Source organism: Haloferax gibbonsii (genome assembly GCF_001190965.1).
GTDB lineage: Archaea > Halobacteriota > Halobacteria > Halobacteriales > Haloferacaceae > Haloferax > Haloferax gibbonsii.
Window position 1 is genome coordinate 2598173 of the sequence record NZ_CP011947.1, and the last position, 56137, is coordinate 2654309.

55 protein-coding genes (1 of these 55 only partly in view) are annotated in these 56137 nt (G+C 68.1%); 30 read left to right on the forward strand and 25 right to left on the reverse strand.

Going from position 1 to position 56137, the window contains the following annotated elements:
- Together ABY42_RS13210 and ABY42_RS13215 are read right to left on the reverse strand one after the other, a co-directional pair.
- Positions 1-121 carry the 5' portion of a hypothetical protein gene (locus tag ABY42_RS13210; protein WP_004974762.1) on the reverse strand. The gene continues 200 nt to the left of window position 1, outside the view, so 121 of the gene's 321 nt are visible here — the first part of the coding sequence; its start codon is at positions 119-121; its stop codon lies beyond the left edge, outside the window.
- On the reverse strand, positions 111-1151 hold the full coding sequence (locus ABY42_RS13215) for a zinc-binding dehydrogenase (protein ID WP_050459721.1): 1041 nt from the start codon (positions 1149-1151) through the stop codon (positions 111-113). The genes ABY42_RS13210 and ABY42_RS13215 overlap by 11 nt, the downstream gene beginning before the upstream one ends.
- Before the next feature lie 234 nt (positions 1152-1385).
- Between ABY42_RS13215 and ABY42_RS13220 the strand changes: the two genes are divergently transcribed.
- The 3 genes from ABY42_RS13220 (at position 1386) to ilvD (ending at position 4710) form a co-directional block, all read left to right on the forward strand.
- On the forward strand, positions 1386-2189 hold the full coding sequence (locus ABY42_RS13220) for a helix-turn-helix transcriptional regulator (protein ID WP_050459722.1): 804 nt from the start codon (positions 1386-1388) through the stop codon (positions 2187-2189).
- A 94-nt stretch (positions 2190-2283) separates the two neighbouring features.
- On the forward strand, positions 2284-2859 hold the full coding sequence (locus tag ABY42_RS13225) for a MogA/MoaB family molybdenum cofactor biosynthesis protein (protein ID WP_004974757.1): 576 nt from the start codon (positions 2284-2286) through the stop codon (positions 2857-2859).
- A 96-nt stretch (positions 2860-2955) separates the two neighbouring features.
- Positions 2956-4710, forward strand: a complete 1755-nt coding sequence (gene ilvD / locus ABY42_RS13230) for a dihydroxy-acid dehydratase (RefSeq protein WP_050459723.1) — start codon at positions 2956-2958, stop codon at positions 4708-4710.
- A gap of 10 nt (positions 4711-4720) precedes the next feature.
- Here the strand turns inward: ilvD and ABY42_RS13235 are convergent, their stop codons facing one another.
- The 3 genes from ABY42_RS13235 to ABY42_RS13245 form a co-directional block, all read right to left on the reverse strand.
- On the reverse strand, positions 4721-4981 hold the full coding sequence (locus ABY42_RS13235) for a hypothetical protein (RefSeq protein ID WP_004974755.1): 261 nt from the start codon (positions 4979-4981) through the stop codon (positions 4721-4723).
- A gap of 114 nt (positions 4982-5095) precedes the next feature.
- Positions 5096-6055 carry a D-2-hydroxyacid dehydrogenase gene (locus ABY42_RS13240; protein ID WP_050459724.1) on the reverse strand — a complete coding sequence of 320 codons (960 nt, stop codon included), beginning with the start codon at positions 6053-6055 and terminating at the stop codon, positions 5096-5098.
- 55 nt (positions 6056-6110) lie between these two features.
- Complete coding sequence (locus ABY42_RS13245) at positions 6111-6338, reverse strand: hypothetical protein (protein ID WP_004974750.1); 228 nt, start codon at positions 6336-6338, stop codon at positions 6111-6113.
- 334 nt (positions 6339-6672) lie between these two features.
- On the opposite strand from ABY42_RS13245, the gene ABY42_RS13250 reads away from it, so the two are divergent.
- A complete protein-coding gene (locus ABY42_RS13250) occupies positions 6673-8058 on the forward strand; it encodes an NAD(P)/FAD-dependent oxidoreductase (RefSeq protein ID WP_004974749.1) in 1386 nt (461 codons plus the stop codon).
- A gap of 42 nt (positions 8059-8100) precedes the next feature.
- Positions 8101-8544 (forward strand): hypothetical protein, encoded by a 444-nt coding sequence (locus ABY42_RS13255; protein WP_004974747.1) that lies wholly within the window; start codon positions 8101-8103, stop codon positions 8542-8544.
- Between the two features lie 303 nt (positions 8545-8847).
- Here ABY42_RS13255 and ABY42_RS13260 read toward each other — a convergent pair whose 3' ends face one another.
- Together ABY42_RS13260 and ABY42_RS13265 are read right to left on the reverse strand one after the other, a co-directional pair.
- Complete coding sequence (locus tag ABY42_RS13260) at positions 8848-10494, reverse strand: lipopolysaccharide biosynthesis protein (protein ID WP_197092907.1); 1647 nt, start codon at positions 10492-10494, stop codon at positions 8848-8850.
- 71 nt (positions 10495-10565) lie between these two features.
- Positions 10566-11924: an NRAMP family divalent metal transporter gene (locus ABY42_RS13265; protein ID WP_050459725.1), complete on the reverse strand. Its 1359-nt coding sequence runs from the start codon at positions 11922-11924 to the stop codon at positions 10566-10568.
- A gap of 124 nt (positions 11925-12048) precedes the next feature.
- Here ABY42_RS13265 and ABY42_RS13270 point away from each other — a divergent pair, with 124 nt between their 5' ends.
- Complete coding sequence (locus ABY42_RS13270; RefSeq protein WP_050459726.1) at positions 12049-13935, forward strand: sensor histidine kinase; 1887 nt, start codon at positions 12049-12051, stop codon at positions 13933-13935.
- Positions 13936-14068: 133 nt separating this feature from the next.
- Here ABY42_RS13270 and ABY42_RS13275 read toward each other — a convergent pair whose 3' ends face one another.
- From ABY42_RS13275 to ABY42_RS13285, 3 genes are all read right to left on the reverse strand, one after another.
- The gene (locus tag ABY42_RS13275; RefSeq protein ID WP_050459945.1) at positions 14069-15181 is read right to left on the reverse strand and encodes a pyridoxal-phosphate-dependent aminotransferase family protein; all 1113 of its coding nucleotides are present in this window, start codon (positions 15179-15181) and stop codon (positions 14069-14071) included.
- 153 nt (positions 15182-15334) lie between these two features.
- On the reverse strand, positions 15335-16324 hold the full coding sequence (locus ABY42_RS13280; RefSeq protein ID WP_050459727.1) for a VOC family protein: 990 nt from the start codon (positions 16322-16324) through the stop codon (positions 15335-15337).
- Between the two features lie 111 nt (positions 16325-16435).
- The gene (locus ABY42_RS13285) at positions 16436-17332 is read right to left on the reverse strand and encodes a helix-turn-helix transcriptional regulator (protein WP_050459728.1); all 897 of its coding nucleotides are present in this window, start codon (positions 17330-17332) and stop codon (positions 16436-16438) included.
- A gap of 564 nt (positions 17333-17896) precedes the next feature.
- Between ABY42_RS13285 and ABY42_RS13290 the strand changes: the two genes are divergently transcribed.
- From ABY42_RS13290 to ABY42_RS13300, 3 genes are all read left to right on the forward strand, one after another.
- Positions 17897-19288, forward strand: coding sequence for an FAD-binding oxidoreductase (locus ABY42_RS13290; protein ID WP_050459729.1), 1392 nt, complete (start codon positions 17897-17899; stop codon positions 19286-19288).
- A gap of 66 nt (positions 19289-19354) precedes the next feature.
- A complete protein-coding gene (locus ABY42_RS13295; protein ID WP_050459730.1) occupies positions 19355-20239 on the forward strand; it encodes an aldo/keto reductase in 885 nt (294 codons plus the stop codon).
- Between the two features lie 31 nt (positions 20240-20270).
- Positions 20271-21017 carry a class I SAM-dependent methyltransferase gene (locus tag ABY42_RS13300; RefSeq protein WP_050459731.1) on the forward strand — a complete coding sequence of 249 codons (747 nt, stop codon included), beginning with the start codon at positions 20271-20273 and terminating at the stop codon, positions 21015-21017.
- A 9-nt stretch (positions 21018-21026) separates the two neighbouring features.
- On the opposite strand, the gene ABY42_RS13305 is transcribed toward ABY42_RS13300, so the two are convergent.
- From ABY42_RS13305 to thiE, 4 genes are all read right to left on the reverse strand, one after another.
- Positions 21027-21824 (reverse strand): HpcH/HpaI aldolase family protein, encoded by a 798-nt coding sequence (locus tag ABY42_RS13305; RefSeq protein WP_050459732.1) that lies wholly within the window; start codon positions 21822-21824, stop codon positions 21027-21029.
- 75 nt (positions 21825-21899) lie between these two features.
- Complete coding sequence (gene thiD, locus ABY42_RS13310; RefSeq protein ID WP_050459733.1) at positions 21900-22763, reverse strand: bifunctional hydroxymethylpyrimidine kinase/phosphomethylpyrimidine kinase; 864 nt, start codon at positions 22761-22763, stop codon at positions 21900-21902.
- Complete coding sequence (gene thiM, locus ABY42_RS13315) at positions 22764-23651, reverse strand: hydroxyethylthiazole kinase (RefSeq protein WP_197092908.1); 888 nt, start codon at positions 23649-23651, stop codon at positions 22764-22766.
- Entirely contained in the window at positions 23648-24280 is a 633-nt protein-coding gene (gene thiE / locus ABY42_RS13320) for a thiamine phosphate synthase (protein WP_197092935.1), read from the reverse strand. Before thiE ends, thiM begins: the two co-directional genes overlap by 4 nt.
- Positions 24281-24460: 180 nt before the next feature.
- Between thiE and ABY42_RS13325 the strand changes: the two genes are divergently transcribed.
- The 16 genes from ABY42_RS13325 to ABY42_RS13400 all read left to right on the forward strand — a co-directional run bounded on the left by ABY42_RS13325 (position 24461) and on the right by ABY42_RS13400 (position 38779).
- Entirely contained in the window at positions 24461-25036 is a 576-nt protein-coding gene (locus tag ABY42_RS13325; RefSeq protein WP_004974726.1) for a flavodoxin domain-containing protein, read from the forward strand.
- A 30-nt stretch (positions 25037-25066) separates the two neighbouring features.
- Positions 25067-25879, forward strand: a complete 813-nt coding sequence (locus ABY42_RS13330; RefSeq protein ID WP_050459735.1) for a hypothetical protein — start codon at positions 25067-25069, stop codon at positions 25877-25879.
- A gap of 132 nt (positions 25880-26011) precedes the next feature.
- Positions 26012-29170, forward strand: coding sequence for an FAD-binding and (Fe-S)-binding domain-containing protein (locus tag ABY42_RS13335; protein ID WP_156224414.1), 3159 nt, complete (start codon positions 26012-26014; stop codon positions 29168-29170).
- A gap of 171 nt (positions 29171-29341) precedes the next feature.
- On the forward strand, positions 29342-30478 hold the full coding sequence (locus tag ABY42_RS13340) for a pyridoxal-phosphate-dependent aminotransferase family protein (RefSeq protein WP_004974718.1): 1137 nt from the start codon (positions 29342-29344) through the stop codon (positions 30476-30478).
- A gap of 127 nt (positions 30479-30605) precedes the next feature.
- Complete coding sequence (locus ABY42_RS13345) at positions 30606-30878, forward strand: hypothetical protein (RefSeq protein ID WP_050459736.1); 273 nt, start codon at positions 30606-30608, stop codon at positions 30876-30878.
- Between the two features lie 72 nt (positions 30879-30950).
- Entirely contained in the window at positions 30951-31547 is a 597-nt protein-coding gene (locus ABY42_RS13350; protein WP_050459737.1) for a hypothetical protein, read from the forward strand.
- Positions 31548-31635: 88 nt separating this feature from the next.
- Positions 31636-32916 carry a histidinol dehydrogenase gene (hisD, locus tag ABY42_RS13355; RefSeq protein WP_394325148.1) on the forward strand — a complete coding sequence of 427 codons (1281 nt, stop codon included), beginning with the start codon at positions 31636-31638 and terminating at the stop codon, positions 32914-32916.
- Positions 32917-33036: 120 nt separating this feature from the next.
- Positions 33037-33402: a HesB/IscA family protein gene (locus ABY42_RS13360; RefSeq protein ID WP_004062279.1), complete on the forward strand. Its 366-nt coding sequence runs from the start codon at positions 33037-33039 to the stop codon at positions 33400-33402.
- 39 nt (positions 33403-33441) lie between these two features.
- Positions 33442-33690, forward strand: a complete 249-nt coding sequence (locus tag ABY42_RS13365) for a DUF5816 domain-containing protein (protein WP_004974710.1) — start codon at positions 33442-33444, stop codon at positions 33688-33690.
- An 87-nt stretch (positions 33691-33777) separates the two neighbouring features.
- Positions 33778-34122 carry a DUF7116 family protein gene (locus tag ABY42_RS13370; RefSeq protein ID WP_004974708.1) on the forward strand — a complete coding sequence of 115 codons (345 nt, stop codon included), beginning with the start codon at positions 33778-33780 and terminating at the stop codon, positions 34120-34122.
- A 56-nt stretch (positions 34123-34178) separates the two neighbouring features.
- On the forward strand, positions 34179-34892 hold the full coding sequence (locus tag ABY42_RS13375) for a hypothetical protein (RefSeq protein WP_050459739.1): 714 nt from the start codon (positions 34179-34181) through the stop codon (positions 34890-34892).
- Complete coding sequence (locus tag ABY42_RS13380) at positions 34889-35548, forward strand: hypothetical protein (RefSeq protein WP_004974704.1); 660 nt, start codon at positions 34889-34891, stop codon at positions 35546-35548. Before ABY42_RS13375 ends, ABY42_RS13380 begins: the two co-directional genes overlap by 4 nt.
- 99 nt (positions 35549-35647) lie before the next feature.
- Entirely contained in the window at positions 35648-36457 is an 810-nt protein-coding gene (locus ABY42_RS13385) for a helix-turn-helix transcriptional regulator (protein ID WP_004974701.1), read from the forward strand.
- 108 nt (positions 36458-36565) lie between these two features.
- Positions 36566-36778: a dodecin gene (locus ABY42_RS13390; RefSeq protein ID WP_004969446.1), complete on the forward strand. Its 213-nt coding sequence runs from the start codon at positions 36566-36568 to the stop codon at positions 36776-36778.
- Between the two features lie 120 nt (positions 36779-36898).
- Positions 36899-38278: a bifunctional metallophosphatase/5'-nucleotidase gene (locus ABY42_RS13395; RefSeq protein WP_049905057.1), complete on the forward strand. Its 1380-nt coding sequence runs from the start codon at positions 36899-36901 to the stop codon at positions 38276-38278.
- 93 nt (positions 38279-38371) lie between these two features.
- Positions 38372-38779, forward strand: coding sequence for a universal stress protein (locus tag ABY42_RS13400; RefSeq protein ID WP_004974696.1), 408 nt, complete (start codon positions 38372-38374; stop codon positions 38777-38779).
- 84 nt (positions 38780-38863) lie between these two features.
- On the opposite strand, the gene ABY42_RS13405 is transcribed toward ABY42_RS13400, so the two are convergent.
- Positions 38864-40048 carry a mechanosensitive ion channel family protein gene (locus ABY42_RS13405; protein ID WP_050459740.1) on the reverse strand — a complete coding sequence of 395 codons (1185 nt, stop codon included), beginning with the start codon at positions 40046-40048 and terminating at the stop codon, positions 38864-38866.
- 93 nt (positions 40049-40141) lie between these two features.
- Here ABY42_RS13405 and ABY42_RS13410 point away from each other — a divergent pair, with 93 nt between their 5' ends.
- Together ABY42_RS13410 and trmB are read left to right on the forward strand one after the other, a co-directional pair.
- Positions 40142-40882 (forward strand): proteasome assembly chaperone family protein, encoded by a 741-nt coding sequence (locus ABY42_RS13410; protein ID WP_004974692.1) that lies wholly within the window; start codon positions 40142-40144, stop codon positions 40880-40882.
- A gap of 129 nt (positions 40883-41011) precedes the next feature.
- Positions 41012-42073, forward strand: a complete 1062-nt coding sequence (gene trmB, locus ABY42_RS13415; RefSeq protein WP_004974690.1) for an HTH-type sugar sensing transcriptional regulator TrmB — start codon at positions 41012-41014, stop codon at positions 42071-42073.
- A 73-nt stretch (positions 42074-42146) separates the two neighbouring features.
- Here trmB and ABY42_RS13420 read toward each other — a convergent pair whose 3' ends face one another.
- From ABY42_RS13420 to ABY42_RS13455, 8 genes are all read right to left on the reverse strand, one after another.
- Complete coding sequence (locus ABY42_RS13420; RefSeq protein ID WP_050459741.1) at positions 42147-42944, reverse strand: hypothetical protein; 798 nt, start codon at positions 42942-42944, stop codon at positions 42147-42149.
- Between the two features lie 42 nt (positions 42945-42986).
- Positions 42987-44081, reverse strand: coding sequence for a Gfo/Idh/MocA family protein (locus ABY42_RS13425; RefSeq protein ID WP_050459742.1), 1095 nt, complete (start codon positions 44079-44081; stop codon positions 42987-42989).
- A gap of 156 nt (positions 44082-44237) precedes the next feature.
- Positions 44238-44441 (reverse strand): hypothetical protein, encoded by a 204-nt coding sequence (locus ABY42_RS13430; RefSeq protein ID WP_004042869.1) that lies wholly within the window; start codon positions 44439-44441, stop codon positions 44238-44240.
- A gap of 99 nt (positions 44442-44540) precedes the next feature.
- A complete protein-coding gene (locus ABY42_RS13435) occupies positions 44541-45728 on the reverse strand; it encodes an ABC transporter ATP-binding protein (RefSeq protein WP_050459743.1) in 1188 nt (395 codons plus the stop codon).
- Positions 45729-45730: 2 nt separating this feature from the next.
- On the reverse strand, positions 45731-46690 hold the full coding sequence (locus ABY42_RS13440) for a carbohydrate ABC transporter permease (RefSeq protein WP_050459744.1): 960 nt from the start codon (positions 46688-46690) through the stop codon (positions 45731-45733).
- 1 nt (position 46691) lies between these two features.
- On the reverse strand, positions 46692-47639 hold the full coding sequence (locus tag ABY42_RS13445) for a carbohydrate ABC transporter permease (protein ID WP_050459745.1): 948 nt from the start codon (positions 47637-47639) through the stop codon (positions 46692-46694).
- 126 nt (positions 47640-47765) lie between these two features.
- The gene (locus ABY42_RS13450) at positions 47766-49316 is read right to left on the reverse strand and encodes a substrate-binding domain-containing protein (RefSeq protein WP_081605194.1); all 1551 of its coding nucleotides are present in this window, start codon (positions 49314-49316) and stop codon (positions 47766-47768) included.
- A gap of 155 nt (positions 49317-49471) precedes the next feature.
- Complete coding sequence (locus ABY42_RS13455; protein WP_197092909.1) at positions 49472-50449, reverse strand: aldo/keto reductase; 978 nt, start codon at positions 50447-50449, stop codon at positions 49472-49474.
- A gap of 125 nt (positions 50450-50574) precedes the next feature.
- Here ABY42_RS13455 and priS point away from each other — a divergent pair, with 125 nt between their 5' ends.
- Genes priS through bcp form a run of 3 tightly spaced genes read left to right on the forward strand, consistent with a single transcriptional unit; the run spans position 50575 to position 53219 of the window.
- Entirely contained in the window at positions 50575-51732 is a 1158-nt protein-coding gene (gene priS / locus ABY42_RS13460; protein WP_004974668.1) for a DNA primase small subunit PriS, read from the forward strand.
- On the forward strand, positions 51729-52715 hold the full coding sequence (locus ABY42_RS13465; RefSeq protein ID WP_050459747.1) for a DNA replication complex subunit Gins51: 987 nt from the start codon (positions 51729-51731) through the stop codon (positions 52713-52715). The genes priS and ABY42_RS13465 overlap by 4 nt, the downstream gene beginning before the upstream one ends.
- A gap of 36 nt (positions 52716-52751) precedes the next feature.
- On the forward strand, positions 52752-53219 hold the full coding sequence (bcp, locus tag ABY42_RS13470) for a thioredoxin-dependent thiol peroxidase (RefSeq protein WP_050459748.1): 468 nt from the start codon (positions 52752-52754) through the stop codon (positions 53217-53219).
- A 317-nt stretch (positions 53220-53536) separates the two neighbouring features.
- Here bcp and ABY42_RS13475 read toward each other — a convergent pair whose 3' ends face one another.
- Positions 53537-55801 carry a CDC48 family AAA ATPase gene (locus tag ABY42_RS13475; RefSeq protein ID WP_004974660.1) on the reverse strand — a complete coding sequence of 755 codons (2265 nt, stop codon included), beginning with the start codon at positions 55799-55801 and terminating at the stop codon, positions 53537-53539.
- Entirely contained in the window at positions 55802-56053 is a 252-nt protein-coding gene (locus tag ABY42_RS13480; protein WP_049905056.1) for an Hsp20/alpha crystallin family protein, read from the reverse strand.
- Positions 56054-56137 lie beyond the last annotated feature (84 nt).

Below are 56137 nucleotides of genomic sequence, written 5' to 3' on the forward strand. Positions count from 1 at the left end.
CGCCGAAGCCGGTCGCCTCCGGCTCCGAGCTACCGCCGCCGACGGCGACGCCGTCCGGCCGGTGGACGTAGGTGTCGGACTCGGTGGTCGCGTCGTCCCGAGCCGTGGTGTCAGAGCTCACTATCTGGGATTACGACCACCTTGCCAAAGCCCTGTCGCTCCTCGATGAGCTCGTGCGCGCGGTCGATTTCGCTCATGGGGAGCGTCTCGCGGATGCGGGGCTCGAAGGTGCCGTCCCAGACGAGGTCGAGCACCTCGTCGGCCTCGCCGGGCGTCGCCATCGTCGAGCCGATGACCGAGAGCTGGTTCCAGAAGATGTAGTTGAGGCCCGCGCCCGGGTCGGGGCCGGTGGTCGCCCCGCAGGTGACGACGCGGCCGCCCTTGACGAGGCTCTTGAGCGACTGCTTGTAGGTCGCCTCGCCGATGTGGTCGACGACCATGTCGACGCCGCGGCCGTCCGTGAGCTTCCGAATCTCCTTCGAGAAGTCCTCCTCCTCGTAGTTGATGACGTGGTCCGCGCCGCACTCTTTCGCGTACTCCAGTTTCTCGTCGGTGGAGGCGGTGGCGTACACTTCCGCGCCCGCGTAGTCGGCGATTTGGACGGCCGCGTGGCCGACGCCGCCGGACGCGCCGAGGACGAGCACCTTCTCGCCCGGGCGCAGTTCGCCGCGGTCGACGAGCATCCGCCACGCGGTCTGGAAGACGAGCGATGCGGAGCCGGCGACCTCCCACGGCACGTCCTCGGGGACGGGCACGAGGTTCTCCTCGGGAAGCGCCGCGAACTCGGCGTGGACGCCGCGGACGTGCTCGCCGATGATGTGGAAGTCCGGCGCGAGCGTCGGGTCGCCCTTCCGGGAGAACTCGTCGCCGCCGCCGGCGACGCCCGCGATGAGCGCGACGTGGTCGCCCGCCTCGAACCGGGTCACGCGCTCGCCGACCTCGGTGACGACGCCGGCCATGTCGCTGCCGGGAATGTGCGGCATCTCCAACTCGACGCCCGGGAGGCCGCGTCGCGTCCAGATGTCGAGGTGGTTGAGCGACGCCGCCTTCACGTCGACGAGAACCTCGTCGGGGCCGACCTCCGGGTCCGGGAAGTCGCCGTATTCGAGGACGTCTCGGTCGCCGTGTTCCGTGAATTGGACCGCTTTCATCTCGACACCACCGAGGAAGGGCAGGAACTAAAGTGTGGGTTTACGCCAATCGTCTTTCCTCTATTTCGACATTCAGCGTATTTCCACAGGTGTCAAAACCTATCGGGGCGAAGATATATACGACGCAGGGTACCCAACACAGTCGGGTTTGGCAGTCGCGCTCGCCGACGGGATCAGCGGGCTGAACAGCCGGGCCGACAGTCGTCGGACCCTGCTCCGAAGAGAGGCACGCACGTGACCAGAGACGGGACTTCAGCACAGCTCTCGCGTCTGCTCGTGAGGCGGTCGGCGTTCGTCCGAGCGCTCGCGGAGCGACCGCGAGACAAGCGCGGGCTCGCAGACGACCTCGGTACGTCGCGTTCGACGGTCGACCGCGTCGTCCGCGAACTGCTCGACGCCGGGCTCGCCGAGCGCGGCGACGGCCAGTACCGACTGACGTGCGTCGGCCGGCGCGCGCTCGACGCGTACGACGAGTGTCTCGACTCGCTCCGCGGCGTCCACGCGGCCCGAGACCTCCTTTCGATGCTCCCGGTCGACGCGCCGCTCGACCCCGCGTTCTTGACGGGCGCGACGGTGCACACGTCGAGTCCGAACATCCCGGACAGCGCGATTCAGGAGCTGTTTTCGAGCGTCGAGAGCGCGGAGCGAGTCTCCGGCGTCGCCCCGGTCGCCCTCGTCGGTCAGCTCCGCCCGTTCTACGAGACGGCGACGGCCGGCGGGACGGTCGTCGAGATGATAATCGCCGACGAGCTGTTCGACCGGCTCGTCGCCGCTCCGGACTCTCGCGCGGTCATCGCCGACCAGCTCCGACACGAGTCGGTGACGCTCTACCGGGCCGAGGTCCCGTTCCGGTTCGGCCTCTGGGTGACGGAAGACGAGGCGGGCATCGTCGTCTACACCGACACCGGACTCGGCGGGGTCGCCCGCAACGACACCGAGGAGGCGGTCGAGTGGGCCAGAGGACAGTTCGAGACGCTCCGCGAGAACGCGGAACGCCTGACGCCCGACTTGCTCGACGAGGTTCCGGACGGCGAGTGAGCCGCACCGCTCGGCGGTGAACTGTCCGGCCGCCCGAGCCGATGACCGCCGGGCCGACGCGGGAACTTTATCGCCGGACGACGAAGGCGCGGCCGTGAGCGACCACGACCATCATCACGGCGAGGGAGACCACGACCACGGCGACCACGACCACGGCGACCACGGCCACGACCATCACCACCACGACATCGACGACCTCGAAGCGGCGGTGCTGACGATTTCCTCAACCCGCGACGTGGACGACGACCCCGCGGGCGACGCGATAGCGGAACTGTTCCGCGAGGCGGGTCACTCGGTGTCGGTCCGGCGGGTCGTCGACGACGACTACGACGCGATACAGACCGCGGTCTCGCGGATGGCCGACCGCGGCGACGTCGACGTGACGGTCACGACCGGCGGGACGGGCGTCACGCCCGACGACCGGACCGTCGAGGCGACGGCGCAGTTGTTCGGGAAGACGCTCCCCGGCTTCGGCGAGCTGTTCCGGCGGCTCTCGTACGACGAAATCGGCACCAAGGTCGTCGGCACCCGCGCGACCGCGGGCGTCGTCGACGGGATGCCGACGTTCTGTCTGCCGGGGAGCGAAAACGCCGCCCGGCTCGGGACCGCGGAGATAATCGTCCCCGAAGCGCCGCACCTCACCGGCCTGGCTCGGCGCGACGAGGAGTAGGTAAGCGCCCACAGAATCGAGGGTCGTCGGGCGAATCCGACTGCAACGTCTGCCCAGTCGCGGCCATTTAAGTTCGCGCACACGCTCCGAAGAGGTATGAGCCAGCAGTCCCCACGCGAGGAGGACCCGGACGACGTGTTCTCCAGCGGTAAGGACCCGAACCTCCGCAGCACGGAGGTCACGGAGGGTCCCGACAAGGCCCCGCACCGTGCGATGTTCCGCGCCATGGGCTTCGACGACGAGGACTTCTCGTCGCCGATGGTCGGCGTGCCGAACCCCGCCGCCGACATCACGCCGTGTAACGTCCACCTCGACGACGTTGCCGACGCGGCCATCGAGGGTATCGACGCCGCGGGCGGGATGCCCATCGAGTTCGGGACCGTCACCATCTCCGACGCCATCTCCATGGGGACCGAGGGCATGAAGGCCTCGCTCATCTCCCGCGAGGTCATCGCCGACTCCGTCGAACTCGTCTCCTTCGGCGAGCGCATGGACGCGCTCGTCACCGTCGCCGGCTGCGACAAGAACCTCCCCGGCATGATGATGGCCGCCATCCGGACGGACCTCCCCTCCGTCTTCCTCTACGGCGGTTCCATCATGCCCGGCCAGCACGAGGGCCGCGAGGTCACCGTCCAGAACGTCTTCGAGGGCGTCGGCACCTACGCCGAAGGTGACATGAGCGCCGACGAACTCGACGACCTCGAACGCCACGCCTGCCCCGGCGCGGGCTCCTGCGGCGGGATGTTCACGGCCAACACGATGGCCTCCATCTCCGAGGCACTCGGACTGGCCCCGCTCGGGTCGGCTTCCGCACCTGCCGAGTCCGACGAGCGCTACGAGAACGCCCGCCGCGCCGGCGAGGTCGTCCTCGACTGCGTCGAAAACGACCGCCGTCCCTCCGACATCCTCACGAAGAAGTCCTTCGAGAACGCCATCACCCTGCAGGTCGCCACCGGCGGGTCGACCAACGCCGTGCTCCACCTGCTCGCGCTCGCCGCCGAGGCGGGCGTCGACCTCGACATCGAGGAGTTCGACGAGATCTCCCGGCGCACGCCGAAAATCGCCAACCTCCAGCCCGGCGGCACGCGCGTCATGAACGACCTCCACGAAATCGGGGGCATCCCGGTCGTCATCCGCCGTCTCGTCGAGGCCGACCTGTTCCACGGCGACGCGATGACCGTCACCGGTCGCACCATCGCCGAGGAACTCGACCACCTCGACCTCCCGGACGACGAGGGCCTCGAAGCGGACTTCCTCTACACGGTCGACGAGCCGTATCAGGAGGAGGGAGCCATCAAGATTCTCACCGGCAACCTCGCGCCCGACGGCGCGGTCCTGAAGGTGACCGGCGACGACGCCTTCCACCACACCGGACCCGCCCGCGTCTTCGAGAACGAGGAGGACGCGATGCGCTACGTGCAGGAGGGCCACATCGAGGAGGGCGACGTCATCGCCATCCGCAACGAGGGTCCGCGCGGCGGCCCCGGCATGCGCGAGATGCTCGGCGTCACCGCGGCCGTCGTCGGACAGGGCCACGAGGACGACGTGGCGCTTCTCACCGACGGCCGGTTCTCCGGCGCGACGCGCGGCCCGATGGTCGGCCACGTCGCCCCCGAGGCGACCGAGGGCGGCCCCATCGGCCTCCTCGAAGACGGCGACGAGGTGACCGTCGACATCCCGAACCGCGAACTCTCCGTGGACCTCACCGACGAGGAACTCGAAGCGCGGAAAGAGGACTGGGAACCCAAGCCGCCGGCGTACACCTCCGGCGTGCTGGCGAAGTACGCCCGCGACTTCGGTTCCGCCGCGAACGGCGCGGTGACGAACCCCGCGCTCACGCGCGACGAGTAACCCACAGTCGTCAAAACAGGTGCACGCCGGACGCCCGGTACAGGGCGAGTACCCCGATTCCGAGCGCGGTTCCGACCGGAATCAGCGCAATCACTTTTCGCGGCTGTTCGGTGAACCCGTAGACGCACAGGCCGAACGGGACGGACAGCAGCACGTCTATCGTCCACTCCGGGAGGGCGGGCGAGAGCCCGGACCACGGGACGAAAACGAGGAGTCCCGCGCCGCCGAAAAAGGCGAGAATTCGGTTCCACCGCCACGCTGAGAACTGCACGGCGCAACCGACAGTAGCTACTGGATTGACAGTTTCGGTGCGGAATCCGGTCGCGGTGCCGTCGACTGTGGGGTTGTAGGGTCGCGGACTGCGGGGTCGCTGAGTCGACTCGGATTAGGCCACGCGGTTCCGCAGGTCGCCGTCGCCGGCGTCCAGTTTGTCGAGGTTCTCGGCGATGATGTCGGCCATGCGTTCCCAGTACTTCGGGGTGTGGCCGGCGTTGTGGGGGGTGATGAGGACGTTTTCGAAGTCCCAGAGCGGGTGGTCAGAGGGCAGCGGTTCGGGGTCGGTCACGTCGAGTGCCGCCCCGCGGATGCCGTTGCTCCGGAGTTGCGAGACGAGCGCGTCGGTGTCGACGACCGGGCCGCGGCCGACGTTGACGAGGACGGTGTCGGGGGCCATCGACGCGAACGCGTCGGCGTCGACGAGGCCGCGGGTGGCGTCGGTCAGCGGGCACGCGATGACGACGTAGTCCCCGCGGGCGAAGGCGTCGTGGAGGCCCTGTTCGTCGTCGAAGCCGACGACCTCGTCGGTCGGGCCGCCCTTCTCCGGCGAGTAGCGCACGCCGACGGTCTCGACGCCGAACGGTTCGAGTCGGTCCACGATCGACTCGCCGAGCGCGCCGAGACCGACGACGGTGACCGTCGAGTCCTGCAGTTCGACCGTCTGGTACGACTGCCAGACGCCGGCGTCCTGCTGGCGCTCAGCGACGTGGAAGCGGCGAGCGAAGTAGAGGAGGCTGCCGAGGACCTGTTCGGCGATGTTCGGACCGTGGACGCCGGAGGCGTTTGTGACGGCCACGTCGCGGGCCTCGAACGCCTCGATGGGGAGGTGGCCCGTGCCGGCGAACACGCAGGCGAACAGGTCGAGGTTCTCGGCGGCTTCGAGGTCCGCTTCGTCCGCGTCGAAGCCGGTCGCGACTCGCGCGCGGGAGAGGAGGTCGCGCTCCTCGGCGGGGGTGGTCGCGAGGGCGACCTCGCGATCGGGGAGCCGCTCGCGGAGCGTTTCGGCGTACGCCTCGGCAGACAGGCCGTGAATCTTCTGCCGAAGCACCGCGATGTCTGGGTCGGACATGCTCGATGATTCTCGAAGTCGGTGATGAATCTGTCCGATTCGGCCGGGTGGACGCTCACTCGATGGGCTCGCGCCGTCGCGGGCGACGTTTCGAAATCGTACGGGTGACCGCGACGGCATCGACTGTCGGGTCGACGACGAACCGCGAGCCGTCTTCACCGAGTCTCCACGCAACGGGCGCATACCCCTGTGGGGCGGGGCCGCCGTCGACGAAGACGAGGTCGCCCGTCTCGTCGCGAAACACGACGGGCTCTCTCGGTTCGTCCGGCTCGTCTGCGGTCATTGACTCGGAGCTACCGCGCTCTCCGCTATAAACCCCCGCACCCGGTTATCAAACTCGGTATTCGTCTGAGTTCTGTTGACAGAACCGACATACGTCGGTGAAATTCATCGGGCCCTTAGATTATCTGTAGTAGTATTTTGAAAGAGCGGTGAGCCACGCTACGGAATCTACTGGGGGGGCCGTTCCCGTCGAGAGGGCCGAGCGGCGTCGCGTCGAGCGGCGAACGCGGCGTTGCTGGAGCGCGGTCGGTGCAGCGCGCGGACGCGCGGCTCGAAACCGTCGGACGCCGCGTCGGTTCAGGGGGTTTAATACCCGAGCGAAGTGCTGTAGCGGTATGGAACGCGTAGATGTCGCCATCATCGGCGGCGGTCCGGCCGGCACGTCGGCGGCACACGCCGCGGCCTCGGCCGGGGCCTCCGCCCTGGTCCTCGAGAAGGGCGTCCCCCGAGCAGACCGACCGGGCCTCGGGCCCGACTCGACGGACGCGGCCGGTATCCTCGACTACTGGGTGGACATCATGGGCATCCACCCCGACGAGTTCCCCGACGACGTCGTGCTCGACATCCTCGACCGCGCGGAGTTCATCGGGCCGAACGAGTCGCTGACCCTTCGGAGCACCGGCATCGACTCCTCGTACGACGAGTTCGGCTACACCTTCCACCGGGCGAAGTTCGACGACTGGCTCCGCAGTCGCGCCGAAGACGTCGGCGCGGAGTACCGCGTGAAGGCCTCCGTCCGCGATGTAGAGACCGACCTCGACGCCGCCGGCGACGACCCCCGGCACGTCGTCCGCCTCGCCAACGGCGAGGACGTGGGCGCCGACTTCGTCGTGCTCGCCGACGGCCCCCAGCGGACGGTCACGAACAAGGTGCTCGACGACCTGCTTCCGTTCCCCATCACGGACCGCCTGTCGTCGACCGAGGCGAACCACATCGCCTATCAGGAACACCGCGAGTTCCCGCCGGAACTGTTCGACGAGGTCGACGGCGCGATCAAGTTCTGGTGGGGCTACATGCCCGGCCACACGGCGTATCCGTGGATTTTCCCGAACGACAACAACGTCTGCCGGGTCGGCCTCACGATGCCCATCGGCCTCGACATCGACGAGGTCGAAGACCGCGAGGCGTACAAGCTCCTCCGCGAGGACGACGAGCGAATCCCGCAGGGCCGCGAGTACGTCCGCCGCCTTCTCGAACAGGAGTACGGCGACGAGTACGACATCGACGAGGACTTCCCCCTCGTCGAGGACCGCGGGAAGACGAAGGGGACCGAGACGTACGCCATCTCCTCGACGCGCCCCATCGACTCGCCCGCGGCGGCCGGCATCGCCGTCACCGGCGGGGCGATGGGCGCGACTTCGGCCTTCCACGAGGGCGGCGACCACGTCGCCGTCCGGACGGGAGCCATCGCCGGCGAACTCGCCGCCGAGGGCGACCTGAGCGACTACAACGACCGCTGGAAGGACGCCATCGGCGACGAAATCCTCCGGAACGTCGCCATGGCCGAAATCGTCCACGACTACGGCCCCGGCCAGTGGGACAAGACGTTCAAGGCGGCCCGGAAGCTCCTCGAAAAGGACGAGGGCTACAAGGCGTTCGGCGCCTCGAAGCTCAGCGCGGGGTTCAGCGCCGCCAAACTCGCCACGCAGTACCAGCGGACGAAGGTGAAGTACCGCAAGGGCAAGTACGTCCAACTGCGCGAAGACGAGTACGCGCTGTAGTCGACGGAAGACTTATCAGTTTCTCCGAATTTCTGTCAGTCGATGGCCGGTCGACCCTCTCGCCGTCAGCTACTCCGTCACGGAGCCGCGGCGGTCGGCGTCGGGCTGACCGGCGGCCTCGCCGGCTGCTCGTCGCTTCGTGGGTGTACGTCGGCCGAAATCGTCCTCCGGGCGGAACTGGTCGGGAACGCCCCGGACGGGGCGACCGTCGTCGACGCCGCCGATCCACGGGTCGCGAACAGCCCGTGGGTGCTGAAGGTGGTCGAAGCGGCCGCCGAGGGCCACCCCCGCGAGTCGAGTATCTCCGACTGCCTGAGCGACTACGACGCCCTCCGCGCGGACCTCGACGCGCTCCCGGCGTTCGACCGGTCCGAAGACCGTCTCTACTACGTCCGCGTCGACGGGCAAGTCGTCCGACTTCGGGCAGTCTTCTTCGCCGGCGACGACGCCCGCCGGTCGGAACTCGTTTTACCCCCGGCGCGCTAGGGTCGACTGCGTACCTCAAGTCCCCGTCCGAGTGTTCCCGCTTCGGGAGCGATGACAGCACGGCGAACCCGGGTACGCGACAGCTACTGGCCGGCAGACGCCGGCGTACTTCGGAACGTCCGCGCCCGAAAGACGGACCGCCCGGCACGAGGGTTTCCCGGTCGACGCGGCACGCCGCCTCGGGATGAGACCGGCCGTTAGTGTTCTGGGCGACACCCTGTCTCGGCGAGAGACTTCTTCGACGCTCGTCGGTCGCCGGCCCGACTCGCGAGTGTGGCGAATCCGAACCCCCGCGAGCGACCGCTATCGGTTCCCGAACGTGCCGAGCCCTCGTTCGCCGAGGGCCGCGCGTATCGCCCGGCGGTAGCGGGCGGCCAACGCCGTCACCACGAGTCGGTCGCGGTCGTTGACGCCGAGCGCGACGAGTGCGACCACGTAGGTCGCCGCGCCCAGCGTCGCGCCGGTGGCGACGACGACCGCACCGGACCCGCCCAACGCCTCGCGGACGAAGAACATGACGCCGGCCGCCGCGACGCCTGCGCCGAGCGGCTTGAGAAACGTCGCGTCGAAGGGCCACAGCCCCTCGAAGCGGCGAAGGAGGACGACCTGAATCGAGTTCTGGACGGCGATGGCGACGGCCGTGCCGAGCGCCGCGCCCGACAAGCCGAACGCCCGGACGAACGCGAACGTGAGGAGCGTGTTCAGCACGGCTAAGAGCCAGTCGAGCGCCATCCGGGCGTACTGGTGGTCGGTCATCATGAGCAGCCACCCCGTCGCGCCGACGGCGCTCCCGACTAAGACGCCGCCGAGATAGACCACGAGGGGGACGTAGCCCGCCGTGAAGTTCGGGCCGAACACGGAGAGAATCGACCGCCCGTACACCGTGAGCACGACCAGTATCGGAACGACGCAGGTGACGATGAGCCGCGTCACAGCCGTGTACACCGCGTTGAGCGTCTCCATCTCGTCGTCGGCGTAGAGCGCCGACGCGACCGGCGGCAGGAGCATGTTGAACGAGAGGAGCGGAATCCACGCCAGCGTCACCAACACGAGCACGACGTTGTAGACGCCCGCCGCCTTCGCGGTCAGGAGGAACCCCACGAGCATCACGTCGACGCGGTTCTGGAACACCTTCCCGAGGCTGCTCAGCGCGATGGGCGCGGAGTGGTTGTAGAACCGCCGGGCCTCGGAGCGAACGCCGCGAAGACCGGGTCGGATACCGCTCGCCGAGACGGCCATCGGAAAGCCCACCAAGACGAGCACGGCCATGCCGACGACGAACGCGCCGGCGACGCCGACGAGCGAGTACCCGAGCGCCATCGCGCCGACGGCCCCCACGAGCCTGACCGCCGGGCGGAGGACGCGGTTGAAAAGCGCCTCGCCGCGGGCCGACTGCACGGCCCTGAGGATTCCCGCGTGGACCTGCACCAAGCCGACGAGGATAACCAGCGCCGCGAACAGGTGTATCGTCGGCGGGAAGTCGGGGTGCGAGACGGTCGCGGCGTTGAGCCGCCCGCTCGCGAGGACCAACCCGCCGGCGAATCCGAGACCGACGACGAGCGTCGTCAGATACGCCAGCCCCACCACTCGTCCCTGCCGCGCGGGGTCGTCGTCGTGCGCGGAGAGGTACCGCTGGAGCGTCGGGACCGACCCGAAGTTCACGAGACGGAACAGGAGCTGGGAGACTCGCCACGCGAACGCGTAGACGCCGTAGACGACCGGGCCGAACCCCTGTGCGAGCGCGTACTCGGTCGCCGTCGTCAGCGCCCGCTGGAGCGACTGTCCGCCGGAGGCGACGACCGCGCCGTGGCCGATGGTCAAGAGCGCCTCGCGTTCGTCGTCGGGGACGTCGCTATCGGGGACATCGTCGTCAGAGATGTCGCTGTCAGGGACATCGTCGTCGGGGACGACGCCGTCGAGGGTATCGTCCGCGGCTGTTTCGGAGGGCACTGTCGCGTCCCTGTCGCTTGTCGGGGTCGAAAATAAGTCGCCTGATTCCCCCGCGAGTGAGCGCCTGCCGGTCAGGCCGCGGTCGGTCGCCCGACGGTCTCGCGGACGAACTTGCCGAGCAGTCCGAGCGTCGCGGCACCCATCGCCGCGGCGAAGGCGACGACGAACACCGAAAGCGGGTCACCGAGGTCGGACAGCGCCCGCGAGCGGACGAAGTTCGCGGCGAGGACGGTCGTGATGGCCAGCAGCACGACGCCGCCGAGGTTCGCGAGCGTCGAGTTCGGCTCCGCGACCGCGTCGCTGTTGAGCAGGACGAGCACGACGGCGATGGCGAAGGGCGTGCCGACGAGCCCGAACGCCAGCACCAACACGAGAAGCGGGAAGAACGCGCCGCCGAGGAACGCGCCGACGCCGGAGAACAGCGCCACGCCCGCGAGGAGCGCGCGGTACCGACCGTCGGAGAGGTCCGTCCCCCAGCCCAGTTTGTCGGCGACGAGGTACGGCGGGACGACGGTGTTGCCGCCGAGCGTGGAGACGGCCGCCCCCAAGAGGCCGAGGAGGAACAGCCACTTGGCGTTCGCGCCCGCCAGCGGGCCGAGCGCCTGCGCGGCCGCCACCGCCGAGAGGTCGCTCGCGGCCACCTCGGGGGTGTGGAGGACGCCCGCCGCGACGACGAAGATGGCGAGGCTGTAGATGCCGAAGGCGACGAGCATCGACGCGCCCACGTCGAACGTCGCCAGCCCGTAGTCGCGGGTCGTCCAGCCGCGGGCGCGCATCGTGTACGAGTGCATCGTGATGAGCGTGATGTGGACCGCGCCACCGAGGATGCCGGCGGCGACGAGCGCGCCGTCGACCCCGGCCGGGATGCGTGGCACGAGCCCGGCGGCCGCGGCCGCCGGGTCGACGGGGACGAAAAACAGCGACGCGAGGAACGCGACGACGACGGCCGCGACGAGCCCCTTGGCGAGAAGTTCGACGAAGCGGTAGCCCCGCCCGGCGAGTCCGGCGGCGAGGACGACCGCCCACGCGACGCCCCAGACCCGGGCGTCGACGCCGGTTATCGTCGCGCTCACGTCCGCGAGGCCCTTCATGATGACCAGTTGGGCCAGCCCCGCGGCCAGCACCCCGTCGGCGACGAGCACCCACGCCCAGCCGTCGCCCAGTTCGCGTTCGACCACGGCGATGATACCGTCCTCCGTGAGCAGGCCGAGTCGCATCGACAGGTACTGCGCCGACGCGCCGAGGACCGCCGAGAGCACCACGACCCACAGCATCGCGTAGCCGAACGTCGCGCCGGCCGTGAGCACGGTCGCCATCGTCGCCGGCCCCGCCGCGACCGCGCCCGCGACCCACGACGGCCCCATCTCCGAGAGATATCCCCGCCAGTCACCGCTCATCACCGCCGATACGTCGAGTTTGGGTTCGTTCATGCCGTCGTGGTCTCGGCGGTCGTCACAAAAGTGTTGCTACTGGGTGTTACAACCGAGTGGTCGCCTCGAAACGACGCGCAGCGCCACACGACCTTTTACCCGATGGTCGAGAGTGACCTAGGTGATGAGCGATGGTGACGGCTCGGTATCGCTTCTCGTCGTCGCCGACCCGGACGTCGCCACGGCGGTCACCGAGGGCGTTCGGGGACGAGAGACGCGGTTCGAAGTCGAGACGGTTCGGACCGCGGCCGCGGCGGGAGAGCGACTGCGAGACGCCGGCTCGGGCGTCGGCTTCGACTGCGTCGTCTCGTCGGTCGGCGGGGAGGGGACAGACGCGCTCGAGTTCCTCGCGGCGGTTCGCAGCCGAGAGCCGAAGCTCCCGTTTCTCGTCGTCGCCGACGAGACGTGCGAGTTGACCGCGACGGAGGCGTTCGACGCGGGCGTCACCGATTACGTCCGTGTTCGGGGGACGGATGACTACGAGGAGTTGGCCGTCCGGGTCGAGCGGGCGGTCGCGGCGACCGACCGGCGGCCGGTCGACTCCTCGCTCGTCTACGAGCGCGTCTTCGAACAGATGCTGGAGGGCGCGTGCCTGTACGACCGCGAGGGGCGATTCCTCCTCGCGAGCGCCTATCTGGCCGACTTCTACGGGATGACGCCCGCCGAACTCGAAGGCGAGCGGAGCCTCCTCGTTGAGGCGGTCCGCGAGAAACGTCCGGGCGACCCGTATCAGCGGCTCTTGGACGAGGAGGTCGACTCGCTCGAAGGCGAGACCGAACTCGTCACGCCGGACGGCGAGTCGCGGACGCTGAGCTACCGCTTCGCGCCGTTTCAGGCGGCTGGCGAAATCGTCGGCGTCATCGCCGTATCGAGGGACATCACCGACCGACGGGAGCGAGAGCGGAAACTGAAGCGCGCCCGCGAGGAGTACCAAGAGCTCATCGACAGGATGAACGACACGGTCTGGGTCATCGACATCGATAGCCACATCCTCGCGGTGAACGAGACCGCGGTGGAGCTGCTCGGCTACTCGCGGGACGAACTCCTCTCGATGACGGTCCACGACATCGACGCCGGCCTCAGCGACGACGAGGCATCGGCGCTCATCTCCCAGATGCCGTCGGACGGCACGCAGGTGTTCGAGACGGTCCACCGGGCGAAAGACGGCCGGGAGATACCCGTCGAAATCAGTTCGAGCCTCGTGAGCTATCACGGGGAGACGGCGGTTTTGAGCGTCGCCCGCGACATCACGAAGCGGAAGCGGTACGAGGCGGAGCTCCGCGAGCAGAACCGCCTTCTCGAAACGCAGCGCGACGAGCTCGCGGTGCTGAATCAGGTCGTCCGCCACGACGTTCGCAACGACCTCCAACTGGTGACCGCCTACGCGGAACTGCTCGGGGAGCGCGTCGACGACGACGAGGCGATGGAGTACGTCGACATCGTCCGGAAGCGCGCCAACCACGCGGTCGAACTGACGAAGACGGCGCGGGACATGGCCGAGATGATGCGCAGTCGGGGCGTCGAAAACGAACCGGTCTCGCTCCGGCCCGTCCTCGAAGCCGAACTCGCGTCGCTCCGAGAGATGGCTCCGGAGGCGAGCGTGACGGTCGAAACCGAGGTGCCGGCGGTCGCGGTGCTGGCCGACGACATGCTCGGGTCCGTCTTCCGGAACCTCCTCACGAACGCCGTCCAGCACACCGACCGGGACGAGCCGACTATCGAGGTCTCCGTCTCGGAGTCCGAAGGGGGCGACCGGGTTGTCGTCCGCGTCGCCGACGACGGCCGGGGGATACCCGACGAGCGAAAAGAGACCGTCTTCGCGAAGGACGAAAAGGGACTGGACAGCCGGGGGACCGGCCTCGGACTGTACCTCGTGCGGTCGCTGGTCGAGAAGTACGGCGGCGACGTGTGGGTCGAGGACAACGACCCGCGAGGGGCCGTCTTCGCGGTCGAACTCCGGGTGGCCGACGCCGGTCAGGCCGACTCCGACCGGTCGTCGCCGCGGTCGTAGCCCGTCATCTGACTCCCTCGCGTTCGGTGAAGACGACTTTTTGATTCGACCCCGGCACCCCGAACCGCTCGGCGACGACGAGGGTGAGGTCGAACTGCGGGTGCGGCACCTGCGTCGGGGTCCGCTACGAACCCTACAGGCCGGCCACGTCTTCGATGGCGTCGGTCAGCGCCTTGATCGACTCCACGTCGTGTTCGCCCATGTGGCCGATGCGGAACGTCTTCTCGCCGAGCGCGGAGCCGTAGCCGTTCGAGAAGGCCATGTCGTACTTCTCGGAGACCTCCTCGATGGTGGCGGCGACGTCGATTCCCTGCGTGTTCTCGATGCAGGCGACGGTCTGGGACTCGTAGCCCTCCTCGGGGAACATGTCGAAGTGCTCGTAGGCCCAGTCGCGGGTGTACTCGGCCATCTCGCGGTGGCGCTGGTCGCGGCCATCGTGGCCCTCTTCGAGCATGTACTTCATCTGCTTGCGGTACGCGAGCATGATGGGAATCGCGGGGGTGGAGTGGGTCTGGCCCTTGCGGTCGTAGTAGTCGAGGGCGCGCTGGAAGCCGCCGTACCACGACGCGGAGTCCTTCGACAGCTCGCGCTCGTAGGCCGCGTCGCTGACGGTGCAGATGGCCAGTCCCGGCGGCATGGCGAACGCCTTCTGCGACGAGGCGAAGATGACGTCGATGTTGTGCTCGTCGATGTCGACGTAGTCGCCGCCGAGGGCGGACACCGCGTCGACGACGAAGTAGGTGTCGGGGTACTCGGCGACCACGTCGCCGATCTCCTCGATGGGGTTGCGGACGCCGGTCGAACTCTCGTTCATCACGGTGGCGACCACGTCGTAGTGCTTGTCGCTGGACTCCAGCGCCTCGCGGATGTCCTCGGGCTTGATGGCCTGCCCCCACTCGTACTCGATTCGGTCGACGTTCTTGCCGAGGCGCTCCGCGACGTTCGCGTGGCGCTCGCTGAAGCTTCCGCAGGTCGGCACGAGGATGTTCTCGTCGACGAGGTTGAGCGTCGACGACTCCCAGATTTCGGTGCCCGACCCCGTGAGAATCATCAGGTCGTTGTCCGTGCCGAGGAACTCCTTCGTGTCCTCGACGATGGTCGTATAGAGGTCGGTCATGCGGTCCATCCGGTGACCGAACATCGGCTGGCACATCTCCTCGATGACGTCCTCGCGCACCTCGGTCGGACCGGGGATGTACAGCGTCTTGTCCTGATAGTCGTCCGTGTATTCGCGTTTTTCCGTCACGTCATCCACCTAAGTACGGACCACTGCGTCGCGGGCGATGATGGTACTTGTGATTGCGACACTCGTCGCGGTGGCTCACGGGGTGCTAACACGGGGCAAAACGGGCGGCGTCGACGGGTGGAAAACGGCTCCGGGGCGAGGTCGTTCCGAGGCTCAGTCGTCGGCCTCGGCGGACTCGGCCCGCGGGACCGTCACGTCGGTCAGCCCGGCCTCTATCTGCTCGCGCCGGCCTTCGAACTCACCGGGGAGGACGAGGCGGCCGCCGAGGTCGTCGAGGGGTTCGTCGGCGGTGTAGCCCGGCCCGCTCGTGGCGAGTTCGAACAGCACGCCGCCGAACTCGCGGAAGTAGACCGACCGGAACCAGTGGCGGTTGATCTGTGCGGTCGGGCGCAGGCCCTTCGACTGGACGGCCTTGCGCATCGCCTCTTGGTCCTCGTCGCTCGGCGTCTGGAAGGCGACGTGGTGGACCGTGCCGTGGCCCTGTCGGCTGCTCTCGATGGTCGGCAGCACGTCCACGTACTTCCCGACGCTCCCGGTCGCGGCGAACCGCGTCCGCTCGTCGCCGGGGGTGTCGCCCTGCGCTTCTTCGGTCCCGACGCGCTCGAAGCCCATCGTTTCGAGCAGGTCTTCGGTGGGCTGGGGGTCGCCCAGCCAGAGCGTCACGGAGTGGAAGCCGCGAATCGCGGCCTCCTCGGGGACGAACTCGGTCCACGGGACCGTCGGGTCGTCGTCGGGAATCTCGACTTCGACCAGTTCGACCGGGAGGCCGTCGGGGTCGCTGAAGGGGAGGACCGTCTCGCCGAACCGCTCGACTCGGTCGTCGTAGTCGACGCCGTACTCGTCGAATCGGTCCTCCCAGTAGTCGAGACTGCCCTCGGGCACGCGGAACGCGGTCCGCGAGACCTGTCCGGTGCCGACCTTCCCCCGCGAGAGGTTCTCCCACGGGAAGAACGTCATGCTCGTGCCGGGGGTCCCCTCCGCGTCCGTGAAGAAGAAGTGGTACGTGCTGGGGTCGTCCTGGTTGATGGAGCGCTTGGCGAGGCGGAGCCCGAGCGTCTCGACCCAGAAGTCGAGGTTCTGCTGCGGGTCGCCCGCGATGCAGGTGACGTGGTGAATGCCGGGTGTGGGCGTGGGTTCTGCCATGGGCGGTCCTACGGGCCGCAAGGACTTGAGTATCCGCTGACGCGAGTGTTACCGGGTCGCGGCGGCGTCATCGCGCCGACCGCGAGCCGCCAGCCCGGACGAAGCGCCCGGTCACGACTCCGCATCGAGCGACTCGGAATCCGCCCTGACCGACGCGTAGACGCGCTCGGCCCACTGTCGCGCGATTGGCGCGTCGGTGTCGACGAAGACCTCCATGAGTCCGGTCGTCCCGTCGTAGCCGCCGATGCCGACCCGGTCGTCGTAGATGGCGAGTCCGTAGGGGAAGTCGCCGCGGGTTCGAAGCCGCAGGTGGCCGCGTTCGACGGCGTTCTGGGCTCGTTCCGGGTACGTCTCGAACAGCCGCGCCACTATTTCGGGGCGGTAGATAATCTCCGTCTCCGTCTCGTCGAAGATGTGCCGATGGAACTCGCCGAGGACGAGCGGCGCCATGTGCGTCGTGTTGAACCCGCGGAACGTCTCCGACCCGCGGACGAGTTCGACGAACCGCTCGACCGGCCGATACGGGTCTTCGGGTGCCGCGACGGTCACCGTCGCGTCCGCGAACGGCTCGACGACGAACTCGTCGTGGTCGTCGCAGATGGCGTCGAGGAGCGGCGTCAACCGCCGGGCGGTTCGGACGTTCGCCTCGAATCGGAGGACCTCCTCGGCGACGACTTCTCCGAGGCCGGTCAACCGGAATCGGTGGTCGATTCGCTCGCCCAGCCCCCGTTCGTCCAGCCAGCGCGTGAAGCGGTGGCTGGTCGCCTTCGAGACGTCGAGGCGCTCTTCGATACCTCGCCTGTCGAGCGGTTCGTCGAGGAGCGCTTCCAGTAGCGGACCGTGCCGGACGATGTCCACGAGGTCGTCCGTCTCGACGCGCTCGCCCGCGGTCGACAATCGCTGGCCGAGATACCGGCGATTCCGCGCGTTTTCGAGAACCGCGTCCAGAACCGACGCCTCCTGCGGCGAACCGTTGCCACCGCCGGAACCGCCGTCAGAACTGTGCATGTGAATCACTAGCTTATTGGTCGGCGCGAGTAGTAACTCCATCCCTCGGCGCTCGGTAGTCATCGGCGCGCTCCTTCGACACCTATCTCCCCGTCGGTTGGGTTCCACCGACTCGGCACATCGTCTCGGTTGAAGGACTTTGCAGTCCTCGTCGCCTGATAGGGACCGCGTGACACAGACAGAGGGCGTGTCTATCAGACTTGAATCGCATTCTTCGCCGGACTACGTCGATGGGCAAATACAGCTAAACAGACCCCAAGAAGAACAGCAAGAACCCCCGGAATGAGATACACGATATTCGGAGCGCATTCTCCACCTCCGGAACACATCTGACGCTGGAATGCGTACCAGACCGAGATACAGCCGAGAAAGAGACTGAGACCACCGAATCCCTGAAGAATGCGAGACCAATTCATACTGTACAACCACTCTGGGATTGGAAAATAGCTTCCGTAGAGACCAAGAGCAGTTTGACCCGACCGTCTCACGGGGTGAAACCCGACTCACGCCGGAACACACCGCTCAGGAGTTGAGGCTAACGGTCGTGCGAACAAATAGCACAGTATGGCTAACGACCAGCAACGCGACCCCTTCGACGCGGACCTTCGCGGGCCCGTCCTCCGACCGGAGGACGCCGAGTACGACGAGGCTCGCGCGGTGTGGAACGGGATGATAGACAGGCGACCGTCGCTCATCGTCCGCTGTGCGGGCGTCGCCGACGTGGTTCGGTCGGTGAACTACGCGCGCGAGAACGACCGCGTCGTCGCGGTCCGCGGCGGCGGCCACAACGTCGCGGGGACAGCCGTCTGCGACGACGGCATCGTCATCGACCTCTCGGAGATGACGAGCGTTCGGGTCGACCCCGACGCGCGAACCGCGTGGGTCGAAGGGGGCGCGCGGTGGGCCGACGTCGACCACGAGACGCAACTGTTCGGGCTGGCCGCGCCGGGCGGCGTCGTCTCCGACACCGGCGTCGCGGGGCTCACGCTCGGCGGCGGCCTCGGACACCTCCGCCGGAAGCACGGCCTCAGTTGCGACAACCTCCGGTCGGTGGAACTCGTCACCGCCGCCGGCGAGGTGGTGACCGCGAGCCGAGACGAGAACGCCGACCTCTTTTGGGGACTCCGCGGCGGCGGCGGCAACTTCGGCGTCGTCACCGGCTTCGAGTTCGAACTCCACCCCGTCAGCCCGGACGTGGCGATGTGTCTGGTGTTCTATCCCGCGGCGGACATCCCGGACCGGCTTCGGGACTTCCGCGAGTACGCGCGGTCCGCCCCCGACGAGGTGAGCGCGCTCACCTTCTCGGGCGTGCTTCCCGACGAGGAACTGTTCGGCGACGCGGCGTCGGTTCCCAAACTCGGTATCCTCGGCTGCTACGCCGGGCCGCCCGAGGAGGGGACCGCGGCGCTCGCACCCCTGCGCGAGTTCGCCGACCCAATCGCCGACTTCAGCGGCGTGATGCCCTACGTCGAACTCCAGCGCCTCCTCGACGAGGATTACCCCGACGGCATGCGCTACTACTGGAAGTCGCTCTACCTCGACGGCCTCTCCGACGACGTTCTCGAACGGCTCGACCACTGGACGGCCGCCGCGCCGTCGCCGCTTTCGACCGTCGATATCTGGCACCTCGGCGGCGCGATAGCCGACGTCGGCGCGGACGAGAGCTCCTTCGCCGGTCGGCGCGCGCCGTATCTCCTCGGCGTGGAGGGCAACTGGGAGGACCCCGACGCCGACGAGGAGAACGTCGCGTGGGTCCGCGACTGCATCGACGATATGCGGCGGTTCTCCGACGGCACCGTCTACCTGAACTTCCCCGGGTTCCTCGAAGGCGGAGACGAGACGATACAGACCACGTTCGGTCCCGCCTACGAGCGCCTCGTCGACCTGAAAGACGAGTACGACCCGGCGAACCTGTTCCGGCTGAATCAGAACGTCGCGCCGTCGGCCTCCCCGTGAGCCGCGTCACGGAAAACGGCCCGGGGGAGACGCACGTTTTTGTCCGTCGACGGTGACGTTCGATGTATGCAAACCCGCGCACTCGGCGACACCGGCCACGAGAGTAGTATCGCGACGTTCGGCGCTATCGCGCTCAACTGGCTCGAACAGGAGGGCGCGAACCAGATGGTCGAACACGTCCTCTCGAAGGGCGTCAACCACTTCGACGTGGCTCCGACCTACGGCGACGCGGAACTCAAACTGGGCCCGAAGCTCCGCCAGCACCGCGAGGACATCTTCCTCGGCTGCAAGACCCAAGAGCGGGGCTACGAGGGCGCAAAGCGGAAGCTCGACCGCTCGTTCGACCGCCTCGGCGTCGACTACATCGACCTCTATCAGGTCCACGGCCTCGAATACGAGTCCGAACTGGACGAAATCACGGCGGACGACGGCGCGCTCGCGGCCTTCCGCAAGGCGAAAGACGAGGGGAAAATCGGCCACATCGGCCTGACGAGTCACGGGAACCCGGGGCTCATCCGCGACGCCATCGACCGCATCGACGACCTCGAAACGCTGATGTTCCCGCTGAACCCCGTCGTCGTCGGCAAGGGCGACGACGAACACGACTACGCGGGCGTCTTCGAGGCGGCCGAGGAGGCCGGAATCGGCACCCTCGGAATCAAGGCGTTCGCCCGCGGGCCGTGGCCCGACACCGACGAACTGCCCGAGGCCGACCGACCGTTCCCCAACTGGTACGAGCCGGTCGACACCCCGGGCGAAATCGCGGAGCGGTTCGACTTCGCGGCCGCCCAGGGCCTCACGAGCGTCGTCACGCCGGGCGACCCGAAGCTCGTGGCGATGGTCCTCGACGCCGCGACGCGGTACAACGGCATGGACGAGACGGCACAGCGGTCTCTCATCGAGCGCCTCCGGCACGACGAGAGCCCGGTTCCGGAGCAACTGCACCACTAGCGAGCGAACGGCTCTACCCTCGATTCCCGCGATGGACGTTCCCACGACCGTCACGGCCGCCCTCGACGACCGTCCGGTCCGGGGCGCGGTCTGTCTGGAGGCCGGCGCGGGGACCGGCAACACCACCGCCGGACTCCTCGACGCGGGCGCGGAGCGCGTCTACGCCGTCACGAACGACCCGGAGCACGCGGAACTCGTCCGCGACCGCGTGGCCCCGTCGCCGACGGACCGAGCGAGAACCGCGGTGCTGGAGGCCGACGTTCGGAGCCTCCCCTTCGCCGACGACGCGGTCGATATCGTCACCGCCCACGGGCTGTTCAACCTCGTCGGTCCCGAGTCGCTCGCCGCCGTCGCGAGCGAGCTAACGCGGGTCGCCGCGCCCGGCTGTCACCTCGTCGTCGACGACTACGAACCGCTCCCCGACGACGCCGCGGTTCGGGAGCTGTTCGCGCTCGAAAACGCGGCGAGCCAGTTGGCCCGCGGGCGGCCCGCGCTGACGTTCTACCCGGCCGACGCGCTCAGGGCGCTGTTCTCGGGGCACGGCTGGCGCTTCGACCGCGAACTGACCCTGCTGGACCCGGTTCCGTGGTCCGCGAGCCACGTCGAGGCGCACGCGTCGGTGGCGACGTCGCTGGCGGCTGAAGTCCCCGGCGAGATGGGGAAGTGGCTCGCCGCCGAAGCCGACCGCGTCGCCGCCGCGGTCGAATCGGAGTCCGCGGGCGAGATGTACAGCGTGGCGATGCGGCTGTCCGACTCGGGGTCGGACGCGACAGAGTAGGCGCGGGCGCTACGCTTCGCGGTCGAACGTCGCGGCGTCGAACCAGCCGTCGACGACGCCCTTGAGCGCGCCGGTGGTGCTGCCGAGGTTGATGAGCTGATAGCCGTTTTCCGCCTTCTCGTTCACGTCGTCCATGCCGAAGCCGAGCCCGCCGACGGGGACGCCGGCCTCGACCGCGGCCGAGCGGACTCGCTCGACGGCCTCCTGCACGTCCGGGTGGTCTATCTCGCCGGGGTGGCCGAGCGCCACCGAGAGGTCGAACGGGCCGATGAAGACGAAGCCCAGTTCGGGCACGTCGAGAATTGCGTCGAGGTCCGAAAGCGACTCGGCGGTCTCGATGGTCACGCCGACGAGGGTCTCGCGGTCCTCGCTCGCGACGTAGTCGTCGGCGAGCCCCCACCGGCGGGCGCGCGGCGACGCGAGGCCGCGGTCGCCGGGGCCGTCGCCGTAGGTGAATCGGGCCGACCGAACCGCCTCGCGGACCTCCGCGGCCGACTCCACGCGCGGGAGGAAGACGTTCCTGACGCCGAGGTCGAGGGCTTTCCGGACGAACTCCGGGTCCGTCGTCGGGAGTCGGACTAACGGCTCGATGCCGGTTCGTTCCGCCGCGCGGAGGAGGTTCTCCATCGCGCCCGAGTCGAGCGAACTCGGTCCGCCGTGTTCGAGGTCGATCCACACGAAGTCGACGCCGAGTTCGCCGTAGAACTCCACGAGCGTCGGGCTGTAGGTGTTGTCGAGGACGCCGAGCGCGACGCCGCCACTCTCGATTCGGGCGCGGAGCGCGTTCGCGGCTGCTTTCTCTGCCATGTCCGTGATACGACACGTGTCTGCAAAAAGGCGCGTGCCGCGAGCGCCTCGGACGAGTGCCGGCGCGCCCGGCGGTCAGTCGTCGCCGTCGGGCGCGTCCGCGTCCGCGTCGGGGGTCCAGCCGTCGCCGACGCCGACGAGGTGGTTCACGCTCCCCGCGCCCTCGCCCACGTCGGCCGGTTCGGCGAGGGTCGCGCGCGTGAACTCGATGCCGTTGCGGACGGCGTCGGAGAGGTCGTCGCCGCGGGCGAGTCGGGCGGCGACGGCGCTCGAAAGCGTACAGCCAGACCCGTGAGTCGCCGTCGCGTCGATGCGCGGATTGACGAACGTCGTCGTCTCCGTCGGCGTGACGAGCGTGTCAACCACGGTGTCGTCGTCGGTGGCGACGTGGCCGCCCTTCAGGAGCACGGCGTCGACACCCCGGTCGAAGAACCAGTCGGCTGCCTCGGAGACGGCTGCCGGCGAGTCGGGGAACACGCCCGTCAGCGCCTCGGCCTCGTCGGCGTTCGGGGTCGCGAGCGTCGCCCGCGCGAACAGGGCGTCGTAGGCGTCGACGGCGTCCTCGTCCAGCAGTCGGTCGCCGGAGGTGGCGACCATCACGGGGTCGAGGACGACCGGGCCGTCGTAGTCGGCGAGGCAGTCGGCGACCGTCTCGACGGCCTCGGCGGTCGCCAGCATCCCGAGTTTGACGGCGGCGACGTCGAAGTCGTCGGCGACGGCCTCGTACTGGGCGCGAATCGACTCGGCCGGGAGGACGTGCGAGCCCTCGACGCCGCGGGTGTTCTGGGCCGTCGCGGCCACGATGACCGACCCGCCGTAGACGCCGAGCCGAGTCATCGTCTTCAGGTCCGCTTGGATGCCCGCGCCGCCGCCGGAGTCGCTGGAGGCGACGGTGAGGACGTACGGCGGCGTCCGCGGGTCGGGGGCGGTCCCCGGCATCTATCGGACCTCGATGCGGTCGATTCGGTCGGCGATGTCTGGCGTCGAGGCGTCCGCGAGTCCGGCGACCGCGTCGAGGAAGGCGATTTTGTAGCTCGCCGGGCCGCGGTAGTCGCCGAACGCGCCCTCTGCGGCGAGTTCGCCCGCGAGCCCGTAGGCCGCGGTCCCGGCGAGCGCCGCCGAAAGCGGGTCGTCGATGGCGGCCCCGAACACGGCGAGCGTCACGCCGAGCATACAGCCGGTGCCGACGACAGCGCCCATCATCGAGTGGCCGGCGGCGACCTCGAAGGCGGCCTCCTCGGTGGCGACGATGTCGGTCTCGCCGGAGGCGACGACGACCGCGCCGGTCTTCCGGGCGCACTCGACGGCCGCGGCGGCGATTTCGGCGTACTCGCCGACCGACTCGACCCCGCGGACCTCGGCGTCGTCGCCGACGAGCGCGGAGATTTCCCCGTAGTTGCCGTTGAGCACGTCCACGTCGAGGTCGGTGACGAGTTGGTCCGCGACCCGGTCGCGCGTCGGGGTCGCACCGACGCCGACGGGGTCGACGACGAGGGGGACGCCGGCCTCGTTCGCGGCGCGACCGGCAGTCAGCATCGTCTCCTCGCCGGACTCGCTCACGGTCCCCATGTTGAGCAGACAGCCGTCGGCGATGCCGACCATGTCGCCGACTTCGCGCTCGTCGTCGGACATGACCGGCAGGCCGCCCCAGTAGAGCGTGATGTTCGCCACGTCGTTGACCGTCACGTCGTTCGTGACCGAGTTGATGAGCGGCTGTTCGCCCGCGACGGCGGCGAGTGCCTCGTCCAGCGCCACGTCAGGCACGCCGCCCGGACCGTCCGAACCGCCCTGTCCACCCGCGCCGTCAGCGTCGTCTCGTCCGCTCATCGGCGGTCCCTCCCGGCGGCGACCGAGTCGGCGAGGTGGCGGGTCGCGTCGGCGGGGTCGTCAGCGGCGGTGATGGCCGAGACGACCGCGACGCCGTCGGCCCCGGCGGCGACCACGTCGGCGGCGTTGTCGGGCGTGACGCCGCCGATGCCGACGAACGGAATCGAGACGGCGTCCGCGATGGCCGACACCCGCTCGGTGCCGATTTCGGACTGCTCGGGGTCCGTGTTCTTCGTGTCCGTGGCGAACACCGCGCCGACGCCGAGGTAGTCCGCGCCGGCCTCCTCGGCGGCTCTCGCGCCCGCGACGGTCGAGACCGACCGGCCGACGATGGCGTCGTCGCCGAGCTGTTCGCGCGCGACCGAGACGGGCACGTCGTCGTCGCCGAGGTGGACCCCGTCGGCGTCGATGGCGGCCGCGATGTCGACCCGGTCGTTGACGACGAGGGTGACGCCCGCGTCGGCCGTCACGGCGCGAACCTCGCGGCCGACCTCGTAGCGGTCGCGGGCGCTCGCGTGCTTCTCGCGGAGTTGAACGACGTCGACGCCGCCGTCGACCGCGGCCTGCACCACGTCCGGCGTCGACCGGCCGCCGGAGCGGTCCGACTGCGTGACCAGATAGGTTCCCATCGAGATATTCATGAGTTGTATTCTGGGGTGATGTAGCGACGGGCAAAATAGTTCCTCCTCGCGGGTCGGAGTCGACTCGGCCGGCTTCGCGTCGAATCGGGACGCGGTCGGTTCTCGGGGGGTGAGAGGCTGTGTGTGGGGTTATGCTGTGAGCGAACCAACAGGTACGCGGTGAGCTGTATGGGGACGATACTCGTCGCGTACGGGAGCAAAGAGGGACAGACCGAGAAGATAGCCGGGCGCATCGCCGAGGCGCTGGCGGCGCACGGGCACGACGCGAGGACCGCCTCGGTCGCCGATTCGGACGTTGGCGAGGCGCTCGCCGACGCCGACGCGGTGCTCGTCGGGTCGTCGATTCATCTTGGCGCGCACTCGAAGCCGGTCTACGAGTTCGTCCGCGAGCACCGCGACGACATCGAGGCGCGGCCCAACGGCTTCTTCCAGGTGTCGCTGTCGTCGGCGCTCGACGACGAGGACGCCCGCGCCGAGGTCGCGACGTACCTCGACGAGTTCGTCGAAGAGAGCGGCTGGCATCCGGAGCGGATGGCCGCGTTCGGCGGGGCGCTTCGGTACTCGGAGTACGGCTTTCTCACCCGGATGATGATGAAGCGCATCGCCAAGGACGCGACCGGCGACACGGACGCCTCCCGCGACTACGAGTACACCGACTGGGACGAAGTCGAGTCGTTCGCCGCCGACTTCGCCGAGTTCGTGGAGTCGACCGCGGGCACCGCCGCGGGAGGTGCGGCGGTCTGAGCGGGCGGACTAGCCCGCTCGGTGATTTCGATGAACGTTCGCACACTCGGCATCGTCGTCGTCGCCGCGCTCGTCGTGGTCGCGGTCGCGGCCGGCGGCCTCTGGGCGTTCGGCCGGCTCTCGTTTCTCGACTCCTACGGGAGCCAGTACGACTACAGCGTCCGCGTCTCGGCCGACGAACCGATTTCGAACGTGACGGTCCTCGTGCCGTTACCCGTCAGCGACGGCTCCTCGGCGGTCGGCGACGCCGTCGAGTCCCGCGAGTACCTGCTTCCGACGGGCTGGGCGTACGACGTGGTCGAAACGGAGTACGGCCCGATGCTCCGCCTCCGGGCCGACGAGATTCCCGCCGACCCGACCTACTACCGGGCGGTCGTCGAGAACGACCGACTGGTCCGCTGGGAGCCGATTCCCGCGAGCGAGTACAGTCAGAACGACTCCGACACGCTCCGCGTCGAACACGACGCGATAGACCTGTTCGCCGACGTGCGGGTGAACCAGTCCATCGACACGCTCGCGCCCGAGGGGACGGAACCCCTGTTCGAACCGCGAGAGAACGCCCGGCTCGTCCCGTGTGACTGGCCGAGCAACAGCGACGACACCCGGTGTTACGACTACGAGTCGGTGCTGTTCGTGCGGTACGACGGCCCCGAGACGACGAACGTCTCGGTGAGCGTCGAACTCCGCGGCGCGAACTCGTGGTGGGTCGGCGGTTGGAACTACAACGAGTACGTCGACCACGTCGCCGCCTACGACCTCCCGGCGGACCGCCAGGGCTGGGTTGTCGCCGACGGCGAACTGCGGACCGGCGTCGGGAACTACCCCCGGAACCCGCCGCAGTAGACGGGTTCTCACCCAACTCGGCACACTCGGCCCGCGCGCGACGAAGCCGGTCCGCCGCGAACGACTACCGCTTCTGGCAAACATGGCGAGTCACACACAGGTTTTTGCTATCCTGCACGATTATACGTGATAATGTCTGGCGACGGCCCTTCGCGGGCGACCCGAATCGCGGCGGAGACGGACGGCGAGGAACGAGGCGACTTCCGGCGGTTTCAGGAGTCGCGCGACTACGACGTGGTCGACGTAGCCGAGCACGCCGACCTCGCCGCCGACCTTCGGAAAGTCGTCTCCGGCGAGGTGCGCTTCGACGAGTACGCGCAGGTGCTGTACGCGACCGACGGCTCGATTTACCGGGCGCGCCCGGCGGGCGTGGTCGTCCCCCGCGACGAGGACGACGTGCGCGCCGCGGTGCGGACGGCGGCCGAGCACGACGTTCCCGTCCTCCCGCGCGGGGCGGGGTCGTCGCTGGCGGGACAGACCGTCGGCCCCGGTTGCGTCGTCATCGACTGCTCGAAGTACATGGACGAAATCGTCTGCGTGGACCCCGACGCGCGGCGGGCGCGGGTCCAACCCGGCGTGGTGCAGGACGACCTCGACGACCGCCTCGCCGACCACGGACTGAAGTTCGCGCCGGACCCCGCCTCCTCGAACCGGGCGACCGTCGGCGGCGGCATCGGCAACAACTCCACGGGCGCGCACTCGGTCCGCTACGGCATCACCGACGCCTACACCGAAGAGCTGCGGGTCGTCCTCGCCGACGGGTCGGTCGTCCACACCCGCGACGTGGTCGTCGGGAGCGACGAGTGGGACCGCATCGTCGGGAAGGACGACCGCGAGGCCCACCTCTACCGGACCGTCCTCGGCCTCGTCGAGGAACACGAAGACGAAATCGAGCGGCGGTATCCGAGCCTCAAGCGGTCGGTGTCGGGCTACAACCTCCACAAGGTCGTCTCCGAGAGCGACGGCGGCGAGACGGTTATCAACCTCTCCAAACTGTTCGTCGGCGCGGAGGGCACCCTCGGCGTCGTCGTCGAGGCCACCGTGTCTCTCGTGACGGTTCCCGAGGAGACGGCGCTCGTCCTCTACGCCTACGACGACCTCGTGGCGGCGATGGCGGCGGTCCCCGACGCGCTCGACTTCGACGCCAGCGCGGTCGAACTCATGGACGACGAGGTGCTGCGGATGGCCGCCGAGTCCAGCGAGTACGCCCAGTACGTCGAGGAAATTCCCGACGGGACGGCCGCGACCCTGATGCTGGAGTTCGACGCCGAACTGCACGACGACTTCGAGGCGGTGGTTCGCGAGGCGAACGAGCACTTCCTGCGAGACGGCGACGCCGGTGGCGACGCCGACGCCGACGGCGGCGCGTTCGACGCCATCGAGGCCTACACGCCCGCGGCGCAGGCGGACCTCTGGAAGCTCCGCAAGGCGGCGATTCCGCTCCTCATGTCGCTGCCGGGCGACCCGAAGCCCTACCCGTTCATCGAGGACGCGAGCGTCCCCCCCGAGGAGTTGGCGGAGTACGTCCAGTCGTTCGAGGCGGTGCTGGAAGAACACGGCACCTCGGCCGCGTACTTCGCCCACGCCGGCGCGGGGACGCTCCACATCCGTCCCATTTTGAACCTGAAGGACGGCGCGGGCATCGAGACGATGCGCGCCATCACCGACGACGTGACCGACCTCGTGTTGGACCATCGCGGGGCGTTCTCGGGCGAGCACGGCGACGGGATGGCCCGAACCGAGTGGAATCCCAAGATGTACGGCCCCGAACTCTGGGGCGCGTTCAAGGAGCTGAAAACGGCGTTCGACCCCGACTGGCGCATGAACCCCGGGAACGTCGTCTATCGCGACGGTCCCTCCGACCCGGGGCCGGACGGCGACCGCGGCGTCGGCGCGGACATGCGCGAGAACCTCCGGTACGGCGCGGCCTACCAGTCCATCGAGCCCGCGACGACGCTGGACTTCTCGGACGAGAGCGGCTTTTCGCACCTCGTCGAACTCTGCAACGGCTGCGGCACCTGTCGGCAGACCGGGTCGGAGACGATGTGTCCGACCTACCGCGCCTCGAAGGACGAGGCCGAGACGACCCGCGGGCGGGCCAACATGCTCCGCGCGGCCATCAGCGGCGACCTCCCGGAGGACGAGATTCACTCAGACCGGTTCCAAGAGGAGGTCCTCGGGCTCTGCGTCGGCTGTAAGGGCTGTCAGAACGACTGCCCGACCGGCGTCGATTTGGCGAAGCTCAAAGCCGAGGTGAAACACGCCTACCACGCCGAGGCGGGCGCGTCGCTCCGCGAGCGCCTGTTCGCCAACATCGACCGGCTGGCGGGCGTCGGAAGCGCCCTCGCGCCCGTCTCGAACTGGGCGGCCGAGCTCCCGGGCGCGCGGGCCGCGATGGAGCGACTCGCAGGCATCGCCCCGGACCGGTCGCTCCCGTCGTTCACCCGCGACACGCTCGAATCGTGGATGGACGCGCGACGACCCCGCGTGCCGGCGTCCGAAGCCGACCACCGCGTCCTCCTGTTTCCCGACACCTACGCGAACTACGTCACGCCCGAAATCGGCAAGGCGGCGGTGCGGGTGCTGGAGGCCGCCGGCGTCCACGTCCGCCTCGCGGAGGGCGTCGAGCCGAGCGGTCGCGCCGCCTACTCCGGCGGCTTCCTCGACCTCGCGCGACGGCGCGCGGGACACAACGTCGAGACGCTCCGCCCGTCGGTCGAAGACGGCTGGTCGGTCGTCTTCGTCGAGCCCTCGGACGCGGTGATGTTCCAAGACGAGTACGCCGACCTCCTGCCGGACGACGCGGTCGCGCCGGTCGCCGCGGCCGCCTACGGCGTCATGGAGTTCCTCGACACCCACCGACTGGACGAGACTCTCCCGATTCGCGGACGCTCGGCCGACGGTGACGGCGCGGCCGGGCCCGTCACCTCCGCGGTCGCCGACGGCGGCGCGCTCGGCTCACTCGGCTCGCTCACCTACCACGGCCACTGCAACCAGAAGGCGCTGAACAAGGACCACCACGCGGTGGGCGTCCTCCGGCGGGTCGGCTACGAGGTCGACCCGCTCGATTCGAGCTGTTGCGGCATGGCTGGGAGCTTCGGCTACGAGGCCGAACACTACGACCTCTCGAAGGCCATGGGAGACATCCTGTTCGAACAGGTCGACGAGAGCCGGGGCGACGAAGTGGTCGCTCCCGGCGCGTCGTGTCGGACGCAACTGGAAGACAGGGACGACGCGGCGCGGCGACCGCCGCACCCGATAGAGAAGGTCGCGCAGGCGCTGTCGGGCTGAGCGGGCTACTCGAAGCACTCGGCTGGCCTCCAACGGGTCGGGGTCGCCCGCCGAGTCCTTTTCACAGCGTTCCGCAATCACATCCCTTTTGCCCGTTTGCGTGGCACGTCAAGTCAGACCATGTCCGATGCACCCGATGTCGGCGAACTCACCCCGCCGAATCGCACGCTGATGGGCCCCGGCCCGAGCGACGTCCACCCGCGCGTGCTCCGCGCGATGTCCACGCCGCTCGTCGGTCACCTCGACCCGTCGTTTATCGACATCATGAACGAGGTGCAGGAGCTCATGCGTTACACGTTCCGCACCGACAACAAGTGGACGATTCCGGTCTCGGGGACCGGGTCGGCGTCGATGGAGGCGGCCATCGGCAACCTCGTCGAACCGGGTGACACGATGCTCGTCCCGACGAACGGCTACTTCGGCGGGCGCATGGAGTCGATGGCCGAGCGCGCCGGCGGCGAGGTCGTCCACGTGGACGCGCCGTGGGGCGAGCCGCTCGACCCCGCTGACGTGCAGGACGCCTTCGACGAGCACCAGCCGGACGTGTTCGGGTTCGTCCACGCCGAGACCTCGACGGGCGTGAAACAGCCGGGCGTCCCCGAACTGACGAGCATCGCCCACGACCACGACGCGCTCGTCGTCGCCGACACCGTCACCTCGCTGGGCGGGGTCGAACTCGAAGTCGACGACTGGGGCATCGACGTGGCCTACTCCGGGCCGCAGAAGTGCCTGTCGTGCCCGCCGGGCGCGAGCCCGCTGACGCTCAACGACCGCGCGATGGACAAGGTGCTCTCGCGGGAGGAGCCGCCTCGTTCGTGGTACCTCGACCTGTCGCTGCTTGAGGGCTACTGGGGCGACGACCGATCGTACCACCACACCGCGCCAATCACCAACGTCTACGCCATCCGCGAGGCGCTCCGACTGGTCGCCGAGGAGGGCATCGAGGAGCGGTGGGCGCGCCACCGCCGGGTCGCGGGCGCGCTGAAAGCCGGCGTCGAGGCGATGGGCCTCGGACTCAACCCCGAAGACGAGTACTGGCTCCCCAGCCTCAACGCGGTGCTCGTCCCCGACGGCGTCGACGCGGGCGCGGCCATCGATTACGTGCTCGACCACTACGACCTCGAAATCGCCGGCGGCCTCGGCGCGCTCGCGGGCGACATCTTCCGCGTCGGCTGTATGGGCCACTCGGCGCGGCCGGAGAACGTCTCGTTCCTCCTGACCGCCCTCGGCGAGGCGCTGGAGGCGCAGGGCGCGGACGTGGACCCCGAAGCCGGGTTCGCCGCCATGCGCGAGCAGTTGGGCCAGTAGCGCCCCCGAACCGGCGGCAATTCGACGCGAACCGCGGCGAAAATCGGCGAAACCGGCGCAAAACGCCCGCCACGGTGTCCCGTATTCATGAGCGTCGCTCCGCGAGTGGCGACCGAAGCGATTCACCATGAACCGACGCAGACTCACCCTCGTCGGCGTCGCGCTCGCGGCTCTCGTCGCGACCGCGGGCGTCGCCGCCGCCGCACCGAGCGACAACGCACGCGAATCGTCCCCCGCCTCCGAGGCCGGCCAGCAGGGGCCGCCCGGCGAACTCCCCGGCCCGGTCCCGAAGTTCGTCTCGGACATCCACGACCTCGTTAGCGACTTCCTGAACGAGGCCCTCGACGGGTCGCTTGGGGACTCGCTAAGCGACCTCGCCACCGACTTTTCGGGTGCGTAACTAAGTGCGACCCGAAGGTAGCCGGCAACTGAGCTGAACGACAGCCGTCCAAGACGAAGTTTCAATTCAGTTATGAGACGAACACTCCTCGTCGCCGCGACAGTTCTGGTCCTCCTCACGGCCGGCGTCTCGGCCGCGTTCGTGACCGGAATCGGACCGTTCTCCGACGACGCCGGCGACTCAGACGAACCGTTCCCCACGCAGACGACCGCGCCGCCCGACGACGGCGACAGCGGTAGCAGCGACAGCGGAAGTAGTGACAGCGAGAGCGGAGACAGCAGTAGCGGCGACGGAGACGCCGACGCGTCCGAGAGCGAATCGGTGCCGCCGTTCGGCGTCGTCGTCGACAACATCGAGAAGTGCGGCCAGACGTGCCGCGACGTGACGAGCACGATAACCAACCAGCAGGACGCCGACAGTTCCGGTGTCACCGTCTACAGCCGCATCTTCGTCGGCAACAGCACCGACCCGGACGACGAGGTCTGGCGCGGGTCCCAAGCGGTCGGCGACCTCGCGGCCGGCGAGTCCTACACGACGACGAAGCGCGTCAAACTCTCGTACTCCGAGGCGTTCGCGGTCCGACAGGCCGACGGCTGGATTACGGTCCAGACGACCATCGAGACCGACGACCGAACGCTGACGTACACGGAACAGCGCGACGTGGCGTAGGTCGCGCGAGGCCGCGGCGCGGGACGCGAGCGCCGCCCACCGCTTCCGCAACGACTTTTCGCGCCGGCCGCAAAGCCGGGGTATGAACATCGAGGTTCGCGAACTGGCCGACCTCGGCACCGACGCCCGCCGCGCCTTCTTCGAGCGGGACGCCGGCGTCGGCGAGGTTCGCTCCGACGTGCGCGACATCGTCGAGCGCGTCCGCCGCGAGGGCGACGTGGCGGTCCGTGAGTTCTCAAGCGAGTTCGACGGCGTTCAGGTCGGTAACATCGACGTGACCGACGCCGCCGAGCGCGCCTACGACGAAATCGACGACGACGTGCGCGAGGCCATCGAGGCCGCCGCGGCGAACGTCCGCGAGTTCCACGAAAAACAGGTCCCCGAGGACTGGCGCGAGGAGTTCGGCGACGCCGGCAGCCGCGAGCTCGGGCGTCGCTACCGCCCGCTGGACCGAGTCGGCGTCTACGCACCCGGCGGCACCGCCGCCTACCCGTCGAGCGTCCTGATGGGCGTCATCCCCGCGAAGGTCGCGGGCGTCGAACACGTCGCGGTCACCACGCCGCCCGCGGACCAGATGAACCCCGTCACGCTCGCCGCGATGCACGTCGCGGGCGCGGACGCGGTGTACTCGGTCGGCGGCGCGCAGGGCATCGCCGCGCTCGCCTACGGCACGGAGACGGTGAAGGCCGTCCAGAAGGTCGTCGGGCCGGGCAACAAGTGGGTCACGGCGGCGAAGGCCGAGGTCCGCGGCGACGTGGACATCGACTTCCTCGCCGGTCCCTCCGAGGTGCTCGTCGTCGCCGACGAGACCGCCGAGGCGCGGTTCGTCGCCGCCGACCTCGTCGCGCAGGCCGAACACGACCCGAACGCGTCGGTCGTCGCCGTCACGGACGACGCCGACCTCGCCGAGGAAGTCGTCGCGGAGGTCGAACGACAGGCGGGCGAGCGCGAGCGGACCGAGACCATCGAGGCGGCGCTCGAAGGCGACGCGTCGGGCGTCCTCCTCGCGCGGTCGATGTCCGAGGCGGTGCTGTTCGCCGAGGAGTACGCCGCCGAGCACCTGACGATTCAGGCCGACGACGACGAGGCGCTGTTGGACCGCATCGACTCCGCGGGGAGCGTCTTCCTCGGCCCGTACACGCCCGTCGCGGCCGGCGACTACGCCTCCGGGACGAACCACGTCCTCCCGACGGGCGGCGGCGCGAAGCGACAGGGCGGGCTCTCCGTGGACCACTTCGTCCGCTCGACGACGGTCCAGCGCCTCGACCGCGAGGGACTGTCGGAGCTCTCGGAGACGATTACGACGCTCGCCGAGGCCGAAGGACTCGACGCCCACGCTCAGAGCGTCCGCGAGCGGTTCGAAGAGTAGGCGAACGCGGCTCGTTCGACTCGTTTCCCTCTGACTTGCGGCCGGTAGCCACATCCTACCGAGCCGGCACCGGGTTCCGCCTGCGCCACAGTTAACCGTTCCCACAGTATAGTGGGGCGTATGAGCACGGAATCCGCGAGTGGCGGCGGCGATGTGGCGGTCACGGTCACGCCCGCGGCCGCGGACGAAGCCGTCTCCCTCCTCGAAGGAGAGTCGATGGACACCGACGTGGCGGGCCTCCGGCTGTTCGTTCAGCAGGGCGGTTGCGCCGGGCTGTCCTACGGGATGCGCTTCGACAACGAACCGGAAGACGACGACACGGTCGTCGAACAGCACGGCCTCCGCGTGTTCGTCGACCCCGCGAGCATGAACTACATCGGCGGCTCCACCCTCGACTTCGAGGGCGGCCTGCAGGGTGCGGGCTTCCACGTCAACAACCCGAACGCCGAGAGTAGTTGCGGCTGCGGCGAGTCGTTCCGGACGTAGGGACCAATTTCTTAAGCCACCCCCGCGCGAATCGGTGGCATGGCCGAACTCCAGACCCAGACCGTATCGAGCGGCAAGACTGTCTTCGTCGCCACTGACGAGGCCGAGCGCGGCTCGAAGGGACCGTTCTACGTGGTGTACTCGACCGAGGACGCCGAGAGCCGATGGGGCTACCTCTGCGGTAACTGCGACTCGTTCGACACCGCGATGGACACGATGGCCCGCATCGAGTGCAACAACTGCGGAAACGTCAGAAAGCCCGAGGAGTGGGACGCCGCTCACGAGTAGTCGAGCGCCCGGCGCGACCGTTCGTCAACTATTGGTATGTCATACCGTGGCAATCTTTATCAGGGGTGCGGGTGTACGTAGACGTGCATGGCCCAGGCTTCGATGCCTCCCGTCCAGGAGGCTCGGTCGATATTCGGCCGGCTCGGCTACTCCGTCTCGGGCGACGGAACCGATATGCTGGCCGAACGCAAGTGGCGTACGGTCCACGTGACCGCACTGAGTTCGCGAGAAGCGACCGAATGCCGTCCGGTGCTCGCAGACGGCGGAACCGAGACACCGTATCGGTTCCGCTGCTTCGTGACGTGGGACGACCACATCAGCGCGCTTCGAGAGCGGCTTCGCGGTATCGACCTTCCATACGAGTGGGCAATCATCGGCGTGTCGAACGGTGGTGGGAACGACTACGAGGTCGTTCACGGAACGAACACGTAATCGAAACGGGGCGTCTTCGCCCAAACGTTTTCTCAGCCCGTCGCTAACGGACGAGCATGTCGCAGGCCGCACAGACGGAGCTGGCGCAATTCGTCCGGAGTAGACGGCTCAACGCGGTACTCGCGTGGCTGTTCGTGGGGTTCCTCGTCGCCGTCGCCGTCGGGAGCGTCGTCACCGGCGGCGACCTCGTCTGGGGCGGGTTCGCGGCCGTCGTCGCCGCGGTCACCGTCGTTCCGGCGGTCGCCTTCCGCGAACCGAGAGCGATGCTGCCGTGGGAGGTCGTCGCGCTCGCGTCGCTCCCGCTCGTCGCTCGCGTCCTCGTTCGGGGCCAGACCATCGGCGGCGTGACGTTCACCGGACGCGTCTCGACGTACCTCGCGGTGGCCGCCATCGCGCTCATCGTCGCCGTCGAACTCGACGTGTTCACGCCGGTCCGGATGAACCACTCGTTCGCCGTCTTCTTCGTCGTCATCGCCACGATGGCCGCCGCCGGCGTCTGGGCGGTCGTCCAGTGGCTCTCGGACCTCTATCTCGGGACGCGCCTGCTGTTGAACGGCCGACCCGAACACGTCGTCGAGGCGGGGCTGATGTGGGACTTCGTCGCCGCCACCGTCGCCGGACTCGGGGCCGGGTTGCTGTTCGAGTACTACTTCCGCCGCCGGGCCGGCTCGCGCGAGCGGCTCCCCGAGGAGGTGGCGGACGTCGCCGAGGACGTGAGTCCGGCGAGAACTGACGACGACGCCACGAGAGAGGGCGGTGAGTCGTCGTGAAGATTCGCTCGCATCTCCACATCGACGCGCGACGCCAGCGCCAGCTCTCGCGGGCGATGCAGGTCGTCCTCGTCGGTCTCGTCTTCATCGGCCTCGACCGCGGGAACCTCGGCATCGTCGTCAACGCGCTCGTCGGCCTCGGCGTGACCTACCTCCCGGCGCTACTCGAACGCGACTACCGCATCCCGATGGACGCCGGGCTGACGCTCTGGATATCGACGGCGGCGTTCCTCCACGCGCTGGGTACGGTCGGTTTCCCCGGTTCGGAGACCAGTTTCTACGCGGGCGTCTGGTGGTGGGACCACCTCACGCACGCGCTGTCGTCGTCGGTCGTCGCGGCCGCCGGCTACGCGACCGTCCGCGCGGTCGACGAGCACACGGCGGACATCTACCTGCCGCCGCGGTTCATGTTCGTCTTCATCCTGCTTTTCGTGCTCGCGTTCGGGGTCTTCTGGGAAGTCATCGAGTTCGCCATCTCGGGGGTTGCCTCGCTCGCCGGCACCGCGTCGGTGCTGACGCAGTACGGCCTCGACGACACGCTCCTCGACCTCGTGTTCGACGCCGTCGGTGGGGTCATCGTCGCCATCTGGGGGACCGCACACCTCTCCGACGTCGTCGGCGCGTTGCAGAAACGGCTCGAATCAACATCTCGTTGACACGTTGAGGCGGCCGCCGGTCCGCCCGAGCCCCCCGATTGCGGGCGAATATCCGGAGTCCCGATATACATTTGTGTAGGCCCTGAGATGTTCACACCGATGTCGAGTTGGATTGGTGACGAGGACGAAGACGAGGGCGGGGACGCGGCCGACGCGTTCGAGGCGGTCGGCCGCCGCCGTCGGCTCCTCCAGGCGCTCTCGTCGGAGTCGCTTTCGAAGGCCGACCTCGTCCGCGCGCTCTCGGTCTCTCGGTCCACCGTCGACCGCGGCGTCGAGCGCCTCGTTCAACTCGGGCTCGTCGAGCGGTCGAACGGCGGCTTCGTCGCCACGAGCGCGGGTCGCGTCGCCTTGGAGACGCACGACGAGGCGCTCCGGTCGATGGCGAACGTGCTCGACGCGAAACCGGTGCTCGACCGCCTCCCGGAATCGGTCAACCCGCCGCCCTCGCTGTTCCGCGACGCGGTCGTCTGCACCGGCGACCTCGCGGCGATGGAAGAGTGCTCCCCGCTCGAGTTCGACCTCGGCGAATCGACGAGTATCTCCGGGTTCAACGGCCCGTTCCTGTTCAGCATCTGGCCCGAAGCGCACGAGCAACTCGCGCGGCTCGGTGACAGCGCCACGCTCGTTCTCTCGGCGGAGTCCCTCGACTGGCTCTCGAACCGGTACCCCGACGGGCTCGACGCCATGGTCGACGCCGGCGTCCGCGTGTCCGCGGTCGAAGGCGACCCGCCGTACGGCGTCGTGGTCGTGGACCGACCGACGACGGCGTCGGTCACGCTCGTCGTCTACGACCACATGGGCGGGCCGGAGGCGCTGGTCGTGAGTTACGACTCCGCGGCCGTGTCGTGGGGGCGAACGCGCGTCGCGGCGCGAGCCGAGACGGCGCGTCCGTATCGGCCCGACGAGTGAGCCGCGCACCCTTCCGCCACGCCCACCGCGCACCCCTTCGGCTCGTCCCGCCGTCGCCGCCGAATCGGGGACGATTATTTGTGATAGTAAGGCGAAGGGTCCGACGAGATGGTGTTCAAGAAAATCACCCTTGTCGGTCGGAGTGCAGAGAGTTTCGACGCCGCCGTCGACGACGCGATTAACCGCGCCGAGGAGACGCTCGCGGGCGTCCACTGGGTCGAAGTAAAGGAACTCGGCGTCGAACTCGCGTCCGTCGAGACCCGAGAGTACCAAGCCGAGGTCGAAGTCGCGTTCGAACTCGAAGGGAAAGACGGCGAGTAGAGACGACGCTCACCCGGTCGAGACCGGCCCGCGTCGGTCCGACTCGGGTTGGCCCACGTCGACGGCGCGGGCCGTCCCGACGGCTTCTTATCCGCCCGCACCGCCACATTCGAGAAGCGAATGCCTCGGCTCCTCCACTACTCCGACATCGAGAACGTCTTCGACGACACCGAGCGCGCCGGCCGCCTCGCGGGTTGCGTCAGCGCCCTCGACGGCGACGACACGCTCGTGGTCGGCACCGGCGACAACACCGCGCCGGGCGTCCTCTCGCTCGTCGAGCGCGGCGGACAGGCGCTCGACTTCTACGACGCCGTGGACGCCGACCTCGAAACGTTCGGCAACCACGACTTCGACTACGGGCCGAGCCGGACCCGCGAACTCGTCGCCGCGAGCCGACCGACGTGGGTCACGAGCAACGTCCACGGCGAGGACGGCGGCCGGTTCGCCGCCGACGAGGGAACCGTCCCGCGAACGACCCGCGAGGTGGACGGGCTGACCCTCGGCTTCTTCGGCGTCACCGACCCCGCGACCGGCACTATCAACCCGGAGGCGGCCGACGTCGGCTTCTCCGACCCCTACGCGGCCGCCGCCGACGCGGCCGCCGCGCTCAGAGACGACGGCGCGGACCTCGTCGTCGCGCTCTCGCACCTCGGTAGCGGCGACGACGAACTCGTCGCCCGGTGCGACGTGGACCTCGTCCTCGGGGGCCACGTCCACGCCGAGCGCGACGACGTGGTCGACGGCGTGCCAATCGTCCGCCCCGGGGCGAACGGCCACGTCGTCTGGGAGGTCCGCGTCGCCGCCGACAGAATCGAGACGGTCCGCCACCGGACCGCCGAGTACCGGGCCGACGAGGGGCTGGTCGCGGCGCTGGCGGGCCGCGTCGACGCCGCCGGCCTCGACGAGGTGCTCTGTCGAATCGACCGCCCGATGGACCGCGCCGAGGAGACCGTCGCGGCCGGCGAGTGCCGCGTCGGCAACGCCATCGCCGACGCCTACCGCTGGGCGACCGGCGCGGACGTGGGGCTGCAGAACAGCGGCGGCATCCGCTCCGGCCCGCCCGTCGGCCCCGACGTGACCCACGCCGACCTCGTGAGCCTCGTCCCCTTCGAGGAGCACCTCGTCGTCGCCGAGGTGACCGGTACGGAGCTACTGGCGGCGTTCGGGGCCGCCCGCGGGACCGAGATGGGCTTCGGCGAACCGGACTGGTGGCACGCCCACGTCAGCGGCGCGCGAATCGTCTGGGACGACGACCGTGACGAGGTCGTCGAGGCGTTCGTCGGCGGCGAGCCGGTCGACCCCGAGGCGCGTTACACCGTCGCCACGAGCGACTACCTGCTCCACAGCACACAGGAGTTCCCGGCCATCACGCAGGCCCACCGCGTCGGCGAGTTCGAGATACAGCACGACGCGCTGGCGCGGTACGCCCGCGAGGTCGGCTTCGACGCCGCGGTCGAAGGGCGCATCGAGCGCCGGTCGGCCACCCGCGCCGACGACTGAGCGCGGTCGAGGGGTCGGAAACGGGCGCGCGTCCGCCGGCCAAGCCGACCGAGAGGGAAAGGTTCACGCACGCCCGGCGAGTGGCTTCGGAGTATGACACGGGTCGTGGTCCCGGTTCGGTACCCCCTCTCGAAACACTCCCGGGCGACGCTCGAAGAGGCCGTCCGCGTCGCGCGCGAGCGCGACGCCGAGCTGACGGTCCTCCACGTCGACCTCTACCAGTCGAACCGCGGCGTCACGCGGACCGAACTCAAGCGGGCGGTCGAAGCCGAGTTCGGCCCGCTCGTCCGCGCGCGCTACGTGGTCCGCCGAGGCTTCCTCGTCGAGGAGACGATTCTCGAAGAGGTCGCCGCCGAGGAGGCCGACATCGTCGTCATCGGGTCGAAACAGGCGAGCCGCTGGCGGCGGATGCTCCGGCGGTTCCTCGACGACCCCGACATCGACGTGTTCCTCCGCGAAAAGCTCGACTGCACGGTCATCACCGTCCGCGCGGACGACTGAGCCGGCGGGCTCTCGGGTTCGGGTTCAGATTCGTTCTTCCGCTTTCGACGCGGCCCCAGTCCCGACTGTGTCCGCCGTTCCTCGTCAGTCGTCGGCGGTGTCCGTCGACTCGGCGTCCGTCGGCTCGGCGTCCGCTGACTCGGCGTCCGCTGACTCGACGTCCGTCGGCTCCGTGGCGTCGGTCGCGTCAGTTGGGGTTTCCGGGGCGTCGACACCCTCGCCGTCAGAGACCGGCTGGACGGGCGCTCCCGGCGCCGGCGACGCGGTGGCGTGACGCTGGTTCGCGGCCTCGTCGCTGGTGACGTGGAGGCTCCCGCTGGTCTCGTCGAAGACGAGGTGGGTGTGCGGGTAGGCGAACTCCACGGTCGCCTCGGACTCCTCGACGAGCGTCCAGAGCCGCGTCTGGACCTCCGACTGGATGCGACCGATTTTGTACGGTTTCAGCGCCCAGTAGCGGAGGCGCAGGAGGACGCCGTTGTCGGCGTAGGAGTTGATGTAGGCGGTCGGCTTCGCCGGGTAGCGGGCGCTCCCGATGCGGATGTCCGGACCGCCTTCGACCACCGAGTCGCAGTCGCGGGCGGCGCGCTCGACGAGGTCGCGGGCGGCGTCGATGTCGGACTCGTAGGTGACGAGCACGTCGAGCGACAGGCGGGTCCGCTCGTCCTCCGCGGAGTAGTTGATGACGTCGCGGTCGCGGATGTTCGAGTTCGACATCACCAGAAACGTGTTGTCGAGGGTGAATATCTTCGTGTAGCTCAGGGTTATCTCGTCGATGAAGCCCTTCGTGCCGTCGTCGAGTTCTATCATGTCGCCGATTTCGAACGGCTGGTCCGAGAGGACGAACACCCCGTTGATGATGCTCCCGACGATGGGCGCGAGGACGATACCGAGCACCGCCGAGAACACCGTCACCGAGAGGACGATGTCGCCGAGTTCGAGGCCGAGGACGTTCGCCCCGAGACCGACGCCGAGGAGGACGATAGCGAGCCGGACGATTCGGAGGACCGTCTGGGCGACGCTCTGCCGCCGGAACTGCCGGGCGACCGGTCGTCCGAGCAGGCGGACGATGTACTTCGAGAGCCCGACCGCCAGGGCGACGATAACGAGAGCGACGGCGATGCGCCACCCCGGAAACAGGAGGTAGTCCGGCACGAACGCCGGCGGCTCGATTGCCGTCGACTGGAGCGGGGCGACCGCGACGTGGCTCCCCGCCGTCAGCGTCCCACCGACCGCGCCCGACACGTCGGCAACCCCCTCGACTCCGTCCATGGAAACCGCAACGGAGAGCGGTGAAAAAAGGGTTGTTACTCCGAGGGTTCGGTCGCGGTGAACGGCTAAGTGTCGGGGCGTCGCAGTATCTGCATGGTCAACGCGACGAGCGCCCGCCCCGACTTCCGCATCACCCACGAGACGCCGCCCAGCCGAGCGCTCCTCTGCGGCTTCTCGTCGTTCGGACTCGCCGGCCTCACGGCCGTCGACTTCATCGTCGACCACCTCGACCTCGAACAGACCGGCCACCTCACCGTCGAGGGTCTCCCGGCGGTGACTCCCTTCGAGAACGGCCGCCCCCGGCATCACACCCGGCTGTTCTCCCGCGAGGACCTCGACGTGACCGTCCTCGTCGGCGAGCTGTTCGTCCCGGCCGTCCACGGCACCCAGTTCGGCAACGCCATCCTCGAGTGGACAGAGCGCAACCAAGTCGAGGAGCTGGCCGTCCTCTCGGGGATTCCGATGGCCCACGGCCCCGACGAACACCGCGTGTTCTACATCGCCACCGACGACTACCGCGAGGCGCGACTCGCCGACAGCGGCATCCCCCCGATGGGCCGAGGGTTCTTCGACGGCACCAACGCGGCGCTCGTCGAGCGCGGCATCGGGTCGCCCCTCGGCGTCGGCGTCTACGTCACGCCCGTCCACGCCCAAGCGCCCGACGTGGAGGCGGCGATTCGACTCGTCGAGGCCGCAGACGACGTGTACGACCTCGGCGTCGACTCCTCGCCGCTGGAGTCGTTCGCGGCCGAGGTCCAGCAGTACTACGCCGAACTCGCCGAGCGACTCCGCGACAGCGAGGCGGACCTCCCCGACGACCGGATGTACATGTGAGCGGCGGCCCGCCCCCCGTCAAACAGCGACCGACAGCCGGTCTGCTACCGTTTGTGCCACTTGTTTTCGGAATTTTGTGCTACTCGGATTTCAGTAAATGATTTAGGTGATGCCGTACACGTCACGACCATGGCTGACGAACTGCGGCTCACCATGGAGCGAGTCGGTGAGCGCTTCAACCTCGGCGAGTACGAGATAGACGCGTATCTGGCCGTCCTCGAACACGGACAGTTGACGGCGAGCGAAATCGCCGACCGAACCAGCATCCCCCAGCCGCGGGTGTACGACACGGTCCGGAGCCTGTCGGACCGCGGCCTCGTCGAGCTCCGTGAGTCGCGGCCGATGAAAATCGTCGCGGTCGACCCCGACGACGCCTTCGCGAACGTCAAGACCTCGCTGGAGGAGCTCATCGAGGAGCTTGAGGCGCGCTACACCGCCCCGGCACGCGACACCGAGGCCGTCTCGCTCGTCAAGTCGCGGTCGACCATCCTCCGCTACATCGAGGAGATTATCGAGGCCGCGGAGTACGAACTCGTGCTCTCGTTGACGCCCGACCTGCTCCGTCGCTTCCGCGACGACCTCGCGGCGGCCATCGACAGCGGCGTCAGCATCGACCTGCTCGTGACGCCCGCCTCCCGCGCGCCCGACCCGGACGAGTTCAACTACCTCGACGTGGCGACTATCGCGCGCGCCCGCCGCGGCATCACCTCGCCCGTCCTCGCGGTCGCCGACGGCGAGTACTCCATCTACGCGACCCAAGACGCCCTCCGCGACGACCGCGACCGCTACGGCGTCATCTTCAACCGCTCCGCGCTCGGCTTCCTCGTGAGCGGCTTCTTCGGGACCGTCCTCTGGAGCACCGCCGAGACCATCGTCGCCAACGGCAAGCGCCGGCCGTTCCCGCGCCGCTACGCCTCCATCCGCCGGGCCGTCAAAGACATCCGCGAGATAGAAGGCGACTTCTACGCCTCCGTCTCCGGCCGCGACATCGAGACCGGCGACCCCATCGTGGTCGAAGGGCGCGTCATCGAGACGGCCTTCGAGGACACGGAGGAGGTCGCGTCGCTCCACATCGAGACCGAAGAGGGCGTCGTCGAGGTCGGCGGGCTGGTCGCCGCGCTCGAAGACGTGGAAGGACAGGAGATTCTGCTCGGCCGCGACGAGGTTCCGAACCGCGACGAAATCGTCTGAAGCCGCGTCGTCAGGTTCCGCTCGCGTCTTTTCCGCTCGGCCATTCCCCGCCAGCAACGGCCCTCAGCAACGGCTACTCGTCGGGGAACTCGTAGACGACCGCGCCGCAGTCCGCACAGCCGAGAACCTCGTGCTCCGGCGAGTCGTACAGCCCCGCGGTGCCGCCGCAGCAGTTGCGCGTCGTCGTCTCCTCGACCGCGCCGCCGCAGTCCGGACAGACCTCGGTGAACATCCGCATCGGCTCCGTGGCCGCGAGCGCGACCATCGGGTCGACGCCGCGCTCGACGACCGTGTAGAGCGTCGCCACGTCCGCGATGGCCTGCGGCCGGGAAATCCACACGGACATCGAGGGACCGTCCAGCGAGATACCGCCGAACTCGGCGTCGACCGTCGCGTCGAACGGGACCGCGTTGGCGACGGCCTCGGCGAGTTCCTCGTCAGTGGTCTTCCGGAGCGTCGCCATCGTCGACTCCCACTCCTCGCGGGCGTCGTCGGCGAGAAAGAGGCCGTCTTCCTCCTCGACGAGCACCCCGGCGTTCAGGAGCGTCGAGAGCATCACGTCGGGGTCGACGTTGGCGTCGAGCGACTCCGACCGGCGGTCGGGGCCGCCGTCGTCGCCGTGGTCGAAGACGCCGGCGAGGCCGAGCGCAGAGACGACCCGGGGCGCGAACGAGGGCGTGCCGGGGACGACGTAGCCCCGCAGGTACACGGCGAGCGCGCCGCCGACGAGGACGACGAAGCCGACCAGCGGCGAGAGCACGCTGACCGCGAGGCCGACGAGGACGACCAGCGCGACGTTGACGGCGGTACACGGCAGACAGCGGTTCTCGCCGGTGTGTTCCGGGCGCTTGAGTGAGTCGATGACGGACATGGTGTGAAAAGTGGGGCTGTGAAGTGTTCGCGTTCGCGGTGGTCAGTTCGCCGGGGGCGTCTCGGTCTCGACCGCGTCGAGGCGGACCGCTTTCCCGGTCTCCGACGAGCGGTAGATGGCGTCGATGACGCGCTGGACGGCGAGGCCCTGTTCGACCGTGTTGCGGCCGGGGTGTTCGCCCTCGGCGACGGCCGCGAGGAACGCCTCCTGTTCGGTCTTGTGGGTGTCGTTGTCCTGCGTCTCTACGTCGGCCGTCGAGAGGTGGTTGCCGCCGCCGACGCCGTCCTCGTAGAACTGGAGGTCGTGGCTCGCGCGGTCGAAGCGCACGCCGCCCTCCGTGCCGCGGAGGAAGAACTCGTCGTTGGTCGGGCGGTTCGTCGCCCACGCGACTTCGAGGGAGATGGTCGTCCCCTCCTCGGTGCGGATGAAGGCGCTCGCGGAGTCGTCCACGTCGAAGGCCTCCGGCCCGACGTCGTCGCCCCACATCTCGACGAAGGTGTAGTCGTCGCGGTCGCCGAACTCCGAGCGGGTGACGCCGGAGACCTCGACGACCTCGGGGAAGTCGAGGAAGTAGAGCGCGAGGTCGATTGCGTGGACGCCGATGTCGATGAGCGAACCGCCGCCGGCGACTTTCTTGGAGGTGAACCACGACCCGCGGCCGGGGATGCCGCGGCGGCGGACGTAGTTGGCCTCGACGTGGGTGACGTCGCCGAAGCGACCTTCCTCGTAGTGGTGGCGGACGACCTCGACGGGGTTGGCGAAGCGGTTGTTGAAGCCGACCATGCAGAAGCCGTCGGCCTCCTCGGCCGCCTCGGCGATTCGCTCGGCCGATTCGAGCGAGTGCGCGAGCGGCTTTTCGAGCAGCACGTCGAGGCCCGCGTCGAGCGCGGCGACGGCGTACTCCTCGTGGAAGCGGTTCGGCGTGGTGATGATGACCGCGTCGACCTCCCCGAACAGTTCCGACTTCTCTTCGTAGGTGTTCACGTCGTACTTCTCGGCGAAGCGACGACGGGCGTCCGCCTGGATGTCGAGGCCGCCGACGAGGGTCGCGCCGAGGTCGACGAGGCGGTCTGCGTGGTGGTGTCCGATGTTTCCGAGTCCGACGATACCGACTCGGACCGATGATTCCGTACTCATGATTCGATGATTAACTACAGGTGGTGTTAAGTTTCACGTTCTTTGGCCTGAATTGCCAGAATCGACCGCGAGCGCCCGGTCAGACGGCGTTCGGGACGCGAGGTGAGGCGAACGACGAGGCGGGACGAGGCGACTGGCACGGGTCGAGACTGGGCGTCAGTAGAGCTGTTCTTCGCGCTCTTTGCGCTCTTCCTCGCGACGCTTTTCCTCCTTGAGTCGGCGTCGCCCGCGGAGGTACTGCTTGCCCTTCGGGATGAACTTGTTCTTCAGGTCGAGGAGGAACGAGACGATGCCGTAGGCCCAGAAGAAAAACAGGACCGTCATCCCGCCGAGGTAGAACAGACCGAGTTCGTTGACCATGGATGTGTGATGTGGTGTGGCTCCGATAAGCGTTGTGCGGGCTGTGCGAGTCGCGTGCGGGGTCGAGGACGAACCGACGCGGGCCGTGTTACGGGCGCGTCAGTCGTCGCTTTCCGCTTCCGTGCCGGGCGCGCCGCTCGTCTGGACGGGCGTCTCGATGCCGTGGCTGATGGCCTCGCCCGTCTCCGTGTCGAAGAGGTGAACGCGCGAGCGGTCGAGGACGACCGTCACGTCCTCGTCCTCCTCGATGTCGGTGTCGGGTGCGACGCTCATCAGCAGTTGGTCGTTGGCGACGCCGCTCGTGTCCTCGAGGTCCGTCTCGGCCGACTCCGAGAGCTTCAGGTAGACGAATATCTCGTCGCCCATCGGTTCGAGCACGTCGGTCACGGCCTCGATGCGGTGGCTGGGGTTCGAGACGAGCGCCTCGTCGCCGACGAGGTACACGTCCTCGGGGCGGATGCCCATCGTGACGTCGGTCCCCACCTCGATGCCGAGGTTCGCGGGGTCGAACTCCACGTCGATGTTGGTCGAGACGAACCCGTTTTCCGTGACCTCGCCGTCGAGGAAGTTCATCGAGGGCGAGCCGATGAAGCCGGCGACGAACAGGTTCGAGGGTTCGTTGTAACAGACGAGCGGCGGGTCGATCTGCTGGAGTTGTCCGGAGTCGATGACCGCGATGCGGTCGGACATCGTCATCGCCTCCGCCTGGTCGTGGGTGACGTAGATGATGGTCGTGTCCAGTTCCTTGTGGAGGCGCTGGAGCTCGGTCCGCATGTGGACCCGGAGCTTCGCGTCGAGGTTCGCCAGCGGCTCGTCCATCAGGAAGACGCCGGGGTTGCGGACGATGGCGCGGGCGATGGCGACGCGTTGTCGCTGTCCGCCGGACATCTCGTCGGGCATGCGTTCGAGCATGCCCTGCAGCTGGACGATTTCGGCGGCGCGCTCGACGCGGCGCTCGATTTCCTCCTTGTCGTAGTTGCGGAGGCGGAGCCCGAAGGAGATGTTGTCGTAGACGTCCATGTGGGGGAACAGCGCGATGTTCTGGAACACCATCGCGACCCCGCGGTCCTTCGGCGGGAGGTTCGTCACCTCGCGGTCGCCGATGAACACCTTCCCCTCGGAGGGGATGGTGAGGCCCGCAATCATCTCCATGGTCGTCGACTTCCCGCACCCCGACGGACCGACGAGACAGATGAATTCTCCGTCTTCGATGTCGAGGTTCATGTCGTCGACCGCCGTTACGTCGTCGTAGTGCTTGCTTACGTGTTCGAGTGTTACGTCTCCCATGGTTACTCCTTCAGCGCTCCTGCAGTCAGTCCACTCACGATGCGTTCCTGTGCGATGATGACAAGGATGGCCACGGGTAAGACCCCCACGATGGAGGCGGCGGCCATCAGGTTGTACGGGGTGTCGAACTGTCCCTGATACTTCAGGATCCCCGCGACGATGGGCGCCCACGAGTCGGCCTCACCGTTGTTCATCAGGAACGAGAAGAAGAACTCGTTGTAGACGCTGATGAACGTGAGGACGCCCGCGGTCGCCACGCCGGGTGCCGAAAGCGGCACGATGACGCGGAACAGCGCTCCCAGTCTGGTCGTTCCCTCCACCCGCGCCGCGTCCTCCAACCCGTCGGGAATCTGCCCGTAGAAGGTCGTGAGGATGAATATCGACAGCGGCAGGAACAGCGCGCTGAACGGGAACACCATCGGTGCCGGCGTGTTGAACAGGTCCGGCGTCGATATCGTCACCATCCCGATACTGAGCGAGGTGTTCCCCGTGAACAGCTCGAACAGCGGGATGAGGAACGCCGCCGGCGGGAAGTAGCTGATGGCGAGGATGCCGAGCATCAGCACGCCCTTGCCGGGGAACCGGAGGCGGCCGAAGACGTACCCCGCGAGGCTGGCGATGAGCAACACGAGCACGGTGGTCGTGATGCCCAGCACGAAGCTGTTGAACATGTAGAGGTGGAACGGCACCCGTTCGAACATCGCGAGGAACACCTCGGGGTTGAACCCCTTCGGTACGAGCCCCATGTTGGCGATGAGGTTGTTCGGCGTCAGCGCGAGCACGAGCAGCCAGTAGAACGGGAACAGGGTCGTCACCAGGAAGAACAGCATCGCGACGTAGAACATCGCGCGGTAGACCCTGTCGGGGTTCTTGATGGCCGAGTCGACCCAGCGGCCGAGCGGCCCCTGTTCCATGTCGGCGTCGTCGGAGCCGATGCCGGCTCCCGAAGTTTCGCTGGACATCTTAGAGACCCTCGCTGGCGAAGTTCACGATGTACACCGAGACCACGACGGCGATGATGCCCGCGGTGACGAACGCCACGGTCGCCGAGGTCCCGTACAGCGGCGTGTTGAACGTCGTGACGACGAGACACGACAGCGACGGGACCGTCTGACAGCCGGCCATGGTCTGGATGATACCGTAGACGCGCATCGCGTCGATGGTGCGGAACAGCATCGCGACGAGCACCGTCGGCAGGATGAGCGGGAAGGTGATGAGCTTGAACTGCTGCCAGCGCGACGCACCGGCGACCTTCGCCACGTCGTACAGCGAGCGGTCGATGCTCTGCATCCCCGCGAGGATGAGAAGCGCCATGAACGCCGAGGTCTTCCACACGTCGGCCACGATGATGAGGAACAGCGCGTCCGCGGTGTTCCGAAGCGGCGTCGTGCCGATGAGACCGAGCTGGTTCAACAGCGCCGGGTTCTCTGACGTGCCGACGAGGAATCCGATGTTCGGCTGGAACATCAGGTACCAGATCATCCCCTGGATGACGATGGGAACGGCCCACGGGATGATGATGGCGACGCGGACCCAGCGCCGACCGCGGAAGTCCTGGTCGAGGATGAGCGCCTGACCGAAGCCGATGAGCGTTTCGAACAGCACGCTGAAGACGGTGAAGATGAGCGTCACCGCGAGCGCGCTGGAGTAGATGTTCGTGACGAACGGGAACTCTGAGCTGAACGTCGGGAGGAACTGCGACGGGAGCGCGTAGTTGCGCGCGCCGGTGAACAGGTCGACGTAGTTCTGCAATCCGACGAACTCGCCGAGTCGCGCGCTCCCCGTCAACTGGTCGGCGAACAGCGACATGCTGAACGTCGAGACCAGCGGGTAGACGGCGATTACCCCCAAGAGAACGAGCGCGGGCGTCAGAAGCAGGTACGCGAACTGCGTCTCGGAGAGCGACTCCATCCAGTTGACGGCCGACGCGTACGGGCCGCTCCGCCGGGTGTCGGAAAGTGCCTCCCCTGATTGTTGTTCTGTAGCCATGTCAAATGATAACGTGTATGTTGGTTACGTCTCGGTAAAGACGTTGCTCTACGCGTTCTGCTCGATCTGTTCGAGCTGTGATGCGAGGTCGGACATCGCCTGTTCGGGGGATTTCTCCTGGGCGAACGCGGCGTTGACCTCCTGTGAGATGCGACCGGACTGCTGCGGCCAGACGACGGTGACCGGGCGCGGAATCGCGTTCTCGCCGGCGACCTTCAGGGCGTCGAGGTAGCGCCCGATGATGGGCACCTCGGCGGCCTGGTCGGATTCGAGCAGCGACGGGCGCGGCGGAATCCAGCCGATGATGCGGAACATATCGAGCTGGAACTGCTCGGTTTGCATCGTCCGAAGCACCTGCACCGCGGCCTGCTTCTGTTCGTCCGAGGAGTTCGGGTTCATCGTCATGTGCCAGCCGCCGAGGGCGGCGACGGGGCCGCCCGTGCCCTCGTACTGGGCCTCGTCGGCGGTGACGCCGTACGGAATCGGCATGACGCCGAGGTCCTCGCCGAAGCCGGTCTGGTCGTTCTCCTCCGACGGCTCCGCGCCGTTGATGACGATGGAGTACGGCCAGTTGCGGTGCATGACCGCGTTGCCCGTCGTGAACGGCTGTCGGGACGGGTCCTCGGTCCACTGGAGGACCGCCTCGGGCGAGATGCCGCCCGTGATGCCGTCGAGGGCGTACTCGTCGTCCTCGCCGTGGATGAGCGTCCGGACCATCCGAATCGCGTTGATAACCGGCTCTTCTTCGACCGTGATGGGTCGGTCGCCGATGGGGCCGAACAGGTTCTCGCGGCCGCCGAAGTACGCGCCGCCGTACGAGGTCATGAACTCGTTGAAGTCACAGCACGACAGCCCCTCGTAGACGTTCGCCTGGAAGGTAAACCCGTTCTCGATGTCGGGGTTGGCGTCGAGCGCCTCCTTCGTGACGCGCGAGAAGTCTTCCCACGACATCGACTCGGTTGCCCACGTCGAGAAGTCGTCGTCGGTGTAACCCGCGTTTCGGAGCAGGTCCTTTCGGTACTGGACCGTCGGGAAGTCGGGGAACAGCGGCTGGCCGTAGAGGTCGCCGTTCGACCCCTTCGCCGTCGAGACGCTGGCCTCGAAGTACTCCTCTTCGATGGTGCTTGTCAGCTCCTCCGGGAGCGACTGCGAGAGGTTCTGCAGTTGGTTCCGCGCGATGAACGGAATCGTCCACCCACTGTCCATCATGAGCAGCGTCGGCTCCGAGCGACCGCCGGAGAGCCACTGCTGGTACTGCGCCTGCCGGTTGTCCGTCACCTGCGACCCGGCGAGGATGTCGATATCGATGTTCTCCGGGAGGCCGGCGTCCCGGAGCGCCTGCACGACTTCCTCTTCCGACTCCGCGACGCGGGTGTCGGCGGCCCACTGAAGCGTGATGTCGTCGGTGGTCTCTTCGGTGTTAATCGGCGTGTCGGTGTCGGTGTCGGTGCCACCGTTTCCGCCGCCGTTCCCGTCTCCGCCGCCGGTGCTAATGCACCCGGCCAGTCCGACGGCGACGCCCGATGCGCCGGCCGCCTTCACAAAATTGCGTCGAGAGACGCCAGTACGCTTGCCCTTGCGTGAGTCAGCATCAACCATTACAGTCTGTATTCTACAATTAGTGATTATTTATAGTTTTGGTGCTGGCCACTACCGGTGTTGTAGTAAATTACTTGTCAATAGTCTCGGCAGTCCGAAATTCAATCAATAGAGTATTTGTAACAATTGTTTATAAAATATAGCGCCGTTGACTCTTAGTCTTTACCCGGCGCGGGCCACCGCGGCGTCTTCGGGGCTTCGATTCGCTCGATATCGCTTTCGCTCAGGTCCACGTCGAGCGCGCCGACGTTCTCTTCGAGGTGGTCGAGTCGGCGCGGCCCGATGATGGGCGCGTCCACGACGGGTTTGTGGAGGAGCCACGCGAGCGACACCTGCGCGGGCGTCGCCCCTTTCTCCTCGGCGAGCGAGCGAATCGCGTCGATGACGGCCCAGTTCTCGTCGGTGAAGCGGTTCGACGTGTACTCGTCCGACTCCGCGCGCGTGTCCGCCGGGACCTCGGCGTCGCGCTCGTACTTGCCCGTGAGGAAGCCGCCCGCGAGCGGCGACCACGGGATGACGCCGATGCCCTCGCCCTCGCAGACCGGAAGCAGGTTCGCCTCCTCGTGGCGGTCGACCGCGTTGTACTCCGGTTGCATGCAGGCGAAGCGTTCGAAGTTCTCCACGTCGGCGGTGTACAGCGCCCTCGTGAACTGGTACGAAGACATCGTGCTCGCGCCGACGTAGCGGACGAGTCCCTCCTCGACGAGGTAGTCGAGCGCCGAGAGCGTCTCCTCGATGGGGACCCCGTCGTCCCAGCGGTGAATCTGATAGAGGTCGATGTAGTCGGTGCCGAGGCGGTCGAGGCTCGCGTGCGCCTGGTCGATGATGTGCTTGCGCGAGAGCCCGGACTTGTTCGGCCCGTCGCCCATCGGGAAGTAGACCTTCGTCGCGATGGCGAGTTCCTCGCGGTCGCGCTCGGCGATGGCCTCGCCGACGATCTCCTCCGACTCCCCGCGGGAGTAGGCGTTCGCCGTGTCGAGGAAGTTGATGCCGGCGTCGAGCGCGCTGTCGAGGAGGTCGAGACTCGCCTGCCTGTCGTTCATCATCCACTCCGCGCTGGAGCCGAAGTTCATACAGCCCAGACAGAGCCGCGAGACTTCGAGGCCGGTGTCGCCGAGGTAAGTGTACTCCATGTCGGTCACACCGCCTCATACACGAACGACAATGATAAGCATACGCACATCACGGACGTGAGAGAAACGACCACGGCCGTGGGGAGACGTAATGGCTTTACCCGCGCCTCCGGAACCCGAGGTGTATGGACGGGCGCACTCGCGAGTACCTCGAAGGTCGCTTCGGTGACTACTACCGGAGCACCGACGTTCCGCTCCCGCCCGCGCCGGGCGAACGGGAGTGGGGGGTCATCCCGTGGTCGGCCGGCGGCACGCGGATGCACCGCCACCAGTCGCTTCTCGACCTCGGCGACCTCTCGGACTACCTCGCCCGGAGCGCGCCCCGGCACGTCTACTTCTCGTCGGCCCGATTTTCGGACCCCGGCGCGGCCTCGATGGACGACAAGGACTGGCGCGAGGCCGACCTCGTCTTCGACATCGACGCGGACCACCTCCCCGGCGTCGACCCCGAGACGACGGGGTACGCCGATATGCTCGACGCCGGGAAGGAGGCCCTGTTGGACCTGCTGAACCTCCTCGAAGACGACTTCGCGTTCGAGGAGATGCAGGCCGTGTTCTCCGGCGGCCGCGGCTACCACGTCCACGTGCGCGACGAGTCGGTCCGCGGCCTCGACAGCGAGGCCCGCCGCGAGGTGGTCGATTACATCCGCGCCATCGACCTCGACTTCGACGCGCTCGTCGAGACGCGACAGCACGGGACGACGACCCAGCGCGTCCTCCGAACCGAGGGCGGGTGGGGCCGGCGGACCCACCGGCGACTCCTCGCGTTCGTGGACGCGCTGTTGGAGATGGAAGAAGACGCCGCGCTCTCGCGGTTGAAGGAACTCGACGGCATCGGCGACGGGCGCGCGAAGACGATTCTCGGCGCGTTCCGGAACAACCCCGACGCCGTCCGCGAGGGCAACGTCGAGGCCGGCGGCCCGGGCGTCCGGACCCTGGTCGAGGCGCTCGCCCACGAGACCGTCGAGGACGAGACCTCGCCGATAGACGAACCCGTGACGACCGACACGAAACGGCTGATTCGCCTCCCGAAGAGCCTCCACGGCGGGTCGGGACTCGTCGTCGAACCGCTCGACCGCGACGAAATCGACGATTTCGACCCCCTCTCCGACGCGGTCCCGGACCGCTTCCGCGGCCGCGACATCGCCGTCAAAGTGACCGACCCCGGCGAGGTCGAGTTCGACGGCGATAGCTTTACACTCGACTCGGGCGTGCAGTCGGTAGACGAGAGCCTCGGCGTGTTTCTCATGACCCGCGGTCGAGCCGAGAAGGTGACAGAATGAACGTAGACGACCTCAGGAGCGTGCTTCGGACGGAGCGACAGAAAGACAGCCTACAGCACCTCCGCGAGTCGTTCTACGAGGACGTCGCGGAGTTCATCGCCGAGCAGAAGGCGAAACGCGAGGAGAAGGCCGAACAGCTCGGCACCCACTACTCGCCGGAGATTCGGCGGCTCACGGACGAAATCGAGACCGCGGAGGAGGTCGTCACCTCCATCTACGAGCGCCGCGTCGGCAAGGTCGTCAAGGCCGCGAGCTTCGCGGCCGCGGGGATGTCCTCCGAGACGGACGGGCTGACCCACGAGGAAAAGCGGCTGTTCGACGACCTCGTCGACCGCATCGAGGAGAACCGCGGCACGGTGCTCTCCGCGCTGGAAGACGTGTCGGCCGCCGACTCCCCGAAGGACGCCGTTTCGGCGACCGACGTGACGACCGCGGAACCGGGCGCGCCCGGCGATTCCGGACCCGCGATTCCGCCGGACGAACCCGACCCGGAGACGGCGCCGACCGGCATCGGCACCGACGCCGGCGGCTCCGGGACGGCCACCGACGGCTCCGAGGCCCCCACCGGCGACTCGGCCGCGGGCGACGTGCTCGCGGACGCGATGGGCGGCGGGACCGGCGACGACGTATCGAACGCGGAGTCGGGGCCCCAGACGGGGACCGACCGACCGGCCACCGAGGCCGCCGCGGCGTCGACTGATTCCGCCCCCGCGGACTCCGGTCCCGCGGTTCCGCCGGACGAACCAAACCCGGAGACTGCGGCCCCGTCAGCGGGCGAAGCCGACACGGTGGAACCCTCCGCCGACGACCCGCTTTCCGGCCTCGCCGACGAGCGCGAGACGGTCCGCATCACCGCCGACGTGGGGACCATCCTCGGCGTCGACGAGCGCGAGTACGACCTCGCCACCGAGGACGTGGTGACGCTCCCGTCGGCCAACGCCGACCCGCTGGTCGAGCGCGGCGCGGCCGAGAAACTCGACTGAGAAAGACCCTTCTTCCCGCCGCCGGAACTGGTGGCTATGCTCGACATTGGCGACGACGCCCCCGACTTCGAACTGCCCGACCAGCGCGGCGACCTCGTCTCGCTTTCCGACTTCCGCGGCGAGCACGTCGTGGTCTACTTCTACCCGCGCGCCGACACGCCGGGCTGTACCACCGAGGCCTGCGGCTTCCGCGACTCGTGGGACGAGTTCGAGGAGCGCGACGCGACGGTTCTCGGCATCAGCGACGACCCCGTCTCGGACCTCGACTCGTTCGCCGAGAAGTACGACCTCCCCTTCACGCTCCTGTCGGACGAAGACGGCACCGTCTCCTCGGCGTACGGCTCGTACGGCGAAAAGAACATGTTCGGCAAGACGTTCGACGGCGTCTTCCGTAACTCGTATCTCGTCGGCCCCGACGGGACCGTCGAGCGGGTCTACGAGGGCGTCTCGCCCGACGGCCACGCCGACGAAATCCTCGCCGACCTCGACGAACTGGACGGCTGAACGGGGAGACCGCCTCGACCGGGCGACTGCCCCGCCCCGCCGGACCGCCCGGTTTCCGTCTCGCGCCGAACCGACAACTACTGACCGAGTACATTCTTTACAAACGACGGGAGACACACCGCATTTCCGGTGAAATAAACGTAGAACTCGTTGATTATTGCGTATCCCGAGAACCGCGTACCACTACGTAGCAGACGGGAGTGATATGAACGTGACGGTCGCGCCTCTGAGTCGGGCGGATGGTAGGCGAACAGTCGCCGTCGCTCGGTGGCTGGGACGCGTTCGAAAAATACGTCTGAAGGGGCGTTACGAGGCGCTTACTGGAAGGTGCGGCCGACTTCGGTCTCGCGGTCGCGTTCGACCTCGCTCTTCTGGAAGCGCTCCTCGATCTCCTCGTAGCGGCGGCGCACGTCGTCGGTGACGCTCGCGCCGATTTCGTCGAGGGCGTTCTCGAAGTGTTCCATCGTCACGCGGACGTTACCGACGCTCTCGCCGATGTCCTCCTTCTCGACGCTCCGGATGAACTCGCGGGAGGCGTTCATCGACGCCTCGCGGGCGAGCGCTTCGAGGTCGGCACCGACGTAGCCGTCGGTCTTCGACGCGATTTTATCGAGGTCGACGTCGTCGGCCAGCGGCTTTTCGCGGGTGTGCACGTCGAGGATGGCGCGGCGGGCGTCCTCGTCGGGCACGGGCACGTGGACGTGGCGGTCGAGGCGGCCGGGGCGCAGGAGCGCCGAGTCGATGAGGTCCGGCCGGTTGGTCGTCGCGATGACGACCACGTCTTCGAGCGCTTCGAGGCCGTCGAGTTCGGTGAGCAGTTGGGAGACGACGCGCTCGGTGACGCCCGAACTCGACGAGTCGCGGCCGCGCTCGGTCGCGATGGAGTCGATTTCGTCGAAGAACACCACCGTCGGAGCGTTCTCGCGGGCCTTCTTGAACACCTCGCGGACGCCCTTTTCGGACTCGCCGACGAACTTGTTCAGGAGTTCGGGGCCCTTGATGGAGATGAAGTTCGACTCCGCCTCGTTGGCGACGGCCTTCGCCAGCAGGGTCTTCCCGGTGCCCGGCGGGCCGTACATCAGAACGCCCTTGGCGGCGTCCATGTCCATCTGCTGGAACACCTCGGGGTATTCGAGGGGCCACTGGATGGTCTCGCGGAGGCGTTCCTTGGTGGATTCGAGTCCGCCCACGTCCTCCCACGTGACGTCGGGAACCTCGACGAACACCTCGCGGAGCGCCGAGGGCTCGATGCTCTTGAGCGCCTGTCTGAAGTCGTCTTCCGTGACTTTGAGGCCTTCGAGCACCTCGGCGTCTATCTCCTCGGCGTCGAGGTCGAGTTGCGGCCGGATGCGCCGCAGGGCGTGCATCGCCGACTCCTTGGCCAGCGATTCGAGGTCCGCCCCGACGAAGCCGTGCGTGCTGTCGGCGTAGGCGTCGAGGTCCACGTCGTCGGTCAGCGGCATGTTCCGCGTGTGGACCTGCATGATCTCCTTGCGACCGTCGCGGTCCGGCACGCCGATTTCGATTTCGCGGTCGAAGCGCCCGCCGCGTCGGAGCGCGTTGTCGATGGCGTCCACGCGGTTGGTCGCGCCGATGACGACGACCTCGCCGCGCTCGTCGAGGCCGTCCATGAGCGACAGCAGTTGGGCGACGACGCGGCGTTCCACGTCACCGCCGGCCTCGCTGCGCTTGGGCGCGATGGAGTCTATCTCGTCGATGAAGACGATGGCGGGCGAGTTCTCCGTGGCCTCCTCGAAGATTTCGCGGAGCTGCTCTTCGGACTCCCCGTAGTACTTCGACATGATCTCCGGGCCGGAGATGGTGTGGAACGAGGCGTCGATTTCGTTGGCGACGGCCTTCGCGATGAGGGTCTTCCCCGTTCCCGGCGGGCCGTGCAGGAGAACGCCCTTCGGCGGCTCGATGCCGAGGCGCTTGAACAGCTCGGGGTGGCGCATCGGGAGTTCGATCATCTCCCGGACCTGTTCGAGTTCCTTGTCGAGGCCGCCGATGTCCTCGTAGGTGACGGAGGGGCCGCCGTCGTCGCCCGGCGCGGAGTCCTTAATCTGCTCGGCGGGCTTCTGGCTCACCTGGAACTCCGTGTTGTCGGTGACGACGACGGTGCCGTCCGGGTCGGTCGACGCGATTTTGATGGGGACCGACTGGTTCGACGCGCTCATGAAGCCGAAGCCGAGCGGAAGCTGGACGCTCTGGCCCTGCGCGACCGGCTGGCCGGAGAGCTTGTCGCGGATGTAGGTCCCGATGTTACCGCCGATGCGGAGGTTCTGCGGGAGCGCGATAGTGACGCGCTTTGCGGGCTTCACGTCGGCTTTCTCCACGTCCACGCGCTCGTCGATGCCGACGCCGGCCTGCTGGCGGAGACGACCGTCGATGCGGATGATACCGGTTCCCTGGTCTTCGGGGTAACCGGGCCAGACGCGGGCGATGGCGGTCCCGTCGTTCGGACCGTCGATGCGGATGAAATCTCCGCCTTCGAGGTCGAGTTCCGCGGCCGCGGCTCGGTCGATAGCGGCGAGTCCGCGACCGGCGTCCTTCTGTTTGAGGGGTTTGACGATGAGTTTCATTTACTTGGTGAGGGTGATGGTGAGCACGCCGTTTCGAACCGCCACGTCGGCGTCGCCGCCGGCGGGGAGTTCGAACTCCGTCTCGGTCACGCGGTCGCCGGTGTCGGCCACGACGATGGCCGTCGACCCGACGATGTCCACGTCGACCTCGTCTTCCGAGAGGCCCACGTCGGCCGCGATGACCCAGCAGTCTTCGTATTCGTACCGGCGAATGAACCGCTCGTTCCCGCCGGCGAACTGTTGCATGCTCATGGTAAGTCTAACCCAAGGTTAGCGTTTTGAATATATAAATCTTTCTCCGACGAATCGGGTGACGACACCGATATGCCGCATTTC

What these genes read in the sequence shown, in the direction of transcription:
- ABY42_RS13295 (WP_050459730.1), top strand. Translation starts at nt 19,355, where the DNA reads ATGCAAACCCGCGCACTCGGCGACACCGGCCACGAGAGTAGTATCGCG.
- ABY42_RS13465 (WP_050459747.1), top strand. Translation starts at nt 51,729, where the DNA reads ATGAACGTAGACGACCTCAGGAGCGTGCTTCGGACGGAGCGACAGAAA.
- ABY42_RS13290 (WP_050459729.1), top strand. Translation starts at nt 17,897, where the DNA reads ATGGCTAACGACCAGCAACGCGACCCCTTCGACGCGGACCTTCGCGGG.
- ABY42_RS13475 (WP_004974660.1), bottom strand. Translation starts at nt 55,801, where the DNA reads ATGAAACTCATCGTCAAACCCCTCAAACAGAAGGACGCCGGTCGCGGA.
- ABY42_RS13430 (WP_004042869.1), bottom strand. Translation starts at nt 44,441, where the DNA reads ATGGTCAACGAACTCGGTCTGTTCTACCTCGGCGGGATGACGGTCCTG.
- ABY42_RS13425 (WP_050459742.1), bottom strand. Translation starts at nt 44,081, where the DNA reads ATGAGTACGGAATCATCGGTCCGAGTCGGTATCGTCGGACTCGGAAAC.
- ABY42_RS13405 (WP_050459740.1), bottom strand. Translation starts at nt 40,048, where the DNA reads ATGGACGGAGTCGAGGGGGTTGCCGACGTGTCGGGCGCGGTCGGTGGG.
- ABY42_RS13300 (WP_050459731.1), top strand. Translation starts at nt 20,271, where the DNA reads ATGGACGTTCCCACGACCGTCACGGCCGCCCTCGACGACCGTCCGGTC.
- ABY42_RS13335 (WP_156224414.1), top strand. Translation starts at nt 26,012, where the DNA reads ATGTCTGGCGACGGCCCTTCGCGGGCGACCCGAATCGCGGCGGAGACG.
- thiD (WP_050459733.1), bottom strand. Translation starts at nt 22,763, where the DNA reads ATGCCGGGGACCGCCCCCGACCCGCGGACGCCGCCGTACGTCCTCACC.
- ABY42_RS13265 (WP_050459725.1), bottom strand. Translation starts at nt 11,924, where the DNA reads ATGAACGAACCCAAACTCGACGTATCGGCGGTGATGAGCGGTGACTGG.
- ABY42_RS13240 (WP_050459724.1), bottom strand. Translation starts at nt 6,055, where the DNA reads ATGTCCGACCCAGACATCGCGGTGCTTCGGCAGAAGATTCACGGCCTG.
- ABY42_RS13440 (WP_050459744.1), bottom strand. Translation starts at nt 46,690, where the DNA reads ATGTCCAGCGAAACTTCGGGAGCCGGCATCGGCTCCGACGACGCCGAC.
- ABY42_RS13455 (WP_197092909.1), bottom strand. Translation starts at nt 50,449, where the DNA reads ATGGAGTACACTTACCTCGGCGACACCGGCCTCGAAGTCTCGCGGCTC.
- ABY42_RS13255 (WP_004974747.1), top strand. Translation starts at nt 8,101, where the DNA reads ATGGCCGGTCGACCCTCTCGCCGTCAGCTACTCCGTCACGGAGCCGCG.
- ABY42_RS13350 (WP_050459737.1), top strand. Translation starts at nt 30,951, where the DNA reads ATGAGACGAACACTCCTCGTCGCCGCGACAGTTCTGGTCCTCCTCACG.
- ABY42_RS13345 (WP_050459736.1), top strand. Translation starts at nt 30,606, where the DNA reads ATGAACCGACGCAGACTCACCCTCGTCGGCGTCGCGCTCGCGGCTCTC.
- ABY42_RS13305 (WP_050459732.1), bottom strand. Translation starts at nt 21,824, where the DNA reads ATGGCAGAGAAAGCAGCCGCGAACGCGCTCCGCGCCCGAATCGAGAGT.
- ABY42_RS13390 (WP_004969446.1), top strand. Translation starts at nt 36,566, where the DNA reads ATGGTGTTCAAGAAAATCACCCTTGTCGGTCGGAGTGCAGAGAGTTTC.
- ABY42_RS13340 (WP_004974718.1), top strand. Translation starts at nt 29,342, where the DNA reads ATGGGCCCCGGCCCGAGCGACGTCCACCCGCGCGTGCTCCGCGCGATG.
- trmB (WP_004974690.1), top strand. Translation starts at nt 41,012, where the DNA reads ATGGCTGACGAACTGCGGCTCACCATGGAGCGAGTCGGTGAGCGCTTC.
- ABY42_RS13280 (WP_050459727.1), bottom strand. Translation starts at nt 16,324, where the DNA reads ATGGCAGAACCCACGCCCACACCCGGCATTCACCACGTCACCTGCATC.
- ABY42_RS13285 (WP_050459728.1), bottom strand. Translation starts at nt 17,332, where the DNA reads ATGCACAGTTCTGACGGCGGTTCCGGCGGTGGCAACGGTTCGCCGCAG.
- ABY42_RS13270 (WP_050459726.1), top strand. Translation starts at nt 12,049, where the DNA reads ATGAGCGATGGTGACGGCTCGGTATCGCTTCTCGTCGTCGCCGACCCG.
- ilvD (WP_050459723.1), top strand. Translation starts at nt 2,956, where the DNA reads ATGAGCCAGCAGTCCCCACGCGAGGAGGACCCGGACGACGTGTTCTCC.
- ABY42_RS13420 (WP_050459741.1), bottom strand. Translation starts at nt 42,944, where the DNA reads ATGTCCGTCATCGACTCACTCAAGCGCCCGGAACACACCGGCGAGAAC.
- ABY42_RS13435 (WP_050459743.1), bottom strand. Translation starts at nt 45,728, where the DNA reads ATGGGAGACGTAACACTCGAACACGTAAGCAAGCACTACGACGACGTA.
- ABY42_RS13445 (WP_050459745.1), bottom strand. Translation starts at nt 47,639, where the DNA reads ATGGAGTCGCTCTCCGAGACGCAGTTCGCGTACCTGCTTCTGACGCCC.
- ABY42_RS13450 (WP_081605194.1), bottom strand. Translation starts at nt 49,316, where the DNA reads ATGGTTGATGCTGACTCACGCAAGGGCAAGCGTACTGGCGTCTCTCGA.
- ABY42_RS13325 (WP_004974726.1), top strand. Translation starts at nt 24,461, where the DNA reads ATGGGGACGATACTCGTCGCGTACGGGAGCAAAGAGGGACAGACCGAG.
- ABY42_RS13395 (WP_049905057.1), top strand. Translation starts at nt 36,899, where the DNA reads ATGCCTCGGCTCCTCCACTACTCCGACATCGAGAACGTCTTCGACGAC.
- ABY42_RS13410 (WP_004974692.1), top strand. Translation starts at nt 40,142, where the DNA reads ATGGTCAACGCGACGAGCGCCCGCCCCGACTTCCGCATCACCCACGAG.
- ABY42_RS13400 (WP_004974696.1), top strand. Translation starts at nt 38,372, where the DNA reads ATGACACGGGTCGTGGTCCCGGTTCGGTACCCCCTCTCGAAACACTCC.
- ABY42_RS13330 (WP_050459735.1), top strand. Translation starts at nt 25,067, where the DNA reads ATGAACGTTCGCACACTCGGCATCGTCGTCGTCGCCGCGCTCGTCGTG.
- priS (WP_004974668.1), top strand. Translation starts at nt 50,575, where the DNA reads ATGGACGGGCGCACTCGCGAGTACCTCGAAGGTCGCTTCGGTGACTAC.
- ABY42_RS13245 (WP_004974750.1), bottom strand. Translation starts at nt 6,338, where the DNA reads ATGACCGCAGACGAGCCGGACGAACCGAGAGAGCCCGTCGTGTTTCGC.
- ABY42_RS13250 (WP_004974749.1), top strand. Translation starts at nt 6,673, where the DNA reads ATGGAACGCGTAGATGTCGCCATCATCGGCGGCGGTCCGGCCGGCACG.
- ABY42_RS13215 (WP_050459721.1), bottom strand. Translation starts at nt 1,151, where the DNA reads ATGAAAGCGGTCCAATTCACGGAACACGGCGACCGAGACGTCCTCGAA.
- ABY42_RS13370 (WP_004974708.1), top strand. Translation starts at nt 33,778, where the DNA reads ATGGCCCAGGCTTCGATGCCTCCCGTCCAGGAGGCTCGGTCGATATTC.
- bcp (WP_050459748.1), top strand. Translation starts at nt 52,752, where the DNA reads ATGCTCGACATTGGCGACGACGCCCCCGACTTCGAACTGCCCGACCAG.
- ABY42_RS13480 (WP_049905056.1), bottom strand. Translation starts at nt 56,053, where the DNA reads ATGAGCATGCAACAGTTCGCCGGCGGGAACGAGCGGTTCATTCGCCGG.
- ABY42_RS13385 (WP_004974701.1), top strand. Translation starts at nt 35,648, where the DNA reads ATGTCGAGTTGGATTGGTGACGAGGACGAAGACGAGGGCGGGGACGCG.
- thiE (WP_197092935.1), bottom strand. Translation starts at nt 24,280, where the DNA reads ATGGGAACCTATCTGGTCACGCAGTCGGACCGCTCCGGCGGCCGGTCG.
- ABY42_RS13375 (WP_050459739.1), top strand. Translation starts at nt 34,179, where the DNA reads ATGTCGCAGGCCGCACAGACGGAGCTGGCGCAATTCGTCCGGAGTAGA.
- ABY42_RS13360 (WP_004062279.1), top strand. Translation starts at nt 33,037, where the DNA reads ATGAGCACGGAATCCGCGAGTGGCGGCGGCGATGTGGCGGTCACGGTC.
- ABY42_RS13365 (WP_004974710.1), top strand. Translation starts at nt 33,442, where the DNA reads ATGGCCGAACTCCAGACCCAGACCGTATCGAGCGGCAAGACTGTCTTC.
- thiM (WP_197092908.1), bottom strand. Translation starts at nt 23,651, where the DNA reads ATGAGCGGACGAGACGACGCTGACGGCGCGGGTGGACAGGGCGGTTCG.